This is a genomic window from Roseibium limicola, from assembly GCF_017313085.1.
Lineage (GTDB): Bacteria > Pseudomonadota > Alphaproteobacteria > Rhizobiales > Stappiaceae > Roseibium > Roseibium limicola.
Genome location: NZ_JAFLNF010000006.1, coordinates 230,687 through 288,357, shown reverse-complemented (window position 1 = coordinate 288,357; position 57,671 = coordinate 230,687). Strand labels below are relative to the sequence as shown.

51 protein-coding genes and 2 tRNA genes (2 of these 53 running past the window's edge) are annotated in these 57,671 nt (G+C 58.4%); 17 read left to right on the top strand and 36 right to left on the bottom strand.

Going from position 1 to position 57,671, the window contains the following annotated elements:
- The 10 genes from J0X15_RS15000 to J0X15_RS14955 all read right to left on the bottom strand — a co-directional run.
- A protein-coding gene (locus J0X15_RS15000; protein WP_206942362.1) for a CheR family methyltransferase crosses the window boundary here: on the bottom strand, positions 1 to 833 show its 5' portion. The gene continues 16 nt to the left of window position 1, outside the view; 833 of the gene's 849 nt are visible here — the first part of the coding sequence; it begins with the start codon at positions 831 to 833; the stop codon falls past the left edge of the window.
- Between the two features lie 77 nt (positions 834 to 910).
- On the bottom strand, positions 911 to 3,607 hold the full coding sequence (locus J0X15_RS14995) for a methyl-accepting chemotaxis protein (protein WP_206942361.1): 2,697 nt from the start codon (positions 3,605 to 3,607) through the stop codon (positions 911 to 913).
- Between the two features lie 109 nt (positions 3,608 to 3,716).
- Positions 3,717 to 4,220 carry a chemotaxis protein CheW gene (locus J0X15_RS14990; RefSeq protein WP_206942360.1) on the bottom strand — a complete coding sequence of 168 codons (504 nt, stop codon included), beginning with the start codon at positions 4,218 to 4,220 and terminating at the stop codon, positions 3,717 to 3,719.
- A gap of 20 nt (positions 4,221 to 4,240) precedes the next feature.
- Positions 4,241 to 6,382 (bottom strand): chemotaxis protein CheA, encoded by a 2,142-nt coding sequence (locus J0X15_RS14985; protein ID WP_206942359.1) that lies wholly within the window; start codon positions 6,380 to 6,382, stop codon positions 4,241 to 4,243.
- Between the two features lie 122 nt (positions 6,383 to 6,504).
- The gene (locus tag J0X15_RS14980; RefSeq protein ID WP_206942358.1) at positions 6,505 to 6,870 is read right to left on the bottom strand and encodes a response regulator; all 366 of its coding nucleotides are present in this window, start codon (positions 6,868 to 6,870) and stop codon (positions 6,505 to 6,507) included.
- A 7-nt stretch (positions 6,871 to 6,877) separates the two neighbouring features.
- Positions 6,878 to 7,174, bottom strand: coding sequence for an STAS domain-containing protein (locus tag J0X15_RS14975; protein WP_206942357.1), 297 nt, complete (start codon positions 7,172 to 7,174; stop codon positions 6,878 to 6,880).
- Between the two features lie 549 nt (positions 7,175 to 7,723).
- Entirely contained in the window at positions 7,724 to 9,364 is a 1,641-nt protein-coding gene (locus J0X15_RS14970; protein WP_206942356.1) for a thiamine pyrophosphate-binding protein, read from the bottom strand.
- On the bottom strand, positions 9,361 to 10,647 hold the full coding sequence (locus J0X15_RS14965; RefSeq protein WP_231710432.1) for a CaiB/BaiF CoA transferase family protein: 1,287 nt from the start codon (positions 10,645 to 10,647) through the stop codon (positions 9,361 to 9,363). Before J0X15_RS14965 ends, J0X15_RS14970 begins: the two co-directional genes overlap by 4 nt.
- Before the next feature lie 157 nt (positions 10,648 to 10,804).
- Positions 10,805 to 11,803 carry an alpha/beta hydrolase family esterase gene (locus J0X15_RS14960; RefSeq protein ID WP_209015360.1) on the bottom strand — a complete coding sequence of 333 codons (999 nt, stop codon included), beginning with the start codon at positions 11,801 to 11,803 and terminating at the stop codon, positions 10,805 to 10,807.
- Positions 11,804 to 11,924: 121 nt separating this feature from the next.
- Complete coding sequence (locus J0X15_RS14955) at positions 11,925 to 12,737, bottom strand: ion transporter (protein ID WP_408015347.1); 813 nt, start codon at positions 12,735 to 12,737, stop codon at positions 11,925 to 11,927.
- 165 nt (positions 12,738 to 12,902) lie between these two features.
- Here J0X15_RS14955 and J0X15_RS14950 point away from each other — a divergent pair, with 165 nt between their 5' ends.
- Positions 12,903 to 13,664: an SDR family oxidoreductase gene (locus J0X15_RS14950; RefSeq protein ID WP_206942353.1), complete on the top strand. Its 762-nt coding sequence runs from the start codon at positions 12,903 to 12,905 to the stop codon at positions 13,662 to 13,664.
- A gap of 612 nt (positions 13,665 to 14,276) precedes the next feature.
- Here J0X15_RS14950 and J0X15_RS20300 read toward each other — a convergent pair.
- Positions 14,277 to 14,636, bottom strand: a complete 360-nt coding sequence (locus tag J0X15_RS20300) for a YeeE/YedE thiosulfate transporter family protein (protein WP_206942455.1) — start codon at positions 14,634 to 14,636, stop codon at positions 14,277 to 14,279.
- Positions 14,637 to 14,835: 199 nt separating this feature from the next.
- Here J0X15_RS20300 and J0X15_RS14940 point away from each other — a divergent pair, with 199 nt between their 5' ends.
- Together J0X15_RS14940 and J0X15_RS14935 are read left to right on the top strand one after the other, a co-directional pair.
- Positions 14,836 to 16,218, top strand: a complete 1,383-nt coding sequence (locus tag J0X15_RS14940) for a tetratricopeptide repeat protein (protein WP_206942351.1) — start codon at positions 14,836 to 14,838, stop codon at positions 16,216 to 16,218.
- Between the two features lie 59 nt (positions 16,219 to 16,277).
- Positions 16,278 to 17,501, top strand: coding sequence for an OpgC family protein (locus J0X15_RS14935; protein ID WP_231710431.1), 1,224 nt, complete (start codon positions 16,278 to 16,280; stop codon positions 17,499 to 17,501).
- Between the two features lie 125 nt (positions 17,502 to 17,626).
- Here J0X15_RS14935 and J0X15_RS14930 read toward each other — a convergent pair whose 3' ends face one another.
- Complete coding sequence (locus tag J0X15_RS14930; protein ID WP_231710430.1) at positions 17,627 to 17,914, bottom strand: BQ00720 family protein; 288 nt, start codon at positions 17,912 to 17,914, stop codon at positions 17,627 to 17,629.
- A gap of 37 nt (positions 17,915 to 17,951) precedes the next feature.
- A complete protein-coding gene (locus tag J0X15_RS14925) occupies positions 17,952 to 18,380 on the bottom strand; it encodes an Hsp20 family protein (protein WP_206942350.1) in 429 nt (142 codons plus the stop codon).
- Between the two features lie 235 nt (positions 18,381 to 18,615).
- On the opposite strand from J0X15_RS14925, the gene J0X15_RS14920 reads away from it, so the two are divergent.
- Positions 18,616 to 18,987 (top strand): MmcQ/YjbR family DNA-binding protein, encoded by a 372-nt coding sequence (locus tag J0X15_RS14920; protein WP_206942349.1) that lies wholly within the window; start codon positions 18,616 to 18,618, stop codon positions 18,985 to 18,987.
- Positions 18,984 to 20,180: an MFS transporter gene (locus tag J0X15_RS14915; protein ID WP_206942348.1), complete on the top strand. Its 1,197-nt coding sequence runs from the start codon at positions 18,984 to 18,986 to the stop codon at positions 20,178 to 20,180. Before J0X15_RS14920 ends, J0X15_RS14915 begins: the two co-directional genes overlap by 4 nt.
- 69 nt (positions 20,181 to 20,249) lie before the next feature.
- Here the strand turns inward: J0X15_RS14915 and J0X15_RS14910 are convergent, their stop codons facing one another.
- The 8 genes from J0X15_RS14910 to J0X15_RS14875 form a co-directional block, all read right to left on the bottom strand.
- Positions 20,250 to 21,332 carry a sn-glycerol-3-phosphate import ATP-binding protein UgpC gene (locus tag J0X15_RS14910; RefSeq protein ID WP_206942347.1) on the bottom strand — a complete coding sequence of 361 codons (1,083 nt, stop codon included), beginning with the start codon at positions 21,330 to 21,332 and terminating at the stop codon, positions 20,250 to 20,252.
- A gap of 9 nt (positions 21,333 to 21,341) precedes the next feature.
- A complete protein-coding gene (gene ugpE / locus J0X15_RS14905; RefSeq protein WP_206942346.1) occupies positions 21,342 to 22,184 on the bottom strand; it encodes a sn-glycerol-3-phosphate ABC transporter permease UgpE in 843 nt (280 codons plus the stop codon).
- Positions 22,185 to 22,194: 10 nt separating this feature from the next.
- Positions 22,195 to 23,076 (bottom strand): ABC transporter permease subunit, encoded by an 882-nt coding sequence (locus tag J0X15_RS14900; RefSeq protein ID WP_206942345.1) that lies wholly within the window; start codon positions 23,074 to 23,076, stop codon positions 22,195 to 22,197.
- 109 nt (positions 23,077 to 23,185) lie between these two features.
- Positions 23,186 to 24,466, bottom strand: coding sequence for an extracellular solute-binding protein (locus tag J0X15_RS14895; RefSeq protein ID WP_408015349.1), 1,281 nt, complete (start codon positions 24,464 to 24,466; stop codon positions 23,186 to 23,188).
- Between the two features lie 330 nt (positions 24,467 to 24,796).
- Complete coding sequence (locus J0X15_RS14890) at positions 24,797 to 25,225, bottom strand: YqaA family protein (RefSeq protein ID WP_206942449.1); 429 nt, start codon at positions 25,223 to 25,225, stop codon at positions 24,797 to 24,799.
- Positions 25,226 to 25,344: 119 nt separating this feature from the next.
- Positions 25,345 to 25,420 (bottom strand) — tRNA-Ala (locus J0X15_RS14885).
- A gap of 147 nt (positions 25,421 to 25,567) precedes the next feature.
- A tRNA-Ala gene (locus J0X15_RS14880) sits at positions 25,568 to 25,643 on the bottom strand.
- Positions 25,644 to 25,792: 149 nt separating this feature from the next.
- Positions 25,793 to 26,200: a TIGR02300 family protein gene (locus tag J0X15_RS14875; protein WP_206942343.1), complete on the bottom strand. Its 408-nt coding sequence runs from the start codon at positions 26,198 to 26,200 to the stop codon at positions 25,793 to 25,795.
- 240 nt (positions 26,201 to 26,440) lie between these two features.
- Here J0X15_RS14875 and aroA point away from each other — a divergent pair, with 240 nt between their 5' ends.
- From aroA to J0X15_RS14840, 7 genes are all read left to right on the top strand, one after another.
- Positions 26,441 to 27,796, top strand: a complete 1,356-nt coding sequence (gene aroA / locus J0X15_RS14870) for a 3-phosphoshikimate 1-carboxyvinyltransferase (protein WP_206942342.1) — start codon at positions 26,441 to 26,443, stop codon at positions 27,794 to 27,796.
- On the top strand, positions 27,793 to 28,419 hold the full coding sequence (cmk, locus tag J0X15_RS14865; protein WP_206942340.1) for a (d)CMP kinase: 627 nt from the start codon (positions 27,793 to 27,795) through the stop codon (positions 28,417 to 28,419). Before aroA ends, cmk begins: the two co-directional genes overlap by 4 nt.
- Before the next feature lie 373 nt (positions 28,420 to 28,792).
- Positions 28,793 to 30,493, top strand: coding sequence for a 30S ribosomal protein S1 (rpsA, locus tag J0X15_RS14860; protein WP_206942339.1), 1,701 nt, complete (start codon positions 28,793 to 28,795; stop codon positions 30,491 to 30,493).
- 197 nt (positions 30,494 to 30,690) lie between these two features.
- A complete protein-coding gene (locus J0X15_RS14855) occupies positions 30,691 to 31,122 on the top strand; it encodes an FKBP-type peptidyl-prolyl cis-trans isomerase (RefSeq protein WP_206942337.1) in 432 nt (143 codons plus the stop codon).
- Positions 31,123 to 31,412: 290 nt separating this feature from the next.
- Positions 31,413 to 32,405: a signal peptide peptidase SppA gene (gene sppA / locus J0X15_RS14850; protein ID WP_206942335.1), complete on the top strand. Its 993-nt coding sequence runs from the start codon at positions 31,413 to 31,415 to the stop codon at positions 32,403 to 32,405.
- Between the two features lie 10 nt (positions 32,406 to 32,415).
- On the top strand, positions 32,416 to 32,715 hold the full coding sequence (gene ihfB / locus J0X15_RS14845) for an integration host factor subunit beta (RefSeq protein WP_206942333.1): 300 nt from the start codon (positions 32,416 to 32,418) through the stop codon (positions 32,713 to 32,715).
- An 88-nt stretch (positions 32,716 to 32,803) separates the two neighbouring features.
- On the top strand, positions 32,804 to 33,160 hold the full coding sequence (locus tag J0X15_RS14840; RefSeq protein WP_206942331.1) for a LapA family protein: 357 nt from the start codon (positions 32,804 to 32,806) through the stop codon (positions 33,158 to 33,160).
- A 253-nt stretch (positions 33,161 to 33,413) separates the two neighbouring features.
- Here J0X15_RS14840 and J0X15_RS14835 read toward each other — a convergent pair whose 3' ends face one another.
- From J0X15_RS14835 to J0X15_RS14765, 15 genes are all read right to left on the bottom strand, one after another.
- Complete coding sequence (locus J0X15_RS14835) at positions 33,414 to 34,025, bottom strand: trimeric intracellular cation channel family protein (protein ID WP_206942329.1); 612 nt, start codon at positions 34,023 to 34,025, stop codon at positions 33,414 to 33,416.
- Positions 34,026 to 34,136: 111 nt separating this feature from the next.
- The gene (grpE, locus tag J0X15_RS14830) at positions 34,137 to 34,790 is read right to left on the bottom strand and encodes a nucleotide exchange factor GrpE (RefSeq protein WP_206942327.1); all 654 of its coding nucleotides are present in this window, start codon (positions 34,788 to 34,790) and stop codon (positions 34,137 to 34,139) included.
- A 139-nt stretch (positions 34,791 to 34,929) separates the two neighbouring features.
- Positions 34,930 to 35,250, bottom strand: coding sequence for a thioredoxin (gene trxA / locus J0X15_RS14825; protein WP_206942324.1), 321 nt, complete (start codon positions 35,248 to 35,250; stop codon positions 34,930 to 34,932).
- Positions 35,251 to 35,334: 84 nt separating this feature from the next.
- Positions 35,335 to 38,844 carry a double-strand break repair helicase AddA gene (addA, locus tag J0X15_RS14820; RefSeq protein WP_206942322.1) on the bottom strand — a complete coding sequence of 1,170 codons (3,510 nt, stop codon included), beginning with the start codon at positions 38,842 to 38,844 and terminating at the stop codon, positions 35,335 to 35,337.
- The gene (gene addB, locus J0X15_RS14815; RefSeq protein WP_206942320.1) at positions 38,841 to 41,990 is read right to left on the bottom strand and encodes a double-strand break repair protein AddB; all 3,150 of its coding nucleotides are present in this window, start codon (positions 41,988 to 41,990) and stop codon (positions 38,841 to 38,843) included. The genes addA and addB overlap by 4 nt, the downstream gene beginning before the upstream one ends.
- A gap of 3 nt (positions 41,991 to 41,993) precedes the next feature.
- Positions 41,994 to 42,728, bottom strand: a complete 735-nt coding sequence (locus tag J0X15_RS14810; protein ID WP_206942318.1) for a nucleotidyltransferase family protein — start codon at positions 42,726 to 42,728, stop codon at positions 41,994 to 41,996.
- Between the two features lie 31 nt (positions 42,729 to 42,759).
- Positions 42,760 to 44,289, bottom strand: coding sequence for a tRNA (adenosine(37)-N6)-threonylcarbamoyltransferase complex ATPase subunit type 1 TsaE (gene tsaE, locus J0X15_RS14805; RefSeq protein WP_206942316.1), 1,530 nt, complete (start codon positions 44,287 to 44,289; stop codon positions 42,760 to 42,762).
- Between the two features lie 17 nt (positions 44,290 to 44,306).
- Positions 44,307 to 46,835: a PAS domain-containing sensor histidine kinase gene (locus tag J0X15_RS14800; RefSeq protein WP_209015357.1), complete on the bottom strand. Its 2,529-nt coding sequence runs from the start codon at positions 46,833 to 46,835 to the stop codon at positions 44,307 to 44,309.
- A gap of 229 nt (positions 46,836 to 47,064) precedes the next feature.
- Positions 47,065 to 48,453, bottom strand: a complete 1,389-nt coding sequence (gene ahcY, locus J0X15_RS14795; RefSeq protein WP_206942312.1) for an adenosylhomocysteinase — start codon at positions 48,451 to 48,453, stop codon at positions 47,065 to 47,067.
- A gap of 200 nt (positions 48,454 to 48,653) precedes the next feature.
- Positions 48,654 to 49,094, bottom strand: a complete 441-nt coding sequence (locus tag J0X15_RS14790; RefSeq protein WP_206942310.1) for a hypothetical protein — start codon at positions 49,092 to 49,094, stop codon at positions 48,654 to 48,656.
- Between the two features lie 190 nt (positions 49,095 to 49,284).
- Positions 49,285 to 49,569 carry an HPr family phosphocarrier protein gene (locus tag J0X15_RS14785; RefSeq protein WP_206942308.1) on the bottom strand — a complete coding sequence of 95 codons (285 nt, stop codon included), beginning with the start codon at positions 49,567 to 49,569 and terminating at the stop codon, positions 49,285 to 49,287.
- A 45-nt stretch (positions 49,570 to 49,614) separates the two neighbouring features.
- Complete coding sequence (locus J0X15_RS14780) at positions 49,615 to 50,019, bottom strand: PTS sugar transporter subunit IIA (RefSeq protein WP_206942306.1); 405 nt, start codon at positions 50,017 to 50,019, stop codon at positions 49,615 to 49,617.
- Positions 50,020 to 50,124: 105 nt separating this feature from the next.
- Positions 50,125 to 50,631 (bottom strand): HPr kinase/phosphorylase, encoded by a 507-nt coding sequence (locus tag J0X15_RS14775; protein ID WP_206942305.1) that lies wholly within the window; start codon positions 50,629 to 50,631, stop codon positions 50,125 to 50,127.
- Positions 50,632 to 52,449, bottom strand: coding sequence for a sensor histidine kinase (locus tag J0X15_RS14770; RefSeq protein ID WP_206942303.1), 1,818 nt, complete (start codon positions 52,447 to 52,449; stop codon positions 50,632 to 50,634).
- Positions 52,450 to 52,460: 11 nt separating this feature from the next.
- Positions 52,461 to 53,159: a response regulator transcription factor gene (locus tag J0X15_RS14765; RefSeq protein ID WP_206942300.1), complete on the bottom strand. Its 699-nt coding sequence runs from the start codon at positions 53,157 to 53,159 to the stop codon at positions 52,461 to 52,463.
- Between the two features lie 613 nt (positions 53,160 to 53,772).
- On the opposite strand from J0X15_RS14765, the gene J0X15_RS14760 reads away from it, so the two are divergent.
- The 5 genes from J0X15_RS14760 to J0X15_RS14740 all read left to right on the top strand — a co-directional run.
- Positions 53,773 to 55,383 carry a phosphoenolpyruvate carboxykinase gene (locus tag J0X15_RS14760; protein ID WP_206942298.1) on the top strand — a complete coding sequence of 537 codons (1,611 nt, stop codon included), beginning with the start codon at positions 53,773 to 53,775 and terminating at the stop codon, positions 55,381 to 55,383.
- A 146-nt stretch (positions 55,384 to 55,529) separates the two neighbouring features.
- Positions 55,530 to 55,892: an XdhC family protein gene (locus J0X15_RS14755; RefSeq protein ID WP_206942296.1), complete on the top strand. Its 363-nt coding sequence runs from the start codon at positions 55,530 to 55,532 to the stop codon at positions 55,890 to 55,892.
- The gene (locus J0X15_RS14750) at positions 55,892 to 56,524 is read left to right on the top strand and encodes a LysE family translocator (protein ID WP_206942294.1); all 633 of its coding nucleotides are present in this window, start codon (positions 55,892 to 55,894) and stop codon (positions 56,522 to 56,524) included. The genes J0X15_RS14755 and J0X15_RS14750 overlap by 1 nt, the downstream gene beginning before the upstream one ends.
- Positions 56,525 to 56,526: 2 nt before the next feature.
- Positions 56,527 to 57,225 carry an XdhC family protein gene (locus J0X15_RS14745; protein WP_206942292.1) on the top strand — a complete coding sequence of 233 codons (699 nt, stop codon included), beginning with the start codon at positions 56,527 to 56,529 and terminating at the stop codon, positions 57,223 to 57,225.
- Positions 57,222 to 57,671, top strand: partial view of an NTP transferase domain-containing protein gene (locus J0X15_RS14740; RefSeq protein ID WP_206942290.1) — the beginning only. The gene runs 1,170 nt beyond the window's last position; the window shows 450 of its 1,620 coding nt (coding positions 1-450); the start codon lies at positions 57,222 to 57,224; its stop codon lies beyond the right edge, outside the window. The genes J0X15_RS14745 and J0X15_RS14740 overlap by 4 nt, the downstream gene beginning before the upstream one ends.

The following is a 57,671-nucleotide window of genomic DNA, read 5'->3' as shown; positions in this document are numbered from 1 at the left end:
TAGATCGTACGGCCCATCGGCTCGAAGAGATTGCGCTCTTCGAGAATGGTCTCCGAATGTCCGATATAGAGCCAGCCCCCCGGCCCCAACGCTTCGTGAAACCGGGACAGAAGCCGGCTTTTCGTCGGCCCATCAAAATAGATCATGACGTTTCGGCAGAAGATGGCATTAAAGGTGCCGGTCATCGGCCAGGGCCCGAGCAGGTTGAGCTGCTTGAAGACGATCAGATCCTTCAGCTCGGATTTCATGGTGAAGTATGGGGCCTCTTTCGAGCGGTTGCCCCATTTGGCAATCTGTGCCTTGGAAAGCCCGTCCGTTTCCTTCACCGGATAACGCCCGCTGGCGCCACGACTGACCATGTCGCTGTCCAGGTCGCTGGCAAGAATACGGAAATCATGGCCGCGCAGACTGTGGCAATGCTCACTGACCGTCATGGCAATCGAATAAGGTTCCTCACCCGACGAACAGCCTGCCGACCAAATCCGGAAACGGCTTCTTGGTCCTGCCCGCGACAAGCTTTCCTGGGTGGTCTTGGCAAGATGTTCGAAATGATGGGACTCGCGAAAGAACCGGGTCAGGTTAGTCGTGATCGCATTGATCAGCTTTCCAAGCTCATCTCCCCCCTCCGTGCTCTCCAGCCGGCTGCAATAGGCTTCGAAACTGTCGAGTTTCAACTCGCGCAGGCGACGCACAAGGCGGGAATAGACCATGTCCTGTTTGTGGTCCGCGAGCACAATACCGGTGTTCCTTCTGATCAGATCAGCCAGATAGTCGAACTCTTGTTTCCTGAACCGGAACTCGCGTTCGCGATCATTTTCCGTCGATGCCAGCATCTCGTGTCACTCAATACTTTTCGTCGACCGAACAGGCTCCCGCGTGGGAGCCTGTTCCTGCCAGCGATCCTTGGTTTCTAGAATTCTTTCCAGTCGTCATCCTCGTGGATTGCCGTCGCGAGGTTCTGTTGAAGTGCGAGCGCACCGCTCGATGCGGGGGCCGCGTAGCGTCCGCCTCCGCGTGAGCCACCGCCCGCTCCGACTGCTGCAAGCTTGCCGCCGGCGACTTCCATTTCGGCTTGTGGTTTCGACCGCGCTGCGACCTGAGTTCCCGAGGTCTGGAAGAAGGCCATGCGGCGGGTCATGTTCTGTGCCTGGCTCTGCAGCATCCGGCAGGCGGCGGCGTTTTCTTCAACCAGCGACGAGTTCTGCTGGGTCATTTCGTCCATCTGACTGACCGCCTTGTTGATTTCCTCAACACCGGTCGACTGTTCGCGGCTCGCTGCAGCGATCTCGGAGACGATGTCCGCCACCTTTTTCACGGAGTTGACGATCTCATCCAGCGTCTCGCCGGTGTTGTTGACCAGGCTCACCCCGTCTGTGACCTGACCGCCGCTTTCGACGATGAGTTCCTTGATGTCCTTCGCAGCCTCGGAAGACCTCTGGGCCAACGAGCGGACCTCGGAGGCAACCACCGCAAAGCCTTTGCCGGCGTCTCCGGCGCGGGCGGCCTCGACCGCTGCGTTCAAGGCCAGAAGATTGGTCTGGAAGGCAATTTCGTCGATGACCCCGATGATGTCGGAGATCTTCTGGGACGACGATTCGATCCGGCTCATGGCGCTGACCGCTTTGGTCACCACTTCGCCGCCACGGGTCGCCACCTGATTGGCACTGGCCACCAGCTGATCGGCCTGCTGAGCGTTTTCCGCATTCTGGCGAATGGTCGCAGCCATTTCCTCCATGGAGGCTGAGGTTTCCTCCAGGCTGGAAGCCTGCTGTTCGGTCCGCTGTGACAGATCCGTGGTGCCTGAGGTGATTTCCGCCGATGCATTGCTGACTTCCGCAGCACCATTGGCCACCTCCGTCACAATTTCCGACAGGCGGTCAGCTGTGTCGTTCAGATTGTTCTTCAGCTCCTCGAACATCCCCTCATAAGAAGCCGTGACCCGTACCGTCAGATCGCCCTGTGACAGTTTCAGCAGCTTCTCGTTGACGTCATCCAAGGCGGAGGCCGTCATCGAGCAGAGGTTGTTGATGGCTTCGCTGAGGCGTAGGACGAAGTCCTTCTTGCCTTCCAGCGGGAGCTGCGCCCGAAGGTTTCCGGCAACGGCTGCCGTAACCAGATCCGCTATTTCGCGCTCTACCCGCTTTTCTTCCGTCAGATCGGACCATTCGACCACCGACCCGAGCCGATTGCCACGGGAATCCAGAACCGGGTTGGCGACCAGGCCGAACTCGCGCCCGCCAACCGAAATCTCGGTTTGGAAGGTGGCATTCAGACGTTCCAGCATGGAGCGCTGGTGCGCCGGGTTCTTGTGGAAGATGTCGATGTTGGTGCCGATGAGTTTGCTGGCGTCAAAACCGGAGAACTCGCTGCGCAGGTCCTTCTCGGCATTCTTCAGCATCGCCTCGACTGACTTGTTCATGTAGGCGATGTGACCGTCGGTACCGGCGACCATCACATTGGTCGTACAATTGTCGAGAGCTACCTTGATCCGCGTGTTCTCGACCAACTGTTCTTCCGCGCCGAGTGCCGTCTGGCGGAAGCCGTCGATTTCATCAGCCAGATCTCCCAACTCGTCGGATCGATCCAGATAGGGAACCTCGGCATCCAGCTCGCCACCTGCGACGCGCTTGGTCACCTCGGTCAACCGGATCAACGGCGTGGCCAGGCTGCGACCGACAAGCCAGGCGAAGCCGACAGCAAGGAGCAGAGCAAATACGCTGGCGACCAGATTGACCATGAACGCCAGGAAACTGGCAGAGTGAGCCTGAGCCGCCGTGGTGCGGGTCTCTTCCAGAACAGTTTCCACGAGGGCCAGCAGATCCGCCTCAATGACACCAGTGATTGCCGGCAGAACGGTTGTCAGCTGGTTTTCAAATGCGCCCTTCAGGCCAGCTAGATCACCGCTCATGGCTGCCATGGAACTGAGCTGTCCGGACAGGCGGGTTGCGCGCGACTTGACCAGGATGTTGCTGCTGGCCGACATGGTCGACAGCATGACTTCGCCCTTGGCAAAGGCTTCTTTGGCGGCATTCGTGGCTTGCTCATCGCCGCTGGCGATGGCTCCGGAGGCAATCTTGTCACCAACCGAAAAGTGATTGCGCAGGTTATTGGCCTGGGCCTGAAGTGTCTTGTCACCGGATCGGTTGGCGGCTTCCACCGTCAGGTTAACCTGCTCGGCAATGCTTGCTTGCAACGGGGCAAATTGCCCGTCGTTCAACTCGAACCGCCGCGCCTTCAGCTCGTAAGTCTCCTTGTAGGCCACGGCAAATTCGTGCAGATCGGTTTCGATCTTCTTGAAAGAAGCCTCCAGACCAAGCTGGTCGGTTGCTGCCAGACGCTGAAGTTCGACAGCCAGTGCGTCCACCTCTTCAGCGATATGATTTTCCGTGTCGAGCCGGTCCCGAAGCAATTTGGCCAGACCGTCACCTCTGAGAACCAGGAACTCCTGTTCGAGCTTGGCGACTTCGCCCTCAAGCTCGGCCGCAGAGGAAAGCTGATTGAGCGAACGGTCAATGCTCCGGTAATTGACAAAGGACAGAACCCCGATCACCAGCATGGTCACGATCAACAGACATGCGGTGAGATTGACTTTCTTTCTGATCGACATGCTGCCTCGTTTTTCCGAGCTCGCAGCATTCCTGGAATCACTCGACTTCATGGCTCTCTCCTAACCCCGTAGTGTGGGTCAAATCGGTCCGGCCCAACGGCCGCCGGTTTCAGTTGAACAGTTCTTTCAAAGACAGAACGACGACCATGCCGTGATCGGCATTGATGATGCCGTTCAGGTAGGCCTCGCTGCCGGTTTTGTCGTTTTCCGGCACTGGCTTGATCTCTTTCGGCTCGACCGTGAGAATGTCGGACACCGCATCCACCAGAATTCCGAAGGTCCGCTCTCCGACATTGACGATGATCACCACGTGCATCGGGGTGGTCTCCGTCAGCCCCTGGCCGAAGCGGCTGCGCAGATCGAGGATCGGAACGATTGCGCCACGCAGGTTCAAAACCCCGAGGACATGCGGCGACTGATTGGGCAAGGGGGTGGTATGGGTCCAACCCTTGATCTCGCGCACCGCCATGATGTCGATGGCATATTCATCCTTGCCGAGCGTGAAACTGATGAACTGGCAAGTCTCTGGTGAAGCCTCCACCTGATTGGCATCAGCCGGCATTCCGAAGCCTGCGGGGGCTCCGCCGTTGGCTGGAAGCATATCGGTCTGCATGATCTCAGCTCTCCTCAAATCTATTCTGCTGCCACGATGGCACCGCCAGGCAGCACACCGAGCTCCCCGGCAAAGTGACGTCCGCCGTTGCTGGCGCGCATGGCAGCAAGTTGCTCAATGTCCAGGATCAGGGCGACCTTGCCGTTGCCGAGAATGGTCGCGCCCGAAATGCCTTCGACCGGATCGAAATTGTCGTTCAGACTCTTGATGACGATCTGCTGCTGGCCGATCAGCTCGTCCACCGTGATCCCCACCTTGCCGCCCCCGGCAACCTCGACGAGAACCACCAGACCGCTGGCCGGATCGCGAACAGCCTTGTTGATGTTGAAGAGGTCACACAGCTTGACGATGCGGATGAATTCACCGCGGATCGAGACGACCTGGGTACGGTCGTCGAGAAAGCGCAACTGCTCGCGTTCTGGCCGGAAGCTTTCGACGATGCTGGTGATCGGCAAAATATAGCGCTGGTCGCCTACTGCGACGATCATTCCATCGAGAACGGCAAGCGTCAGCGGGATCAACAAGTTGAAGCGCGTGCCGCGACCGGGTGTCGATGTCACCTGAATGCGTCCGCCAATGCCCATGATATTTCGCCGCACAACGTCCATGCCGACGCCCCGGCCAGAAATGTCGGTGACTGAATCGGCGGTTGAAAAGCCCGGTGCGAAGATCAGCTCGTCAATCTCGTGTTCGCTCAAGTGCGCGTCCGGCGCGACAATGCCCTTTTCAATGGCCTTGCCCAGTACACGCTCGCGGTTGATGCCCGCGCCGTCGTCCATCACGCTGATGACGATGTTGCCACCAACATGAGCCGCCGACAGGTCAATGGTGCCTTCTTCCGATTTGCCCGCAGCCACACGATCGGCCGGCATTTCCATGCCGTGATCAATCGAGTTGCGGATCATATGGGTGAGCGGATCGGCAAGCTCCTCGATAATGGTCTTGTCGACTTCCGTATGCTCGCCAGCCATGCGCAGGTTGATCTTCTTGCCGAGTTTTCCGGACAGGTCGCGCACCAGACGGGGCATGCGGGCGAAAACGGATTTGACCGGCTGCATGCGGATAGCCATTACGCATTCCTGCAACTCCCGCGTCAGGGCGGCGAGCTGTTCCTGGCCGGCGATATGTTGCCGACCGGTGTGTTCCGCCAGCTCGGCCATTTCCTCCGACAGCATGGCCTGGGTGATCACCAGTTCCCCCACCGTATTGACCAGCCGGTCGATGCGGTTGAGATCGACGCGAATGGAGGAGGCCTGGGGTGGTTTCGACTGCGATGTCGCAGCGCCGGGACCGGTAGGTTTTGCGGCAGCAACAGTCTGCGGCGTTGCCACTGGCTCAGCAGTGGCCGGTTCTGGTGTCGCTGCGGGCTGGGTATCGGGTGCAGGACTCTGTGCATCGGGGTTAGCGGCCTGAGAGCTCTGTGTGATCTCGATCAGGCATGTGTCGTCAACAAATTCGAAAACCTCTTCAATGTCTGCCTTCGTGCAGTCTGACACCAGAGTGAAGGTCCACGAGAGATAGGACAGCTCAGGGTCCATCCTGCGCAGGCTGGGCAAGTTTCCGGCATTGCATTCAGTGGAAAGTTCCCCAAGACCGGCCAGTTCCCGGATCAAGAGCAGCGGTTCTGTCGCATTCTTGAAGAGATCCTGACCGGGCGTCACAACGACCTGCCAGGTTGCCGAACCTGAGCCAGTCGCCGTATCCGGTGCGGCGTCTGTAACCGAAGCCTCAGGGGAGGCATCAGTGGCAACTTCACCTTCCTGAAGAATGTCCTGGATATCCGCCAGTGTCGCGGCTGCGAAGTCTTCGGGAAGCTCTCTTTCTTCCTGAGCAGCGGCTACGAGTTCGGCAAGATTGTCCCCGCCCCTTATCAGAATGTCGGAGATCTGCGGCGTCTGTTCCAGAACGCCATCGCGGAGCTTGTCGAGCAGCGCTTCAAAGGAATGGGTGAAGGTGACGAGACGGGTGAAACCGAAAGCGCCGGCGCCCGCCTTGATGGAGTGCGCCGCGCGGAAGACAGCATTCAAGCCTTCCACATCCAGAGCCTCCGACTGGAGCTGGGTCAGATGGACTTCAAGGTCCGCGAGGATCTCGTTGCATTCCTCGAAAAAGGTTACGCGAAATCGGTCAAATTCCGATCCCGAAGAGCCATCGCTGCTCATGTTCGCCCACCCTCGGTAATTGAGTCCATACGGCGGGGCTCGGCGACATGTCCCTCATGCCACTTCCCCGCCAACTCCGTTTCGCCCCCCCAAAACGCGGCCGCGAGGCCGCGTCGTGAGGATCAGGGACAGACTTTGTTCACCACCGACAAAAGCTTGTCAGGTGCGAACGGTTTGACGATCCAGCCAGTGGCGCCTGCCGCCCGGCCGCTTGCCTTCTTGTCATCCCCGCCTTCGGTCGTCAGGATCAGGATCGGGGTCGACTTGAATTCCGGTTTGGCACGCAACTCCTTGACCAAAGAGACGCCGTCCATGTTCGGCATGTTGATGTCGGTGATCACGACATCCACCGTTTGCCCTTTCAAAACGGAGAGCGCGTGAACGCCGTCTTCCGCTTCCAGAACGTCGAACCCAGCGCCTTTCAAGGTGAAGGCGACCATGTCGCGCATGGTCTTGCTGTCATCCACTGTCAGTGCACGTTTGGCCATTTTTACTCTACTCCCAGATCTTCACGTTCTGTGCGAGGCCAAGGTCCTCGAAACACTTGAGAAATGCCGGTGTCATGTTCCGCACATTCATCTTCCCTCCCTGATCATCGACCTCCTTGGAGGCCGCGAGCAGGATCTGTGCGACGGACGTGCTGCAACGTTCGACGCGGCCAGCGTCAATCTCCAGAACCGGCCCGCTCAACAACTCCACCAAAGTGGAATGAACCAGCGCTGCGGCTGCAAGATCGCACTGTTCCGGAAGGCTGAATACAGAGCCTTCATCAGCAATATTATCAGTGTTCATACTGCAAATACTTTCTAACTCACCCCACAACATGAGTTGCGAAACGAATACATTGCATCCCTTAAGTAAGGATGAACCGTTAGTAAGGTTAAATATTAGTTAATGAGTGCACGAAGCGTAGATATCGATAAACAATAATTGCTAATCAACAAGGAAACGATGCCTAAAAAATACTCCAAATCTAATTAAATTACTTAAGTTGATCAAATAATATAAAAGAAATTTCGCCAGACAATCTTGAATCTAACGTTTAGACGACAAGTAATACTCGTTATTAATATTATTATATTGTCAAAATTACGCATAATTACGCTATCGTCTGCACACAAACGCAGTGTCATTACAGCATATATTAATTGGAATTTTTACTTGATTATGACAATTTATACTTGCGTATAATTTACCCTGAACGGCAGTTGCCGCGGCCCTACTCACGCCTGACAATGGGCAATCAAACGCAGTGATTCTCTCGGGCGCCACAGGAATTGACGGCACCCCTGACCCGTTTTAAAAACCATTGGCAACTCTCAGGCCAAGTCGCCGATAGAGCTAGAAGCGTCCATCGTAGGCCCGCTCGGGAATCCGGCAAGCAAGCAGCGTGAAGCCTGGACGTTTCAGCGCGGCATCCGCCTCCGCTGTCAATGCGACCGTATTCTCCACCCAAATCCCATGTCCACCATAGGCTCGCGCCACCGCAGGGAAATCCGTTTCGGGAAAGTCCACACCGACATTCTTTCTGCCTGATGAACGCTGCTTCAGCTCGATCAGCGAGAGCGACCGGTCGACCAAGACGCAGACGATCACCGGAATGCCGAGATCACGCAGCGTGGAGAGCTCTCCAAGGCACATTTCCAATCCGGCGTCCCCAATGAAGGCAATAACCGGTGCAGCCTGCGGATCGGCATGGCGGTGCCCTATCGCCAACGGCAGGGAGCAGGCCATGGTGCACAGAGCCGATGATTGCAGGAGCGTGCGCGGCGCCGGACAGAGCCAGATCTGGCTCAACAGGATGCGGTGGGCACCACTGTCGGCAGTTGCCACTGTTTCTGCAGGAAGGCATTGACGCAGGGTGTGAAACACCGTCGCCGGGCCCCAGCCAGTGTCTTCAGCCCGAAATTCCGCGTTCAGCCGGACTTTCGTTGCCTGCCAGCTGCCACAGGCCCAGGAAGGGCTTTGTGCGTCCCGACTTGAGGTCAGGTTCTCCAACGCGGGCGCCACGGCAGAGCGTAGGGACAGAGCGACCTCATGCATGCCGTGAGTTCGCAAGACCGGCGTAATTTCAATGACGGGGGCCTCTGCGGGCCAGGGATTGCGCCAGTTGATGCGCATTTCGATGGGGTCATAACCGCACAACAGTATGCAGTCGCTTTGCGCCAGCAGCGGCAGCAAGTGCGCATCGGCTTTCGGCGACAGACCCGCTCCGCCCAGCGCAAGAGGATCGCTCTCGTCCAACAATCCCTTGCCCTTGTAGGTGGTAATCAGCGGGATCTGAAAGCCTTGGCAAAACGCTGTCAGGGCCGGACCCGCTCCTTCGTTCACCGCATCCACTCCAGCCAGAACGATAGGCCGCTCTGCCTTGGCAAACATCTCCTGCGCCTGCGCGAGAGCCGCCTCTTCTGCCGTAAATTGGGCGGGCCGATAGGCCTCGCTCCCCCGCAGAACCGGCGCTTCCGGAGTTTGACCTTCCGCAACAGTAATCGGAACATCGATGTGCACTGGCCCAGGCTGGCCTTCCAGCGCGATGGCCAGCGCCTTGTCCATCATGGTCGACAACGCCCCCGGCCGGGCAGAGAAGGACGCCTTGACGACGGGGCGCAGCAGGGCCTGATGATCAAACACCTGATGGGTGTAGCTCTCCGACTCTGCGGCATCGACGCAGCCGGTCAGGAAGATCATCGGAACCCGATCCTGATAGGCATTTGCCACGACATTGACCGCGTTGGCGACACCCGGCCCGAGCGTTGCCAACAGCACGCTGGGCGCGCCCGTTGCATGCCAGGCGCCCTCCCCCATGAAGCCACCCGCATTTTCATGCTTGCTGAGGGTGAAATTCAGCCCGGCCTCCGTAAGCGCCTCGAGCAGCGCCAACACTTCACCGCCGGGCATACCAAAGACATGGCGAAAGCCAGCGTCGGCCAGTTTTGCGGCAATTACATCCGCACCGGTTTGGGTAAGCTTCTGCCCGATCATTGGGGTGTCTCCGTCGAAACTGGACCGCGTCCAATGACGCCCGCCTCCTGCAAGTCATTCAATTCAGATTGGCTTAGCCCGAGATACCGGCTCAGCACGTCTTCCGTCTGCTCGCCCAGCCTGGGCGGCGCGTGACGGTAGCTGACCGGTGTTCGGGACAGGTTCAGCGGCGAGCCGATCAGGTCAACGGTACCGCTATCTGGATGGGGCATGGAGATCTGCATCTGCCGGGCACGCACCTGCGGATCGGCGAAGACCTGGGCCAGATCCTTGACGGGACCGCAGGGGACGCCGACAGCCTCCAGAGACGTGATCCAATCATCCGACGTGCGGGTGATCGTGATCTGCCGCAGCAGAGGGATCAGTGCCTTACGATTGCGCACCCGATCCGCATTGGTCTGAAAGCGCGGATCTTCCGCCAATAGTTCACAACCCGCACAGACGCAGAATTTGGCGAACTGGCTGTCATTGCCGACGGCGAGTATGAAATCTCCATCGCTGGCGGGAAACGTTTCATAAGGCACAATGGTCGGATGACCGTTGCCCAGACGGCCTGGCACATCGCCTGATACCAGATAGCCCACCCCCTGATTGATCAGCCAGGACACCTGAGAATCGAGCAGAGCAATGTCGATATACTGGCCTTCGCCCGAGGCATGCCGCTCGTTCAACGCCGCGAGAATCCCTGTGGTGGCGTACATGCCGCACATCACATCGGCGATGCCGACCCCGGCCTTTACCGGCGTGCCGCCCTCGTCATCCGGCATGCCGGTCAGCGACATGATCCCGCCCATGCCTTGAATCAGAAAATCATAGCCGGCGCGATGGGCATAAGGCCCGGTTTGACCGAAGCCGGAAATCGAGCAGTAGATCAAACGCGGATTGAGCGACTTCAGGCTCTCATAGTCGAGACCCCGGCGTTTCAGATCGCCAACCTTGAAGTTTTCGACCAGAATGTCGGCTTTCGCTGCCAACTGGCGCAGCAGGCTCTGTCCCTCGGGAGCCGCCAGATCAACAGCCACAGAGGACTTGTTGCGGTTTGACGAAAGGTAATAGGCGCTTTCCGCCGTGGACTTTCCAGCTTCATCCTTGAGGAAGGGCGGTCCCCAGCCGCGGGTGTCGTCTCCCTTGCCCGGACGCTCGACCTTGAGCACTTCCGCGCCCAGATCGCCGAGGATCTGCGTGCAAGTTGGCCCGGCGAGAATGCGCGACAGATCAAGCACGACAAGACCACTCAATGGACCGGGCGTTTTTGCCGTGTCGGTGTGTGAAGAAGTGGACAAGAGACACAAACTCACTCTGGCTGGACCATGCAGCGCCAGGGATGGGACGCCGACCATTCACTTTGGGTCAACGAAGCCTTTTCGCGAAAGCGGGTCAAGCGGCTCCCCGTCACAGTTGATGCTTGTCCGCTCACCAATTTGTCAGAGGAGGTCTCCCTCAGCACGCATAGGGGGCCTGTTTCAGCTTGTTTCCCGCATTTGCAGCGCCAGCGTCCCTTGCGGCATCCGCGGCCTTTGTGCAGCTCGTTGTGACGCCAACCGTTTGCGGAACAATCCAGCCCCGCTCCATCCCCAGGCGCACCCAGGCGCGCTTCAACCACTGCGCCCGCACGCTGTGCCCACCGGAGTGAAGGCAGAGTTCCAGCGCGCCTTCCTCGGGCCTCCAGGTTGTGCAGTTCAAGGCACCCTGAGTGATTGTCTTGCCATCTTCCAGCGTCAGGCCAGCAGCGCGCAGCCAAACCTCAAAGCTCTCATAGACGTCGCCTTGCTGGTATTGCCCTCCCCCCAGCGTCCGTCCCGCCAGCGGAACGACTTTGTCCGAGGTGCCATGCACATGATACAGGTAGGGCGTTGATGTTGGGCAAGCCTCTGGCAAAGGCTCCCAGAACGCGCCGGCAATTGGCGCATATCCGGCAAAGCGTTGCGAGTCATCGCAGGCCAGGTACCAGGTCATGAAGGCTCCCGACGAAAACCCCGACAGCATCAGCTTGTCACGATCGACGGGAAACCGCGTCGTAAGGTCCTCTATCACTGCATCAAAGAAAGCTGGCTCATCGCGCAAGTCCCGAGGCGACGTCGGGAATGACCAGCTGCCCTGAAGCCCGTCCACAGCGACAAAGGCTACGCCCAGAACATCTGCCAGCTTGCGGAAGGATCCGTTTCGGATCTCATTCAGCGCCTTGCCACGATGGCCGTGAAGAAAAAAGATCGCGCCAACCGGCTGTTGAGGCCTCACATCGTCCGGCAGGTAGACATAGTAAGTGCCACTGTCGCGCCCGCCGGACATTGGTCCATCCACCTGACAGGCGACCTCACCACCGCAATCCGGGTCGGCCCTTGTCGCCGTTGCCATGCCCAGACACGCCACGATTCCGAGAAAGACCGCAGAGAAAGAACCTGCAAGTCCAGACGGATGGATAGGGTGAGCGACTGACATCGAAAATCCTTATTGTCCTGGTGCCCCCACCGACACGTGCTGCCTGAATGCTATCTGGTTTCATCCTTGCCGATGACGGAAAAACGGCAGATCGCTCCGTGCAGGCGATCAAATCGGCGTGTCAGCTCCACTCCCCTTCCGTCGGGATGTTCAGCAGAAGCCCGCAATGCTTGCAGTGCACCGCATCCGGATCATGCCGGTTCAGGCCGCAATCCGGGCAGGGCAGAATCACTTTTGTCGGCCGAAAGATAGTCTGGACCAGCCGCAAGAAGAGCGCCACGCCGAAGATCATGATCACCACAGTCATCAGCCGACCGACGGTATCCGTCATGGTTATATCGCCGAAGCCTGTTGTGGTCAGTGTGGCGACGGTAAAATACAGCGCATCGAGATAAGAATTGATATCTGGATTCTGGTCGTCCTCGACCACAAACACCAGTGCGGTCACAACGAAAATGAAGACCACAAGGTTGATCGCCGACTGGATGATCTCTTCGTTCGTCCGGAACCATTTGGAGGCATTCCGCAGCTCTCTCAGCAAGTGATAGGAGCGCAGCAGCCTGAGCATGCGCACCACCCGCAGGAAGCCGAGGTTTTCCGCCAGTATCGTTGCAATCAACGAGGCGATAACGACGACATCCATGAGACTGGAGAATGTCAGAACCTCCTTAAGTGGGCGGGCCGCAGCGAAGATCCGGGCAACATAGTCGAGAGACAGAAGGCCTGCGACCACGAGATCAATTGTGTGGTTATGAGCATCAGGCTCAAGCAAGGAAGAGATGATGAAATAGACGATCGTCGCAATATCGAAGATGAGCAGGCCATAACGCCAAAATTGCGCAGTCCGCGAATTGCCGTAATAGAGACCATGAAGACGCTTGCGCAGAGAGTTCGTCGCTTTTTCCATCGCGCCAGAATGGCAAAAGCTTTCCAAAGTGCAAGATGTCCTGTCCCCAGACGTTCCGCTTTGTGGGGAATGTCGCATTTTTGCCAGCTCTGACGATCTTTTCCTTGGGGCGGGGACTGGCACGAACATCAGCCAATCCCTAAACAAGGGAAAAGGGTGTCACAGCACCAAAGCAATCAGGGGAACACAGCCATGCCAGATTTTTCCAACAAGACCGTTTTCATCACCGGAGCGAGCCGTGGGATCGGCGAGGCTGCTGCCCGTATTTTCGCCGGTTATGGCGCCAATGTCGTGCTGGCCGCCCGCAGCGAGGGCGACATTTCCAGCATTGCCGAGGAGATCCGGGCAAACGGCGGCAAGGCTCTGGCCGTTACTTGCGATGTCGCCAATTTTGCTGCCGTCGAGGCCGCCTTTGCCAAAACCCGAGAAGCCTTCGGTGGCCTGGATATCGTGGTCAACAATGCCGGGATCATCGAGCCTATCGCCCGCCTAGAGGATGCCAATCCGGCAGACTGGGCCCAGGTGATGGACATCAACGTGATGGGCGTGGTTCACGTGATCAAATGCTCCATCCCGCTGATGCGCGAGACGGGGGCTGGCACGATCATCAACATTTCCTCAGGCGCTGCCACTGGTGCGCTGGAAGGCTGGAGCCACTATTGCGCCTCGAAGGCGGCTGTTCTTTCTCTGACGAAATGCGCCCATGTAGAACTGGCGGATCAGGGCATCCGCGTGATGGGCCTGAGCCCAGGCACGGTGGCGACTGAAATGCAGGTGTCGATCAAGGCATCCGGCATCAACCCGGTCAGTCAGCTTGACCCGTCGGTACACATTCCAGCCAGCTGGGTTGGCGAAGCGCTTGCCTGGCTGGCGGGTCCGGCCGGAGACGCCTATGCGGGCAACGACTGCTCGTTGCGCGACGACGATGTGCGCAAGGCTGTCGGTCTGATCTGAGCCTGAGCGCAACCTGATACCCACCCCTGAACGCAAAGAAGGCCGCGCGAGCGGCCTTCCCATGAGTCCGGTTGACCCATCGATCCGGAAAAATCCCCGGTAAAAGGCTACGACGCCAGAGGTTGCTCCACCGTCACCGTCTTCCACCCAGACATCAGGGCCAACTTCGGTATCTCATTAGACATGGGCACACCTCCTTTCGAGTTGTTGATAACAGAAAGAGCCTAGCGCGATTTTTGGTGTCCGTAAATCGGCAATCCGGTCGAAATTGTCGCAGGGTCTGCTTATTGTTTTGGCTGCCATCCAGCGTCCAGAACCCGATCTGCAATCGCGGCAAAAACGCCATCCAATTTGGTCGCCAGCGCCTCCAGATTCGCTCCACCTTGGTCCATGTAAGGGGCGAAAACGCTGCGAGCGCGGCAATCGCCAGGTGTACTGCAACGGCAAGAAGCATCCGCTTGCGGGCAATACCGGCAGCCGATGGCAGCAAAGGCTCGCGCATTCGGCAGATCAGGCAAGGCTCGGACTCCAATTGTCAGGCGTAAAGGTCAGACTGGAACGACAGTAGGCTTCAGGGACGGACGAAGTGTGACCCACGGCCTCACACTGCAATCAACAACCTGTGCGCTGGGTACCGGATGCACACCCGCCGCCAAATTGCATACCAATTTCGAGCATCAAAGCCCCGAGCGCTACTGCGACACCGAAGGGAAAAAAGAACCTATTGACCCGCAGGCCGACGTCCCCACCCCGGGCGATAAGCGGAAAGGAGATGGCGGACGTCAACAGGTGAACCAGCACCTGTGCTCCCACACCCTGCCCCCGGCGCTGCGGCCAAGCATCGCAACGCTTGGCAGCGCGGCGAGAGCCCGTAGAACAATGGACAACTGCGCCCCCCGGAGATGTCGCATTCTGATTGTGCGAAACTTCTTCCCATGCCGTTCGCCGTGAGCTGCCAGTTGACCGCGGCAGCTATGGTAACAAGCGGAAGCACCTCTCGTTTCTGCAGAAACGAGAGGTGCTGCAGACACAGGCGAAACACCATTTTGTGTGTTGCAGTTCAACCGGGGGACGCGTCAGCATGAATGACGAACTTTCACACTCTTCGCTGAAGCCCGTTTGTGCCGCCCTCCCCGCGCCGCAGGCACCAGACCCCTGATGGAGGCTTGCAATGCGCCATTGCGATCAGTTCGGCTACGACCTGACAATCAACACTCCGAACGCCGTGAGCGCCTGGGACGAGGCAGTCTCTGCATTTTTGGCTCATGGCCGCGAAACGCCGGTTCATCTGGAAGTGGCGCTGACCACAGACCCGCGCTTCGTCCTCGGCCATGCCGCCCGTGGCTTGTTTTGTCTGCTGCTTGGACGCAAGGAGTTGAATGATACGGCCCGTGATTGCCTGGCACTGGCTCAAAAAGCCGCAGCCGAGGTTGGCGCAACCACGCGCGAAAAGGCTGTCATAGGAGCCTTGTCCGACTGGTTGGATGGTTGGCCGTCCCGGTCGGCAAACCGTCTCGACCAGGCCTTGCAGGACCACCCGCGAGATGGCTTCCTGATGAAACTGGTCCATGCCATTCGCTTTGTGCTTGGCGATGCCGCCGGCATGCGTGCCTCTGTCGACAGCGTCGCCAACCATTACGACAGCAGCCATCCGTCCTATGGCTATTTCCTCGGCTGCCGGGCCTTCACCCTGGAGGAAAGCGGCGACTACCGGCAGGCGGAAAAGCTCGGTCGCGCCGGGCTGGAGCATTCCCCTGACGATGCCTGGGGCCTGCATGCGGTAGCCCATGTCCATGACATGACCGGCCGGGCGGAGGAAGGCATCGGCTGGCTGGAAAGCCGTCCGGAGAGTTGGAAACATTGCAACAACTTCGGCTATCACGTCTGGTGGCATCTGGCCCTGATGCATCTGGACCGGGGCAACATCGACAAGGTACTGCAGCTGTATGATCAGGAAATCCGCCGCGACCGCACCGACGACTACCGCGACATTTCCAATGCCACCTCACTGCTGGCGCGGCTGGAGCTGGAAGGGGTCAATATCGGGCATCGCTGGGAGGAGCTGTCCCAGATCTCCGACAAGCGGGCGGAAGACGCCTGCAACGTCTTTGCCGATCTGCATTACCTGCTCGCCCTGCTCAATGGTGGCCGACGCATGGGGGCAGAACGTCTGCTTAACTCGATGGCGCGGCGCGAGGCCGACAGCGGCGATGTCGGGCGGGTCAGCTCTCACCCCGGTCATTCCGCAGCTCTGGGGCTGGAGCAATTCCGGAAAGGCAACTACGGCTCTGCATTTCATCTTCTTTCGAGCGCTCGAAGTGACATGCCTACGATCGGCGGATCACACGCCCAGCGCGATGTGTTTGAGCGAATGACCATCGATGCCGCACTGCGCGCTGGTCTGGCCGATGCCGCAGAAGTCATCTTGAAGGATAGAGGCAGAAAACGCGGTGGACTGGACCAATACGCAGAAACTCGACTTGCCACTGCAGAGAAGATGAGGAGCGCCGCGAAAATCATGCTAAATCAGGACCTGCGCGTCCCTCAGGCATGAGGGCGCGGAAACCTTAGGTAGCCTCCCTCTCTGCGCAGAATGCGCCAGGACCGACAACTTTGAACGCCAACGCTCACACGTCTCTGCCCCTAACCCGTCAGAAAAAACGCGACCCTCGCCTCGACTTCTTCCGCGGCCTGGGCATGTTCATCATCTTCGTAGCTCATCTGCCCGCCAACTGGTGGGCGCTCTGGATTCCGGCTCGCTTCGGCTTTTCCGACGCGACGGAGATCTTCGTCTTCTGTTCCGGCATGGCCTCAGCCATTGCCTTCGGCAAGATCTTTGACACCCACGGCCTTGGCATGGGAGTGGCGCGCATTGCCCACCGCATGTGGCAGGTCTACTGGTCGCATATCGCCCTTTTCCTGGCCATCGCCGCCGGGCTGGCTGGCCTGCATGAAAGCGGGCTTCTCACAACCCTCGGCAACAACCGCGACTATGTCGGCGGACTGAATCTCTGGCATTTCTTCACGAAAACAGAGATGACCCTTCCAGGGCTTCTAACCCTGACTTATGTGCCGAATTACTTTGATATTCTGCCGATGTATATTGTCATCCTCGCCCTGATTCCGGCGGTGATGGCGCTGGCGCGCCTGCATCTGGGCGCCGTGGCGGTGTTCATGATCGGCCTGTGGCTACTGGCGACATTTCGGATGATCGATCTGCCCGCGGAACCCTGGTCGGACCGTCGATGGTTCTTCAACCCCTTTGCATGGCAGCTGGTGTTCTTTACCGGATTTGCCTTCATGCGGGGCTGGCTGCCACGTCCGCCGGTGCATCCGGTGCTGATCGTTCTGGCAGCTCTGATCGTTCTCGGTACCGTGCCGTTTGCCTACTTCCGGGTGCTCAACACATCGGAATGGCTTCAGGACGTTCGGGCCACTATCGAGCTGCTGTGGATCAAGTCGGAATTCGGTATTCTGCGCTACGTCCATTTTCTGGCACTGGCCTATCTGGCCTGGGTCGCAGCCGGTCCAAGTGGCAAATATCTCTCCTACGGGCCAGCGCTGTGGCAAGGCTTCGTTCGCGTTGTGCAGAAGGTCGGCCAGCAATCGCTTGCCGTGTTCCTTGCCAGTCTCGTCGTGGCACAGTCCATCAACATTCTCAGGGATCTTCTCGGCGACCGATCGGACTGGATCTCGCAGATGCTCTCGAACCTGGTTGGCTTTGCCCTGCTGATTGCCGTGGCCTACACGGTCTCCTGGTTCAAGTCACAGCCCTGGCGCGCACCAAAGACCAATCCGGCGAGCCCGCCAATATCTCCATCGGTCGACAAGCTCTGAAGCTTTGAGACCGACCTGATATCCGGGCCGACACCTGGACATGATCAAAATAAAAAACCGCCGGGCTTCCTTATCGAAACCCGGCGGTCTGGTCTGTCGTCTCGCGGCGCATCAGGCGCCACATCTCAGTGCACGCTGGCCATTTCCAACTCGTACTCAAACGCATTAGCCAGGGCCGCTTCGCGGCTGTCGGCCACCACGATCGGCGTGCCGTCGGCATTCAACAACGCCCAGAGGCTCGTGACATGGGCGGTATCCGGCATATCCGGGAACAGGGTTCCCATGTCCTCCGGGTTGAGCTTGCGAATGTAGGCTATGGTGCCGGCGCCAAGTTCAGCGAGAACATCCTCGCTCATGGCTTCGAGCATTTCAGCGCGTGACAGGGTAGCGAGACCGTTGGTATCGCGCGTCATTAAATCTCCAGTCTTCTGACCAAGGCAGCGGGGTGGGTTATTCGCCGCCTGTTATTTCTATCTTGCGGATGACCTTTTCAGGCTCCGGTCGCGCCAGATCTATGGACAATAGCCCATCTCGTAGATCAGCGCCCAATATTTCGATGCCTTCCGCCAGGACAAAAGCGCGCTGGAACTGGCGGGCAGCAATGCCGCGATGAAGATAATGGCGGGTTTTGTCGTCTTCCTGCCGGCCGCGAATCACGAGCTGGCTTTCTTCCAGGGAGACGTCCAGTTGTTCACGGGTGAAACCCGCAACCGCAAGGGTGATGCGGATAACATCCCCCTTGTTATCGTTCTTCGGCAGGCGTTCAATATTATATGGCGGATAGCCATCATTTGCAGCCTTGGACACTCGGTCCAGGACACGCTCAATGTCATCGAACCCGAGCATAAACGGGCTGGAAAACGCTGACATGCGAGTCATCGTTCAAGTCCTTGTTTCAAGCGACCTAGTCGCCCGGACCCTGAAGAGGCATCCGAGCTTGGGAAGGCTCTTCCCTGTTTCCCAACGAATATGGCGCTTGGCGTCCCGTGTTTCAAGCTATGGCTTGACGGCACACAGGTTTGCGAAAACAAGGTTAGCGGCAATCCTGACCGAGTTCGCGCGCCTGCATGAAACCAAAGCGGGCTCTTGCGCTACAATCCTGACGGAGCCCGACATGACCCGCGCCGACTTCGATGCCTATTGCGCCAGCCTGAAGGCCACAACCCATGTCATCCAGTGGGGCAACGCTTCCGTGTGGAAAGTCGGCGGCAAAATCTTTGCCATCTGCTCCAACTGGGGCAGCACAGCCGAGGCAGCGCCAGAAGGTCCATACATCAACTTCAAGTGTTCCGATCTCAGCTACCAGATTCTGACCGAGCAAGACGGTATTGTACCTGCACCTTATCTGGCCCGGGCCAAATGGGTTCAGGTGCGCAGAGGCAGCAGTCTCAGCAATGACGACATCAAAACCTATATTCGCACCGCGCATGAGATCATTGCCGGGAAGCTGACAAAAAAACTCAGACAAGAACTTGGATTGCAATGACGTCTTCCTCCCACTCCGCTTCGTGGAAATGGCCTTCGCTGTTTTTGCTCATGCTGGCCGAAATCTCCGGGATGAGCCTGTGGTTCATGTCCTCCGCAATTCTGCCGGATCTGATCACGGAGTTTGATATTTCCGCGACGCGGCAAGCCGCGCTTGCCAGCGCAGTGCAGATTGGTTTCGTCATCGGCGCAATCGCCTCCTCCTGGTTCGGGGTCGCCGACAGGTTCGATCCCCGGCGGGTGTTCTCCACTTGTGCGGTTGTAGCCGCCCTTGCCAACGGTGCCCTGCTGGTGCTGGAGCCAGGCGGCAACCTGTCTATCGTGTCGCGCCTGATCACGGGCGCCATGTTGGCGGGTGTCTATCCGGTCGGCATGAAAATCGCCGTCGGCTGGGGCAAGGCCGACCGAGGGCTGCTGGTCGGGACATTGGTCGGTGCGCTGACCTTCGGATCAGCCGCGCCGCACCTGCTGGCCCTAAATGGCGGCACCGATTGGCGCTGGAGTGTGCAGGCAGCGTCGCTGGCGGCAGGGCTGGGCGGCCTGCTCTGCCTGGTCGCGCAACTTGGGCCCTATCACAGCAGGGCTCCGATGTTTTCGCCCCGGACGATCCTGCAGGTCTGGACCAACCGGAAAATTCGACTGGCCTATGCCGGCTACCTTGGCCACATGTGGGAACTCTACGCCATGTGGGCATGGATCGGTCTTGCAGCAGCGCAGACGTTTGCCCTCAGCCTCGATGAAGCCAGCGCTTTGTATTCCGCCCGACTTCTGGCCTTTGGTGCCATCGCTGCCGGCGGCGTGACGTCGATTCTCTGCGGATTTTGGGCTGACCGGGTAGGCAAGGAGAACATTGCACTTGGCGCCGTCGTCATCAGTGGCACGGCAGCGCTGGCGACAGCAGCCAGTTTCGGCGGTTCGCCGTGGCTGTTCGCCCTCTGCGCGCTGATCTGGGGGGCGGCGATCCTACCGGATTCTGCTCAATACTCGGCACTGGTGGCAGACTTCGCACCGGCCGATCAGGCAGGGTCTCTGATGACTTTCCAGACAGCGCTTGGTTTCGCCCTTACGTTTGGCACTGTGCAGGTAACGCCGGTTCTGGCGAATGCGCTCGGCTGGCCGCTGGTGTTTGCCTTGATGGCGATAGGTCCAACGGTTGCCGCTGTTGCCATGCTTCGCCTTAAAAAATTGAGGTGAAATCCGGCACTCGCTTGAACGCAGAAAGCCGCCAACATGTGGCGGCCTTCATCTCGTCTGGGAGTGAGCTCAGCTTTCGATACGACGGCCGGTCTCGGCGTCGAAGTAGTGCACATCCTTGGCTGCTGCATGCAGGGTCAGAATGGCGTTGATGTCGTAGGTCTGATGGCTCTCGATCCGAATGACAACCGGCGCCCCACCGCCATCAATGGTGCCGTAGATGTAGCTTTCCGCGCCAACCGGCTCCAGCACATTGACCTTGACCGTCAGAGTCAGGCCATCGCCAACCGGCGTACCGGCCTCGACCACCTGCAAGTGCTCCGGACGAATGCCGACCGTACAAGCCTGAAGCCCGCCAGGGTTTCCCCCCTGAAGTCCGGTGCCTGCCTTTGCCTTCAAACCTCCTGCATCGGACACAGTCTCGATCAGGTTCATGGCCGGGGAGCCTATAAAACTGGCGACGAATGTCGATGCCGGCTTGTCATAGACTGCGATTGGCGCACCGATTTGCTCGATGTTGCCACCGTTCAGCACAACTAGGCGGTCCGCCAAGGTCATCGCCTCCAGCTGATCGTGGGTGACATAGACGCTGGTGGTGCCTAGCTCCTTCTGCAGACGCTTGATCTCCACGCGCATTTGCACGCGCAACTTGGCATCCAGGTTGGACAGGGGCTCATCAAACAGGAAGGCGGCCGGTTCGCGAACGATGGCTCGACCCATGGCCACACGTTGGCGCTGACCGCCAGACAAGGCACGCGGCTTGCGATCGAGGTAATCGCCGATCTCGAGAATATCTGCGGCTTCCTTGACCCTACGGTCGATCTCGGATTTCGGCATGCCCCGGTTGGTCAGGCCATAAGCCAGATTTTTGTAGACGCTCATATGCGGGTACAGCGCATAGTTCTGGAACACCATGGCAATGTCGCGGTCGGCAGGATCAACCTTGTTGACGACGCGGTCGCCAATGCTGATTTCACCGGAGGAGATATCCTCCAGACCGGCGATCATCCGCAGCAAGGTGGACTTGCCACAGCCGGAGGGGCCGACAAGTACGATGAACTCACCATCTGCGATATCAATGGAGACGCCCTTCACGGCCTCCACATTGCCCGCGTAAACCTTGCGGACTTGATCGAGAGTAATATTAGACATTGGATTTCCTTACTTATCGCTCTCGACGAGCCCTTTGATAAACCAGCTTTGGAAGATGACGACGATCAGAACCGGCGGGATCATGGCAAGTATGGCCATCGCCATGGCCTGATCGTAATCCGGGATCTGCGCGCCTACCCAAACCTGCAGGATCTGCTTGATGCCACGCACCAGGGTGAAGAACCCTTCGTCGGTGGTGATCAGCGTCGGCCACAGGTACTGATTCCATCCGTAGACAAACATGATGATGAAGATCGCCGCGATCATCGTCTTCGACAGCGGAACCAGGATATCGATGAAGAACTTCCAGGGACCGGCGCCGTCGATGCGGGCAGCTTCCAGAAGCTCATCGGGAACTGACATGAAAAACTGACGGAAAAAGAAAGTGCCGGTCGCCGAGGCGATCAGGGGCACGATCAATCCGGCGTAGGTGTTGACCATTCCGAGGCGCTGGACAATCTCGTAGGACGGCAGGATGCGCACTTCCAACGGCAGCAGCAGCGTGCAGAAGATCACCCAGAAGCACAGCGAAGCCATGGGAAAGCGGAAGTAGACAATGGCGTAGGCCGCCGCCATCGAGATCACGATCTTGCCGATGGCAAAGCCGAACCCGAGAATGAGCGAGTTCTTCAGCATCACGAGACCGTTGACTTCCTTGGTGAAGCCGCCAGCCTTGGTCAGAACCGTCTCATAGGCCTTCAAGCCCTGGTCGCCAAAGCCGAACTGAAGCCCTTCCCGGTAGACCGTGACCGCATCATGGGTCGATGTGATGAACGCCAGCACCACCGGGAACACCATGAAGAAGACACCGAGCAGCAAAACGATGTGGTCGCCAATACGCAGCTTGTTCATCTGAGGCCCCTTAGCTGTAGTGCACCCGCCGCTCGATCAAGCGGAACTGGATGATGGTGAGGATGAAGACGAAGAGCATCAGCAGGACCGACTGCGCCGAGGATCCCCCAAGATCGTTGCCGCGGAAACCGTCGAGATAGACCTTGTAGACAAGGGTCACCGGGTTGTTGCCGGGCTCGGTCTTGAGCACCACGTCGATGATGCCGAAGGTGTCGAAAAACGCGTAGGTGACGTTGATGATCAACAGGAAGAAGCCGGTAGGGGCCAGCAACGGGAAGGTGACCGTCCAGAAGCGCCGGAAACCGGAGCGACAGTCAATGTTGGCCGCCTCCTGTACCGATCTGGAAATTCCCTGAAGTCCGGAGAGGAAGAAGATGAAATTGACCGGGATCTGCTTCCACACCGAAATGACGACCATGGCGAAGCTGGTGTCGAAATAGTTCACACCGATCTGCATCTTCCAGCCGAACAAAGCGGCGAAATCAACGAGCGGGCCGACATGCTGGTCGAACAACAAAATGCCGATCAGGCCTGCGACCGGCGGTGCGACCGCATAGACCCACATCAGCAGGGTCTTGTAAGTCGAACCCGCGCGCAGAACCTTGTCGGCTTTCACTGCCAGCAGCAGCGCCAGGGCGAGTGAGAAGAAGGTAACGAGAACCGTGAAGACCGCGGTGAACTGCGCCACACGGGCGTAATTTGAGGACGTCAGCGTGTCAGTGAAATTGTCGAAACCGACAAAGGTCGAACTGAAGCCGAAGGGATCTTCCAGGTAGAAGGAGGAGCGGACAGCTTCTGCCGCCGGCCAAAGAAAGAATATCGCGACGATGGAGAGCTGCGGCAGCAAAAATGCATACGGCATCCATCGGGAGTTGAATTGGACTTTTTTCATGGTGTCACCGCGAACATGCAAATGGCAGATGTGCGGAGCAGAGCCGGCACACCTGCCATCGCAAGGAAAATGGGGGCGCATCACACCCCCATCATGAAGGTCGCCGAGCTTACTGTTCGACGGTCTGGGCGAAACGAGCGAGAAGCTTGTCGCCTTCTTCCTTGATCGTGTCGAAGGCGGTGTCCACGTCAGTTTCGCCGGAGAAGACCTTGCCGAGTTCGCGGTTCATCACGTCGCGGATCTGAACGTAGAAGCCCATGCGGTAGCCCTTGGTCCACTCGCCGCCTTCCAGGGAAAGCTGCTGGATGCCGACTTCGGCAGCCGGAGTGGTTTCGTAGTAACCGTCCTTCTTGGCCATGTCGTAAGCAGCTTCGGTGATCGGCACGTAGCCGGTTTCCTTGTGCCACATGTACTGAACGTCTGCGGATGTCAGGTACTCGAAGAAGGATGCTGTGCAGTTGTTCTCTTCGTCGGATTTTCCGGACATGGCAAACAGAGCCGCACCACCGATGAAGGACGCCTTGTTGGCACCTTCAACAGATGCCCAATAAGGCAGGTACGTTGCGGAGAACGGGAACTCAACTGTTTTGGCGATGCCGCCGAAAGACCCTGAGGAGCCGATCCACATGGCAACCTTGCCTTCGTTGAACGGCGCCTGATTGTCAGACCAGCCGGTGCCATAGTAGCCGAAGTAACCCTTATCGAGCCATTCCTTCATGGACTTGATGTGGTTGCGGATTTCAGGACCGAAAACCAGTTCAGTGCCTGCTGCGCCATCGTAACCATTGTTGTTCGTGGCGAACTGCAGGTTATGACGTGACATAAAGTTTTCGACGAATTCCCACGGCAGGTGAGACTGCACGAACGGAATGTAACCGGCTTCCTTGAGCTTCGGAGCAATGGCTTCGATCTCTTCGTAGGTGGCCGGAGTTTCAACACCGGCTGCCTTCATGGCATCGTCGTTGATGTAGAGGATCGGCGCGGAGGAGTTGAACGGCATGCCGATCATCTTGCCTTCGCTATCGGCGTAGAAGTAGCGAACGCCTTCGATGTAATCTTCAATGTTGAAGGCGACGCCAGCGTCTTTCAGCAGATCTTCAACTGGAAGAACGGCACCCTTGGCACCGATGATGGTTGCGGAACCAGCATCGAAAACCTGAATGATGTTCGGCTGTTCACCAGCGCGGAATGCTGCGATGCCGGCTGTCAGCGTGTCTTCGTAGCCGCCCTTGTAGACCGGGGTCAGGTTGCAAGTGTCCTGGCTGTCGTTGTAGCCGGCTGAAATCGTGTTGACGACTTCACCCAGGTTACCGCCCATGCCGTGCCACCAGGAAATCTCAGTGGCAGCATTCGCGCCGCTCGTTGCCGCAAACAGTGCGACGCCAGCCATGAGGCCGGATACAATCCGCTTGGCCATAATAGTAACTCCCGTCCGTAGGGCGACTGACGCCCGGTACGTGATTGAACTCGTGTGCAAATCTCAAACAAGGCTGCAGGCCAGATGGCTCAGCGCCTCGCACCGCGTTCGTATTGGTTTCGGGTGAAACTTTTGTGACGCGCATATGAACTTTAAAAAACCACCACACGAACCCTGAACCGGGAACGGGACAGCATTTCCCCAAGCGTTCACTTGGATTTGCAAATGAACGAAATGAATGTTCGTATAATTTTCAAATGAACTTTTCAGAATACTGAAGACGCCGAGCGACATCAATCGGGATCAAAGAAACCCCTTCACCAAGCCGGCAACGATGACATAGCGGCCGAGCTTGGCAATCGATACCAGCAGCAGAAACATCGGGAAGGGCTCGCGCAAAATGCCCGCGGCCAACGTCAGGGGATCGCCGATGAAAGGTGCCCAGCTCAAGAGCAGGCTCCATTTGCCATAACGCCGATACCAGCCTGAGGCCTTTTCCAGCGAGGCCTCGCTCGCCGGAAACCATTTTCGTCCACGAAAATGCTCTATCCAGCGCCCAAGCATCCAGTTGATGCACGAGCCGAGGGTGTTGCCGACGCTCGCCACCAGCACAAGGACCCAAACCGGCGCGCTTTCAGCCGCCAGAAGTCCGGCCAGAACGATTTCCGACTGAGCCGGAAGAATGGTCGCGGCCAGAACCGAAATTGTAAAAAGGGAAACAAGAGACAGGATCACATTACCACCATACCTGCTTCGCTGCCCAAAGTGCAGGGATAGAAGCGCCAATGGACGTCAGACGACTAAGCAGCTGAAAACAGACACTGATGTGTGGAAATGGTGATTCGAAGGAATGGTGGAGCCAAGCGGGATCGAACCGCTGACCTCCTCGCTGCCAGCGAGGCGCTCTCCCAGCTGAGCTATGGCCCCTTATCCATCAGCCGGATTGGGTGTCCGGCGCCTTGTTCTGCAGAAACCGTCATGACGGTTCTCAGTTTATCTTCTGTCAGGCAAAGTGTCTTCTGTCAGAAAGACATCCTGTCAAAACGGCCTACCTTGGCAAACCGAAATCGTGGATGGTGGAGCCAAGCGGGATCGAACCGCTGACCTCCTCGCTGCCAGCGAGGCGCTCTCCCAGCTGAGCTATGGCCCCTTTATCCAAGCCAGCCGGTGCGGGACCCGACTTTGATGTGGGGCGGAACATAGTCGCGCACCCGACTCCAATCAAGCAGAAATTAGGCTCATCCCAAATTCTCCCTGTGGAAAAAATGCGAGGCTAATTCGCCCCGCATTTCCAAGCACTTAGGTTTCGTCTTCGTCAATTTCAACGCGAATGCCAGGAACAGCCTCTTCGTCTTCTTCCTCATCCTCGATGAAAACGTCGTCATCAGCATCGTCATCATCGTCGAGATCATCATCTCCATCGATGTCTGGCACGTCATCGCCATCCGTGCCTTCTGCTTCCGCGTCGGCTTCTTCAAGGCTAACGATTTCCGGACCGGAATCGTCCTCTTCGTCATCATCGTCGTCCGTCTCGGCGACAACCTTGGATGCTTTCGCTGCCCGGGACGTCTGGACTGCCCGAGTTGCCTGGACCGCTTCGAAAACGGTTCCACATTTGGGACAGACAATCGGATCGCGATTGAGGTCGTAGTATTTTGCGCCGCAGCTCGCGCATAGCCGCTTCGTGCCAAGTTCAGGTTTTGCCACCGTGCTAACCCTTCGTCTTTTAGAATTGAGGCGCCCCATAGCCTTATTGGCGCCCTGCTGTCAAAGCCAAATCGCTTCAAATTCCATTCAAGGCAGAAGTTCTGCACGAAGGGATTTAAATTTCAAGAACGCTCGGGTTTCCCCGTACGATTCCGTCGTGGAGGGAGATGACGGGCGGCGCAGCCCGTGCTAGCTAAAGGTCCCTTTTTTCTAGACGACGTAAAATTCGGAACACAGTCCATGTCCCATGGCGCTTCGCCCTCTCCGCTGTCCGCCCATTCCGCCAAGGCCCTGACGGGCACGATCCGTGTGCCGGGAGACAAATCAATCTCCCACCGCTCGCTGATGTTCGGCGCCCTGGCCGTCGGACGCACCACCGTGCGCGACCTGCTGGAATCAGAAGATGTGCTGGCAACCGCAGACGCCATGCGCGCTGTCGGTGCCAAGATCGAAAAACATGCCGACGGCAGCTACACCGTTGACGGCGTCGGCCTCGGCTCGCTGCTCGAACCGGATCGTGTCATCGATTTTGGCAATGCCGGCACCGGGGTCCGTCTGACGATGGGGATTTTCGGCACCCATGATATTGCCGCCACGTTTGTCGGCGACGCCTCCCTGTCCGGCCGCCCGATGGGTCGTGTGCTGGATCCGTTGCGCCAGATGGGCACAAATGTCGTCGCCCGTGACGGCGACCGCCTGCCCGCTTCCGTGCGTGGCGCCAAGGACCCGGTTCCGCTGACCTACCGAGTCCCTATGCCTTCAGCCCAGGTGAAGTCGGCCGTGCTGCTGGCCGGACTGAACTGTCCGGGCGAAACCACCGTGATCGAGCCGATCCCCACCCGTGACCACACAGAGAAGATGCTCGCCGGATTCGGCGCAGAGATTTCCGTCACCCTCAACGAGGCAGGCGAACGGGTCATCAAGCTGCAGGGTCAGCCTGAGTTGAAGCCGCAAAACATTGACGTTCCGGCCGATCCATCTTCTGCGGCCTTCCCGATTGTTGCGGCACTGATCGTACCGGGCTCTGACGTCACCATCGAAAACGTCATGCTGAACGAGCACCGCACTGGCTTGATCACCACGTTGATCGAAATGGGCGGCAACATCGAGCTGATGAACAAGCGTAGCGCCGGCGGCGAGGAAGTTGCCGACATCCGGGTCCGCGCCAGTCAATTGAAGGGCATCACCGTGCCCGCCAAACGCGCTCCGTCGATGATCGACGAGTATCCGGTTCTGGCTGTTGCCGCCGCATTTGCAGAGGGTGACACCTTCATGCCTGGCCTGGATGAGCTGCGCGTCAAAGAATCCGATCGTCTGGCCGCTGTGGCCCGTGGACTGGAAGCCAACGGCATCCCCTGCGTCGAGACAGAAGACACGCTGACGGTCACAGGCGGCGCCAACAACATCGGCGGCGGAACGGTAATCACTCATCTGGATCACCGCATTGCGATGTCCTTCCTCGTACTTGGAATGGCGGCGCACAAGCCTGTGACAGTGGACGACGGCGCGGTGATCGCCACCAGCTTCCCGACGTTCAAATCGCTGTTTTCCGGCCTGGGTGCAGACTTCTCAAAAAACGGGAGCGCAGCTGCATGATCATCGCAATCGACGGACCCGCAGCTTCCGGCAAAGGCACGCTCGCCCGCCGCCTCGCAGCGTATTACAAGCTGAACCATCTGGACACCGGCCTGACCTATCGTGCGGTGGCCGCAGCCCTGCTCGCCAAGGGATTGCCTCTGGGAGATGAAGGTGTCGCCATTGATGTGGCTCGCAATCTGGATCTGGCGAAGATGGACAAGAGCGCTCTTGCCGCGCATGAAATCGGTGAAGCAGCTTCCCGCGTCGCGGTCCTGGGTGGTCTGCGCGAAGAGCTTGTGCGGCTGCAGCAGTCATTCGGCAACAAGGCCCCCGGCGCCGTTCTGGATGGACGCGACATCGGCACCGTCGTGTGCCCGGATGCCAAGGTCAAACTGTTTGTAACAGCCACATCGGAAGCGCGCGCCAAGCGCCGCACGAACGAGATGCTGTCGAAGGGGCAGGAGGCGGAATTTGAGTCCGTGCTCGACGATCTGAAGCGCCGGGACGCCCGTGATAGCTCACGCAGTGTCGCTCCAATGAAACAAGCTGACGATGCCCACTTGCTTGATACGACGGAAATGGATATAGAAACGGCGTTTCAGGCGGCTGTGGATATCATTGATCGTGCCCTGGCGAGCTGACCAGCTTTCCATCATGGGTTCGCATCATTTCCTATCCGCCAGATCGGCTTCGACCCCGAGGACCAGCGTCTTTATTCAAGACTGACTGACCACAAGGTGAGCCGAAAACGGGCCCATGTCAAATGACAGACGTGGAATAACCCCTAGAGATACATGCGTTATCTGCCCTGTGTGGAAAACGCAAGACGAGAGACAGGACCTTCCGTTTCCTGCCCCGCCGGCCCGGTTGTTCAAGGACGAATGCGTCGTTGGAGACCGGCAGAAAGACTCGTTCAGGCCCCTGCCTGAAGAGAGTTGATCCGGGGAAGGGTAGGTCCTTCATGTGCAACACAAACCCGCCGGCGGCCGGCCAGGATTGGCATCAGGAGTTTTTATGTCTGAACTGAACCCCTCCGTTGAGGATTTTGCAGCTCTTCTCGAAGAGTCTTTTACCCAGACCGATCTGTACGAAGGTGCAGTGGTCAAAGGTATAGTCGTCGCAATTGAAAAAGACCTCGCCGTCATCGACGTCGGCCTGAAGGTTGAAGGTCGCGTGCCGCTGAAGGAATTCGGCGCTAAGGGCCGCGACGGCGAAATGGCTGTCGGCGACGAAGTCGAAGTTTACCTGGAGCGCGTCGAAAATGCGCTCGGCGAAGCCGTCCTGTCGCGCGAAAAAGCGCGCCGCGAAGAAAGCTGGGTTCGTCTCGAAGTCGCTTTCGAAGCTGGCGAAAAAGTCAACGGCCAGATCTTCAACCAGGTCAAGGGTGGCTTCACTGTCGACCTCGACGGCGCAGTGGCGTTCCTGCCGCGCTCCCAGGTTGATATCCGTCCGGTTCGCGACGTCACACCGCTGATGCACACTCCGCAGCCTTTCCAGATCTTGAAGATGGACAAGCGCCGCGGCAACATCGTGGTTTCTCGTCGTGTCGTTCTGGAAGAGACCCGCGCAGAACAGCGTTCGGAACTGGTTCAGAGCCTCGAAGAAGGCCAGACAGTCGAAGGCGTCGTCAAGAACATCACCGATTATGGTGCGTTCGTCGACCTCGGCGGCATCGATGGTCTGCTGCACGTCACCGACATCGCGTGGCGCCGCATCAATCATCCGTCGGAAGTTCTCACCATCGGCCAGACCGTCAAGGTGCAGATCATCCGTGTCAACCAGGAAACGCATCGTATCAGCCTCGGTATGAAGCAGCTTGAAGCTGATCCGTGGGATGGCATCGAAGCGAAGTACCCGATCGAAGCCAAGTTCACAGGCCGCGTGACCAACATCACCGATTACGGCGCCTTCGTGGAACTGGAGCCAGGCATCGAAGGCCTGATCCACGTTTCCGAAATGTCCTGGACCAAGAAGAACGTTCATCCGGGCAAGATCGTAGCAACTTCTCAGGAAGTTGAAGTGATGATCCTGGAAGTCGATCCGGTCAAGCGCCGCATTTCCCTGGGCCTCAAGCAGACCCTTCAGAATCCTTGGGATGCGTTCGCTGAACAGTATCCGGCCAACACGGAAGTTGAAGGCGAAGTCAAGAACAAGACTGAATTCGGTCTGTTCATCGGCCTCGACGGCGATGTTGACGGCATGGTTCACCTGTCCGATCTGGACTGGAACCGTCCGGGCGAACAGGTCATCGAAGAGTTCAAGAAGGGCGACATGGTCAAGGCCGTTGTCCTCGATGTGGACGTCGACAAGGAGCGTATCTCCCTCGGCATCAAGCAGCTTGGTTCCGACCCAATGGAATCCGGTGCCGCTGGTGAAGTCCGCAAGAACGCTATCGTGACCTGCGAAGTCATCGAAGTTAAGGACGGTGGTCTCGACGTCAAGATTGCAGACAGCGATCTGGTTGCGTTCGTACGCCGTGCTGACCTGTCGCGTGAACGTGCGGACCAGCGTCCTGAGCGCTTCTCCGTCGGCGACAAGTTCGATGCTCGCATCACCCAGTTCGACAAGAAGACCCGCCGCGTTTCCGCCTCCATCAAGGCACTGGAAATTGCAGAAGAGAAAGAAGCAGTCGCTCAGTACGGCTCCTCCGACTCCGGCGCATCCCTCGGCGACATTCTCGCCGCTGCGATGAAGAGCAACTCCACCGACGACTAATATCGTCGACGAGTGTTCGCATTGAACCTGGAAAGCCCGGCCATTTGGCCGGGCTTTTCTGTTTTGCGCCGCAGCCCGACGTTTTGACATTTCAGCTGAGTTCGTTAGGTTGTCCGCGCACCGAGGAGCACCCGTGATTGGAAACGGCCTCCGAAATTCACCATCCCAACGTTCCAAACAGAATTGAGAGACACGCTATGGCTGAAGTCAAAGCGGGTGATATCGTCCATATCCACTACAAGGGCACCTTGAACGACGGCTCCATCTTCGACAGTTCCGAAGGACGGGATCCACTGTCCTTTACTGTTGGATCGGGTCAGATCATTCCGGGTCTCGACAAGGCCCTGCCTGGCATGCAGGTCGGCGACGAAAAGACTGTGAACATTCCTGCTGAGGAAGCTTACGGTCCGGTCAATCCGGCCGCCAAACAGCCGGTGCCGCGTGATCAGTTCCCGGACAACATTCCGCTGGAAGTCGGAACCCAGCTTCAGGTTCAAACCCAGAACGGTCAGACCATGCCTGTCGTCATCGACACGGTTGAGGACGACCAGGTGGTGCTCGATGCCAACCATCCGTTGGCGGGCAAAGACCTGACATTCGAATTCTCGGTCGTCGGCGTCGATAGCTGACCCTGCTGGACTGGGGGCAGAAGGCGACAGCGCCGAGCGGCGTATCCCCCTCCTCTCCCAGTCCACGCCTGACATGGGCACGCCTCAATGGATGTCAGGCAGCAGCTGCGATCCTGCCATTTTCGTTTCAGGCAGACCATTCCTCCGAAATTTAAGTTTATTGCAGAGCGCCGCCTGCATCTTTTCGACGGTCATTGCCTTCAGATCATTTGCATTTTCAACCGTAGCCGTCCTATTTAAGAGGCGTGCGGATCCACGACGGATCTAGCAGACGGGAGAAAATGTTCCTCATGTCCCTGGACCTGGATACCGTACTCGACAGGCGCAAGCTGCGCCGAAAGCTGACCTTCTGGCGCATAGCTGCCGTCGTAATCGCCCTACTGGCGATCGGCATTGGCAGCTTCTATTTGCTGGGTGGCAGCAACATGGCCCGCACGTCCTCCCATATTGCCCGCTTGCCAATCGAAGGCGTCATCCTGGAAAACAGGAAACAGCTGCAGCTGATCGAAAGCCTGGGTGAGAGCGAGAGCGTGAAGGCGGTTATCGTCTCCATCAATTCTCCCGGCGGCAGCACCACCGGCGGCGAAGAGCTCTACAATGCACTGCGCCGGCTAGCCGAGAAGAAAACCGTTGTCGCGGAGATCCGCACCGTCGGTGCTTCTGCAGGCTACATGGTGGCACTGGCCGGTGAACACATCTTTGCCCGCTACAACTCCATTACCGGCTCCATCGGCGTACTTTTCCAATACGGCAATGCTGCCAAGCTGATGGACACCATTGGTGTGGAGATGGATGCGGTCAAAAGCGCGCCTTTGAAAGCCGAACCCGATTTTTATTCCAAGGCTTCACCGGAGGCCCGAGCCGTGCTGAAAGACGTCGTCGACGACAGTTTTGACTGGTTTGTCAGTCTGGTGGCTGAACGGCGAAATCTGGAGCCTGCAGCGGCAAAAGCGCTGGCGGACGGTCGTATTTTCTCCGGCCACCGGGCCTTTGAAAACGGCCTGATCGACAGCATCGGCGGCGAAAAGGAGGTTGTGGCCTGGCTGACGGAAAATAAATCCGTCGACGCCGATTTGCCGGTCGTTACCTGGGAGCTCGGGCGCGAGACAGACGACCTGCCGTTTGCTCTGAAGATGTCAAAAGGCCTGGGCTCAGGTGTCGCAGAAACAATACTTGAGCAGAGTGGAGTAGCTAACCGGCTGATTTCTCCCGGTTTTATGCTTGACGGCCTCGTGTCTGTTTGGCAGGCTTCCGAAACGGAAATTGATAAGCGGCAATATTAGGGGGCGGAAAATGATTAAATCGGAATTGGTTCAGCAAATCGCTGAACAAAACCCGCATCTATATCAGCGTGACGTAGAGAATATCGTCAATGCCATCCTAGATGAAATCACGGAAGCCTTGATGCGTGGCGACCGGGTTGAGCTCCGCGGTTTCGGGGCCTTTTCGGTAAAGAACCGTCCGGCACGCACCGGCCGCAACCCGCGCACCGGCCAGAAGGTCGAAGTGGAAGAAAAATTCGTCCCCTTCTTCAAAACGGGCAAAGAGATGCGTGTCCGATTGAACGATGGTGTGGACCACGGCGAGGATTAAGTTCAACGCCCTTTTCCGTCTTCGGCCTCAGGCCTTAAGATCCGGAATGCGCGTTCGCTTCGTCTTGCCGCTATAACCGGAGATCAGCATGATCCGTTTCGTCAAAAACGCCCTTCTCGTCACTGTCGCGATTGTGTTGATCCCGCTCTCCGTGTCCAACCGACACCCTGTGACGCTGGCGCTGAACCCGTTCGACCCGTCCGACCCGCGCTTTGCCATTCCGAACATCCCCTTGTTCTGGGTGATCTTTGCCAGCCTTGCCGTCGGCATTGTTCTGGGTGGTGTCGGCGCATGGGCCAAGCAAGGCAAATGGCGCAAGGAAGCGCGCCAGAAGCGCCGTGAGGTCAAGAAATGGCAAGGTGAAGCAGAGCATCTGCGTGAAATCACCGAACCAAAAAGCACAAGGCCCGGACTTCCCTCACCCAAGAAGCGCACAGCCGCTTAGGAGACCGAAGAGCCTCCTCATCGCGAGCATGAACTGACTCAAGATGCCTCCGTCCCCGGTGGAACTGCAGGATGGAGCTGTCGGCCACTCAAGCTCAACTCTGGCAGCCTTTCGTTCTGTCCCGCAGGATGGAAGGCCGAGGCTCCCGGCACGCACTCTGCTGCGTTTTGAAACCACCTGGCGCAGAGGAACATGTGAGCTAGCCCCCGCATACGGCGAAACAAGCAGGGATCGAGGCTCTGCGAAGCTGTCGCTATTTGTCGACGGTCGATTTATAGCCAGGAAGTGACCAGTCCGCGACGATCGCGCCGCCGCGCAGGATCAGGGCGAAACTGGCTGCAAGTCCTGCCGCCACCCAGCTGTCCATCTCCGCCATCCGCAGGCCAACATAAAGAGCAGAGCCTGCCAACGCCGCGCTGACATAGATCTCCGGCTTGAGGAAAGAATTCTTCTCCCCCGCCACGATATCGCGCAGAACGCCGCCAAAGGTTGCCGTCATGGTACCCATGAGGATTGCGACCATCGCGGATTGCGTGACTGCGAAAGCCTTTGCCGCACCCATGACGCAATAAGCCGCCATGCCGATAGCATCCGCCCACCGCAACGGCTTGCCCAGCCTCTCGACCAGAGGGCCGGCAAACCACATCAGGGCGCTCATGCCGGCACAGACCATCAGGTAGCCGTCATCCAGCGTCCAGAAAACCGGAACCCCTAGCAGAAGATCGCGGAGGGTACCCCCGCCGATGCCCGTCATCGTGGCGAAAAACAGAAACGCCAGACCATCCAGCCCCTTGCGGGAGGCGACGATTGCGCCGGTCAAGGCAAACACGGCCACGCCGATATAATCCAGAAATTGCAACAACATGGCAGTGGTCCAGGCTTTGGATCGCAAAAAGGCTGCCCGCCCACTGGACGAACAGCCTTTAAAGGTAAAGGTCCGGGCCAACTTGTAAAGCGGCGCCGTGCCCCCTGATTATCAGGCGCTCTTGTCTACCGTCTGGCCGGAATCGCCAGCAGCAGCAGTGTCAACGGCGCCCTCCTTCGGGCCCCCCTTCGACACGCCGACCATGGCCGGGCGCAGAACCCGTTCGCCGATCCGGTAACCAGCCTGAACCACCTGCACAACTGTGTTGTTCGGCACTTCCATGTTTGGAACCTCGAACATCGCCTGGTGGAAATGCGGGTCGAACTTCTGACCTTCCGGGTCAAGTTTCTTGACGCCATTCTTGTCGAGCTGGTTCAACAGATCGCGCTCGGTCATATCGACACCTTCGATCAACGACTGAACGCCAGCATCCGCGTTTGTGCGACTTTCGTCGCTCAACGAGTCGAGTGCACGACGCAAATTGTCGGAGACACTCAGCATGTCGCGGGCAAAGCCGGTCACTGCGTAGGACCGGGTGTCCTTGATTTCCTTGTCCGTACGTCGGCGCAGATTTTCCATCTCAGCCATGACGCGCAGAACGCGGTCCTTGAGTTCGGCATTTTCAGCCTGAAGGGCTTCCAGCGGGTTGATCTCGAGGCCTTCGAAGCCGGCATCTGCTTGAGCGCCGCCGGAAACTACCTCATCGGCAGGGGCCTGAGTAGCCTCGGGGTCAACGCCTTCCGGGTTTTTGTTTTCGTCGCTCATATTTGGTCCGTCGGTTATCGCTTAGAAAAAGGTTAGAGCGGTCATGCTTGTGCATAGCCGCTCCAGCCGGTCAAGTTTTTGCTGGTCGTCCGGCCGCTGATTCCCTTGTTTTTCACGGGTACAGCACCGGAGAACAAGATCAAAGGGCGCTTTTGATCCAATCGGCGAGCTTGCCCTTCGGCGCAGCGCCCACCTGAGTTGCCATCGGCTCGCCGTTCTTGAACAGGATCAGCATCGGAATCGAGCGCACGCCATACTTCATGGCCGCGTCCTGATTTTCGTCGATGTTGATCTTGGCGATCTTCACCTGTCCGTCCATTTCGGTGGCGATTTCTTCCAGCGACGGAGCAATCATCTTACAAGGACCGCACCATTCTGCCCAAAAGTCGACAACAACCGGCGTGTCGGAGTTCAGCACATCGCTTTCAAAGCTGGCATCGGTAACCGTGTTGGTAGCCATCGTTCTATCTCTTCCATAAATCTGTGGCAGCGGGATATACCGCTTGTCTTGTTGCGCAGAAGGTAGGAAGCCTCCGGGCATCCGTCAAGATATCGCGCCTTCGCTCTTCAACCCGTTCAGAGTTTCATCGAGCAGTGCTTCCCCCACCATCATCAAGCTGGGAGTTGCCGTCCACAACAGCGCGGCGCGCACTGGACGGTCAGGATAAATATCCTGCAGGAGACGGCGATAGACTGCCAACTGCGCCCGATATTCCAGCGGCACAAGATCCACAGTCTCTGGAGGAACCTGATTGGTCTTGTAATCGACGATAAGCACCTCGTCATCACGCACCAGCAGACGGTCAATCTGGCCTGAAACAGCAACTGTTTTGCCGTCGGCGGCCGTGACTGTGCCAACCAGCGAAACTTCTGCTCTGCTATCGGAGTGGAACATCGGCGCCAGATCTGGAGACGTCAGGATTGCCTGAACATCCCCCAGAAGCGCTGCTTTATGCATCTTGAAGGCCGGGTCAAGGCACCGGCCCACGAAACGCTCGGCTGCAGCCCTTCTCTCGCCTTCAGGAAGGTCGGGCAGGATCTCCAGAAGCTTGTGCAACAGCCGTCCGCGCTCCAGTGGCCAGTTTCCGGGCTGGCGACGTGCACTCAGTCGATTGATGGCCGGCACGGGCTCCACGCCCTGCTTGTCTTCCATCGCCTCGAATGCTTTGGACGGCTGCAAGCGCGTCGGACGCTGATAGGCCTGCACCGGTGTGGTCAACCAGGGAGGCATTGGGCTTGGGGCTGCCCGGCCAGCGGCCGCACCTGAAAAAGCGTGTGCCGGCGTTGCAGGGGCTGCTGCTGCGGCCTTGGCCTGTTGCCAACGCCAGGCCATCACTTCGCCCGTTGCGTCCTGCTGTTCCGTCGCCTCCGGCTTCAGGGCATTCGCAACCAATGAGTACCAGCAATCTTCTGCAGGGCCACGCGCCGGCTCCCAGCCACAGACGACAAGCCGGTCTTCTGCTCGCGTCAGCGCCACATAAAGCAGGCGCCGGTATTCTTCACGCTGCGCATCCTGCAGGCCTTCCAGCCCCGCCTGATGAAGCTCCAACCTGTCGGCTTTGGTGGGCAGCCACAACAAGGCGGGCGGCGCCAGACTGCCGCGCTCCACCGGCAAGAAAGCCGGGTCATGCTGGGAGTGAACCGGGGCGGAGCAGGTATCGACCAGAATGACGATCTTGGCTTCCAGCCCTTTCGAGCCATGTACGGTCATGATGCGGACAAGACCGTTGGTGGTCGACAACTCACGCTTGATCTGGGTGGGCGCGGCACTCATCCACGCCAGAAAGCCTTCCAGCCCCGGTGTGCCGACCTGCTCGAAATTCATTGTCAGGGCAAGGAACTCGTCCAGCACATCGTCAACCTCGACACCCAGCCGTTGGCGGAACGCCATACGGCCGCCATCGCCGGACAACAGACGGGCATAGAATTCGAACGGCGGCATGAAGTCGGCGCGAGACCGCCAGACTTCCAGTTGCTCCTGCACCTGCTTGAGCTTCGGATCTTGCCCTGCCTTGCGTTGCAGGCATTGCCAAAGCGTGCCCGAACGCGGCTTGCTGTAATCCTGCCGCTCGACAAGCCCGAACAGAGCCTCATCATCAAGACCGAGCAGCGGACTTTTCAGCACCGCAGCCAGAGAGAGATCATCTTCCGGCAGCAGAAGAAACCGTCCGAGTGCCGCCAGATCCTTGACCGCGATGTGATCGGTCAGCACCAGGCGGTCGGAACCTGCCGCCGGCACGTTCAACAGCTTCAGCTCCCGGTTCAAAGCATCGACAAACGGGCCGCGTTTGCGCAGCAACACCATCACGTCGCCGGGATCCGCCTCGCCATGGTCCATCCAATCACGAATGGTGCGGGCAATCCGGCGGGCGACCCGGATCATCGGACTGTCGCCGCCGATGCGATCCAGCGGTTCGCGCCAGTCTTGTGGCTCCTCAACTACGGCCGGTTGCTCCAGAGGCCAGAGATCGACGATGCCGGGGTCCTTGCGCAGCGCCTCATGCACCGGCGCCTTCAGCTCCTGCGACAGCCCTTTGTGCGCTGTCTGCGTGGCGAAAACCTTGTCGACGGCGCCCAGAACATCTCCCGTCGAGCGGAAGGACAGCTGCAAGTCGACCGAGTGAAACAGTCGGTCGGCCTGACTGGAGCGCTGAGCGAAACTGCGACGCATCTCATCGAAATAGGCCGGCACCGCGCCCTGGAACGAGTAGATCGACTGTTTTTCATCGCCCACCGCGAAGATTGTCCGCAGTTTGTCGCTCGCCCCGGAGCCGGAGAAGAACTCCTCCGCCAGGGACTGAACCACCTGCCATTGGCGGGGCGATGTGTCCTGGGCCTCGTCGACCAGAATATGATCAAGACCCTGATCCAGCTTGTACTGCACCCATTGGGCCGCATCGGAGCGCGACAGCATGGTTGCAGTGCGAACCACAAGGTCTTCAAAATCAAGAAACCCCTGGCGAGCCTTGGCAGCTTCATAGCGCTCGGTCACGCCATGGGCCAATGTCAGGAGGGCTGCGGTCCCCTGAAAGGTAACAATGCCTGCCCGGTCCTTCAGCAAGGTCTCCAGCCGCGCTTGCTCGTCGAGCAAAGCCTCGACCATGGCGGCGTATTTGTCGGCGATCTTGCCCGTTGCCAGCTTCTTGCGTGGTGCCATTGCCGCGGTGAAAAAGATCGGCAGCCAACGGGCCTTGAACGCCGCCGGATCCGGCGGCGTGAAAGCCGCGACGAGATCATCGCCACGCTGCACATCCGTCTTGCCGCCCTCGCTCAGGGCTTCCCGGTAGGCGAGCGCTGCATTGCGATCGATCGGGCACTCCAGCAGAATCCGAGCTTCGAGATCTTCCAACGTGGCTGAAGAATCGATACCCAGGCTGCGCGCCAGCGCTGCAAGAGCTGTCTCAAGACCACCAGCATCTTCCAGCCAGCGACGCAGGGCGTCGCGGCTGGAAATAAGTTCGTTCAGCCCCTTGTCGAGGCCTCCATCCGACATCAGCGCAATGACGGTGTTCAAGGCGCGTCCATAGGTGCTGGAGGAATCCGCCTCGGCCTTCTGCAACACGCTGTCGCGCGCCTCGCCCATCAGTTCGCTGGCAATGCGCTCGTCCAGCACGGTAAAATGCCCGGCGACATTGGCCTCCAACGGAAACTGGTGCAGCAGCGCTTCGCAAAAGCCGTGGATCGTCTGGATTTTCAGTCCACCCGGCGTCTCGAGCGCACGGGCAAACAGGCGCCGCGCCATCGCCAGCCGAGCTGCATTGGGCCGCTGTCCTTCGATCTCTTCGAGTTCATCGGCCAGCCTGTCGTCTTCCAGGGTGACCCAGTCTCCCAATATGCGGAAAACGCGGGTGGCCATTTCAGCCGCCGCTGCCTTGGTAAAGGTCAGGCAAAGCAGACGCGACGGATCTGTACCTGCGAGCAAAAGCCGGACAACGCGGCGCGACAAAACGAAGGTCTTGCCGGAGCCGGCGTTGGCACTCACCCAGGCAGAGGCTTCCGGCTGGGAGGCCTTTTCCTGGCGTTCACGGGTCAGTTGCGGGATCTGGAAACTCATTCCTCGCCTCCCCCGCCGACGGACCATTCCTGCACGCGGGCCAGATGATCATACGGGCCGTCCGTGTTGCCCTCCATCATGACGCGCGCGCGCGACAGATATCCGTTGTCCTGAAGGCTGTAGTGGGCAATCAAGCCTTCCAGCTTGGCATAGGCTTCATCGGCCAATTCGCCCAGATCCTTGTCTTTCGGTGTTCGGCCAACTTCCAGCAGCGGGTCTGCTCCGCCCTTCAGCTGAATATACAAGAGTTCGGAAATCGGATGGGTTGAGGGCACCCCGTCGAAACCACCGCGTGTGACCATGGCCGCCTCAAGTGGCATCTGCGGCGCCAACAGGGTTTCCACCTGCTTCATGCTCGGCGCCTGACCTGTCTTGTAGTCGACGATGGCAACAGAGCCATCGCTGAGAAGATCAATCCGGTCGGCACGCCCCGTGAGGCGGAACTCCAGCCCGGGCAAGATCAACACCATCCCGCCGGAGATCTCCAGATAGCGCTTGTCCAGCTTCTGCACCCGCTTGGCCTCAAAGCCGATGAAGGCCTCGGCAATTCTCAAGAAACGTGGCCACCACAAAGCCCGAACGGCCGGAAAAGCCTCCAGCTTGGCGAAATGCCGTTCACCAACCTCGATCAGCCGATCCAACGCGTCGACATCGAAAGGCCCTGTCCAGGCTTCAAGGAACTCCGCCAGAACATCGTGGATGATGGTTCCCTTTTCAGCCGCACCAGGCTGCCCACCAATCGGATCCACAGGCTCCAGCCCGAGAACATGCCGCGCAAAGATCGCATAGGGATCACGGACCAGCCGCTCGATCTCCGTCACCGACAGCCGCTTGGGCCGCGCCGGAACCGGAGGCTTCGGGTTGGGCCGTTGCGAGGTACGAACCGGGCCGGGAGACTGGTCGAGGCGGGCGGCGAAGTCGCGATAAACCGCGCCACGCCCCATCATTTCCTCCGTGATTTCCGGTCCAGACAGGGTCACCAACCGTTGCAGCCAGCGCGACATCACCGACGGCGCTCCGTCCACGCGGGCCGCACGCGACAAGATCACACGCCGAGCACCGAGACCTTGAACGAAATCATGCGCGGCAGCGCCCAGACGACGCTCCGGCGGCTCCAGCCCGATGTCCTGCTTCATCGGCCGGTTAAGCCAGGGATCATTGCGGGTCCGCTGTGGCCACACGCCCTCGTTGAGGCCTGCGAGGATCATCAGGTCGGGCGACTGAAGGCGCGCTTCCATCGGCCCGAGAATTTGCACACGGGGGTCGCCGGGCAGCCTGCGCCTGACGGAGGAATTGGCCATCAACGCCGGTTGAACCGTTGCCCAGTCGCGCGGCCGGATCTCCAGATTCGCGCGTTCAGCTTCCAGCAAATTGGCGTAAAACGCCGCCAGAGCATCTCCGGTCTCGCCAGAATAAAGCTCGGCATCCGAGCCAGAGGGATCGCGGGCAATCCGGTGCAAGACTTCGACCTGGGCCTTGGCCAGCTCAGTGACCGGGACTTCATCTGATCGTGCCTGCAGCACTTCAAGCGGCTCCAGCGCCTCCGCCAGACGCTCGACCAGGTCAAGGATTGCTGGCCAGTCGTCATCATGGATCTTCTGCCAGCGTGACAAGCGTTTGGTACTCTCCTGATGGTCCTTGCTGGCCAGAACGGCCTCGCGCAGGCCAGACGTTCCGGCCTTTGCCCGCGGGCCACGCAGAACACCGCGCTCCAAGGCACGGGCAGCAGAGCGCACGTCCTTGAGCGAGAGGCCGAGGCGGCAAAGCGGATGCTTCAAAAGCGATAGAAGATCTATGGGGTCACATCCGTTGACAGCCAATTGAGCTGACAGGTTGGCGAGAATTGCCGGTGGGGTCTGGTCGAGCGGCCGTCCGGCACTGTCGTCGACCTGGACTTTCCAACGGGCCAACTCGACGGCGACCCGACGCGCCAACAATCGGTCAGGCGAGACGAAAGCCGCGGTCTCGCCGCGCTCCAGCGCCTCGCGCAGGGCAATCGCTGCCGCAAGCGCTTCATCAGCCTCGTTGCGGGCAACGACCATTTCCACCCCGGCCAGCGCCGCACGTCGACGCTCTACGGGAAAATCCTGCAGAAAACGCATCCAGGCGTCGGATGTTTCCGCTGGCCGAAGCGCCTCCGACACCAGCCGCTCGCGGTCGACCATGGCCTGATCTTGCAAGGGAGCCAGATCCTGTACGGCGTCTCGTGATAGATCCAAACGATCTAGCAATTGCCGCAGCCCATATTGCGGATGCGCCGGGACACCGAGAACAGCATGCCCCTTGGTCTTTGCCGCGGTCGGTTGTCTTGCCAAAGCACTCCAGGAGGCCGCGTCCAGACCGAGGTCCAGCCCGGGCAGCACAAGAACGCCCTGAGGCAGGCCAGCGGCGGCCTTCAGAAGCTCGGCGGTGGCCGGAACCGAGCCAGTGACGCCAGCAACAATAACCGGCCCCTGTGGTGGTCTGGAGCGCATCTGTGCTGCGGCCTGCCTAATGAGGGCAGAGCGTCGCGCCTTGGCGTCCATTGTTCCGGTTTCTGCCAGATAGGCCGGCCAGCCTTGTTGCACGATGCTCAGGAAATCGAGGGTAATTTGCCAGTAGCGGGCGTAGTCATCCGGCACGAGGTCGGCCAGCTGGGCCCAGTCGGCTTCTTCCGTTTCGATCTCGTCCATCAGCGTGGCAAGATCGCCTGCCAGCCAAGCCGCATCGGCTGCGGAAGCCGGCACACCGAGAGGTTCATCCACCCCAAGATTGAGAACCTCGCGCCGAAGTGCGCCCTTCCACGCCATAACCAGACGGGTCAGCGCCAGATGACGCTCCATTGCCGGCATCGCCGGAGGAAGATCATTGCCATCCTCTTCGCCGCGCAACAGCAGGTCATCCTCCTCCACATCACCGACTGGCAGGATCTTCGGCAACAACACCGGACGGCCGTCAAAAAGTTCCTGAAAGATGTCCGGCAGCAGACGCGCAGCCCGTCGGGTCGGCAGGTAGAGCGTTGCCTCTGCAAGCTGCAGAGGGTTTTTGCGCGGGCAAAAGCCCGGTACCAATTCCCCCTCGACCAGCGCGGAAGCCAGGGTTTTCAAAAACGGAACGGAGGGCGAGATGGAAAAGACGCGGGAGGCGGAAGATGGGTCATCTGCCATGCCTTATGCCGCGCTTTCAGCCACGGCATATTCTGCTGAGCGAATGGCTTCCGGCGTACCGACATGTAACCAGATGCCTTCCATCTGCACACCGAACAACCGTTCGTTCTCAATTGCCTGATTAAACAGGGCATTCATGGAGAAAGCCCCCTCCGGGGCATTTTCAAACAGCCTTGGGTGCAGAATCGTCACGCCTGCATAGGCGAAGGCGCTGACACGGCGCTCAGGCCGACGGGTCAAACGACCGAATACATCCATATCGAAATCACCCAAACCATTGTAGCCGACGGCATTGACCGTCTCGGCGACCAGCAGCAGAGCATCCATGCGTTCCGAATCCCAGGCCTCAATCATGTGCTCGAGGTTGGGCTTCACCCCTTCTATCCAGTAGGCGGTGTCCGCATTGAGCTGGAAAAATGGCTCGTCGCCAAGCATCGGCAGGGCTTTCTTGATGCCACCGCCGGTCTCCAACAGCTCTCCCCGCTCATCGGAGACAACAATCTCCATGTCGCGACGGCGTTTGACGTGGACTTCCACCAGATCAGCCAGATAGTGGACATTGACAACGCAGGTCTTCACGCCAGCGGATGCCAGACGGTCCATGCCATGATCAATCAGCGACTGACCATTGACCTCGATCAGCGGCTTGGGTGTCGTCGCTGTGATCGGACGCATGCGCTTGCCCAGACCGGCAGCGAGAATCATGGCTTTGGACGGACGGAACGGCAATGCCGACATGAATTATCCCAATTACTCTGTCCACGCCCGCTCACCGGGGCCGATGGAGATCAAACCAGTGCTGCAAATCCGACAAAACAGGATCCCTCAGGGCCCGGTCAAGATAAGCATTCATGCGTGGTAAATGACTTAGATACGCCGGTTTACCATCGCGTTTTGCCAATCGGACGAAGATCCCGAGGATCTTGGTGATCCGCTGTGCCGCGTAGACCGAATAGGCGGCCTTGAAAGCCATCTGATCAAAGGCATCGTCCTGTGACTGGCGCACCTTCAGATAGGTGCTCAGCAACTCCTGTTCCAGAACCTCCGGCACTTCAACCCTTGCATCAAACAGCAATGATCCCAAATCATAGGCGGTCGGGCCAATCATCGCATCCTGAAAATCGATCAATCCCACACGGGCGTGCCCGGAGCGTTCGCCACGCCAATGCAGATTGGGCGAATGATAGTCGCGCAGCACCCACCCGAGTTCGGCATCACCAACCTTGTCAAACACCGCCGACCAAAGCGATCGGAATTCCTGCCGCAGCGCGTCGGACGCCGCATTTCCGGAGACCTCCGGCACGTACCAATCCAGAAACAGGCAGACCTCAGCCAGCAACGCTTCGCGGCTAAAATCAGGGAGCACATAGCTGTCACCATCTGGCAAAGTCAGATGTCTTGGCCACGTCCGTCGGTGCATCTGGGCCAGAACATCGGTTGCCGCGTGGTACCGCTCGGGCAATACGTTGCCGGACGCGTCGAGCATCCCTTCGCTCCCCAAATGCTCCTGCAGCAACAAACCCTGCTGAAGATCCGACGCAAAGATTTCCGGCGCAGCAAAACCCTGACGCCGCAATTCCTGGTCGACAGCCACGAAGGATCTAATGTCCAGTGCCAGATGTGCCGAGCGGGCATAGGCGGCCAGAGCCTCGCCGTTCTCCAGAGTTTCCAATGCAGGTGCATTCATCAGGATCATATCCTGACCCTCGGTCCGAATCAGCTCATAGGCGCGGGCCGAGGCATCGCCCTTCAGATAGCGCCGGAGGGCATTGGCGTGGCCGGATGCGGTCAGGAAGGCGCGGATGGCGAAAGATCGGGTCATCCTGTGCGGAGTGAGTTCGCCCTCCAGCTTGATTGACGCGACCCGCTTATCATCATCACCACCCTGCAGGCTGATCCAGATGCGATTTCGGGGGAGTTCACCCTCCCCCATTTCCGGCCACTCGACCAGGGCAGCTCCGCTTTCCAGAAGCTCATCAAGCCCCAGTTCCTGAACTTCCTCCGGCTCTTCCAGCCGGTAGAGATCGAAGTGGGAGATGGCAAAACGAGGCAGCTCGTAAGTCTGCACCAGGGTAAAGGTCGGACTCGGGACTTCCAGTTCGTCATCATCAGCAAACGCCCGTAGAAGCGCGCGGGCCAATGTGGATTTGCCCGCTCCCAGATCACCGGAAAGGCAAATGAGATCGCCCTGCGTCAAACAGGCAGCCAGGTCTTCGGCCAATGCGACAGTTGCCGCTTCGTTGGCCAGAGAAATAATGAAGTCAGGATTCTCGACGTCTCGCAGCAGCGCTTCGGACATGCAATGCCCTCCAAAGGCTATTCGGCAGCTAGTGTACCCGTGGCCTTGGGACGCGCGGGAAAGGTACAGATCACCGTCGTGCCGTTGCCTTCCGAAGAGTCGATGTCAACATGGCCACCGTGAAGCTCGACAAAGCTCTTCACGATAGAGAGACCCAGTCCGGCGCCCTGGCGCTTGTTTCCGGCATCGTGGCCGACGAAGCGGTTGAACACCTGCGACAGGATTTCAGCCGGAATGCCAAGACCATGATCCTTCACCTCAAAGACCACCTCGTCGTCACCGCGATTGCAGCTGACATCGACTACGCCGTTTTCTTCCGAATAGCGAATGGCATTGGCGATGAGGTTGAAGAGCACCTGACGCAGGCGCTTCTCATCGGCGACAATCGTACCAATATCATCGGGAACATGTGTGTTCAGGCTGATCCGAGCATCTTCAAGCCGATCCTTCAGGCCTTCAGCGGCTGCGGCAACCGTTGCAGCCACGTCAACTTCGGCCGCTTCCAGCTCCATGATGCCTGCATCTATGGTCGCCAGATCGAGAATATCGTTGATGATCGCCAGCAGTGCAGAAGACGAGGTCAGAATGTAATTGGCGTATTCGTCCTGCTTGACCGAGAGGTCCCCGAACTTCGGATTGGTCAGCAGTTGCGCGAAACCAATGATATTGGTCAGTGGCGAACGCAGCTCATACGACACATGCTGAATGAAGGCGTTCTTCAGCTGGTCGGCTTCTTCCAGTGCTTCGTTCTTTTCCAGAAGCGCGCGTTCGACGTTCACGCTGTCCGTGACATCGACGAACGTGACCAGCGTGCCACCATCAGGCAACGGGACAGTGGCATAATCGAGAACGGCACCGTCGTGGCGCTCCATTCGGCCAACCGCCTGTGTGCGGTTATCCAAAAGACCGGTCACATTGCTGACAAGCTCTTCCCAGGCAACACGCTCATCTTCCACCAGAGCGCAGGAGTCGACCACCTGGTTGATGTGAGGAACCGTTTCCAGCTGCTCTTCGCGCAGACCCCAGATCCGACCGAATGCCGGGTTCCAGAGGCGCAGGCGTCCGTCTGATCCGAACACCGCAACAGCTTCCGACAGATTGTCGAGGGTTTCACCCTGCACACGGGTCAGAGCGTTGTAACGGCTTTCCAGATCCAGCTGCTCGGTAACATTTTCGTAGATGTAAGTGACGCCGCCATGCGGATTCGGGTTGGCGATCACCCGCAGGGTGCGACCGTCGGGCAGATGCCACCAGCTCTCACGTGCTTCGAGCGACTGATAAGCTTCGAGCATGTTCTTGCGCCAGACGCGGTAGTCCACCTGCTCGGGGATCTTGCGCGCGGTGCGCAGCGCATCAAGTATGGCACCATCTTCCGGTTTGGCTTCCAGGAAGCCCGGCTCCAGGTCCCAAAGCTGACGATAGGCAGCGTTGTAGAACTGAAGGCGCCGATCTGATCCGTAGATCGCCACTGCGGTGGCCAGCTGATCGAGAGTTCGACCGTGAAATTCCTGAGCGCGGTTCAACTCCTTGCGAACCTGCTCCAGCTCGCTGATGTCGATGGCAAGTCCAGCACTGCCGACATTTGCGGACACATCCGTCACATCGAAGACCCGGCGCTCGCCAGCTGCGACCAACGGCAAACGGGCTCGGAAGCAGCCATCCTCGTTGCGGTCCCGCTCCATGGCGGTCCGGCCAGTTGCATCCATGAAATCCATGGCTTCACGGACCGTTGTCGCCGTATCTGGTGCGTCAACAGCCTGAGCATAGGCGCGATTGGCCCAGATCAAGGTGCCTTCCGCATCGCTTTGCCACGCAGGGGCAGGCATGGCGTTCAGCAGGGCATGTAGCATGTGCAACTCGCCGGAAATCCGGGCGTTACGGGCGGCCAACTCGGCCTGCATCCGACGCTCGCCGGTGAGGTCGCGCAAGCGCAGAACAACAGCACCGCCAGTCGTCCGGCCTGCCGCTTCCACATAGCTGCCAAGAGATGTCTTCAAGGTGCAGCAAAAGGCTTCGCCGGAAGTAAACAACTTGTCGAGATTGCGCTCAAGATCCGCCGCATACCGAGAGGTCAACCACGATCCAAATGCCAGCAATCGCGAAGGCGCCTTTGGCACACCGCTCTCTTCAGGCAGGACGCCCCAGATTTGCGGCGTTTCGCCATTTCCGGTCCAGACGATAACCCGCTGCTCATCCGTATTCAGAATCGTCTCAAGCCGATCAAGACTGAGGTTGAGACCGGCGTTCTGACGACCCAGCTTGCGCAGAGCCATGCTTGTCTTGCGAGACTGGCGCAGGAAAGCCAGTGCTGAAACGACCGCGAAAGCGCAGACGCCGCCGAACAAGCCAAGCCATGCCATGGCAACCGCATCAATGGAAAATGAGAAGAAGGAGAAGCCGTCGGTGCTCATGGCCGTCGCAGCCATCGCCTGACCGCCAAGGCCAGTCACGATTGCGGCGCAGGCTGCCGTTAAGGTTAATGCCTGCCGAATCCATCTACGCCACGTCGCGCCGTTGCGCGCGCCGTTCAAGCCGATCACCGGCATTTCCACGATCCCCTTAAAGCCGCTCTTTTACCCCGGCACCCCGGGAGAATTCAGGGACTTGTGCCTCATGGCCCCTGATTCGTTAAAACCATAACCTTTTTGGGAATCGCGAAGAAGAGTCTGTTTCCGAAAAGTTAACGGGATCCTCCAAATTGAAGAATCCCGTTAACATTTATGTCCGCAATACGACCTATGATGCCACTAGATATAGTGGCAAAAGAGGCAAATATCAGTACTTGTAGTGCTCACCCTTGAACGGTCCGGTCTTGTTAATCCCCAGGTAATCAGCCTGCGAATCGGACAGCTCCGTCAGTGTCACGCCAAGCTTTGCCAGGTGGAGACGTGCGACTTTTTCGTCGAGGTGCTTCGGCAACACATACACTTCGTTCTGGTACTGCTCGCCCTTGCTCCAGAGTTCGATCTGCGCCAGCACCTGGTTGGTGAAGCTGGCGGACATGACGAAGCTCGGGTGGCCCGTGGCATTGCCCAGGTTCACAAGACGGCCCTGGGAGAGCAGGATCATGCGCTTGCCATCCGGGAACTCATACATATCGACCTGGTCCTTGACCGGACGACACTTCGTGTTCTTCAGAGCGGCGACCTGGATCTCATTGTCGAAGTGACCGATGTTGCAGACGATCGCCATATCCTTCATGCCCTTCATATGATCGAAGGAGATGATGTCCTTATTGCCTGTGGCGGTAACATAGATATCGCCTTCCGGCAGCGCCTGCTCGATGGTCTTGACTTCATAGCCGTCCATCGATGCCTGCAGGGCACAGATCGGGTCGATTTCGGTGACGATGACGCGGGCGCCGGCGCCGGCCAGGGATTGGGCAGACCCCTTGCCGACATCGCCGTAGCCACACACGACCGCAACTTTACCGGACATCATGACATCTGTGCCACGGCGAATACCGTCGACGAGGGATTCGCGGCAGCCATAGCGGTTATCGAACTTCGACTTGGTAACACTGTCGTTGACGTTGATAGCCGGGAACGGCAGCAGGCCCTTCTTCTGCATTTCGTAAAGGCGCATCACACCGGTGGTCGTCTCTTCAGAAACGCCCTTGATCAGAGCCTTCTGCTTGGTGAACCAACCCGGGTTGGCAGCCATACGCTTCTTGATCTGAGCAAAGAGGACTTCTTCTTCCTCTGAGCCCGGGTTGTCGAGCAGGCCGGTTTCACCAGCTTCCACGCGCGCGCCGATGAGGATGTACATGGTGGCATCGCCGCCATCATCCAGGATCATGTTCGCGCCATCATCAAAGTCGAAGATCTTGTCCGCGTAATCCCAGTACTCTTCCAGGGTCTCGCCCTTGGTGGCGAAAACCGGAATGCCGGCGGCTGCGATGGCGGCAGCAGCCTGATCCTGGGTCGAATAGATGTTGCAAGACGCCCAGCGAACTTCGGCACCCAGCGCAACAAGGGTCTCGATCAGAACGGCTGTCTGGATCGTCATGTGCAAGGACCCGGCAATGCGGGCGCCAGTCAACGGCTTGGACGTGCCGAATTCTTCGCGGCAGGCCATCAGGCCCGGCATTTCATGTTCCGCGATCTCAATTTCGGTCCGACCCCAAGTGGCCAGCGAGATGTCCTTGACGATGTATTCGCTCATGAAACTGTCCTGATTTCTGAGCCATGCCGCAGTCTCGGCGAGCGGGCAAGGCAGTTGATGCGGGCAAACGGCAAATGCCGCTCGTTATCTGGAACAGCATCCACCTTACTCAAGCGCCGTTATAACGCGGCACTCACCATCATTCAATAAGGATATAAAGATTTCTTTATGTCAAAATCTGTCGAAAATACGGAGCGTCTTCAGCCGAATCCGATCAACAGGCCCTGCGGAAACAGGCCGAAGCCAAGGGTCTGGTCGTAGATGAGCAGAAGAAGATAGACGCCAACCGTCCAGACGAGACTTGCCAGGGAACCGACAAGAAATCGTTCGGCCGTTCTGCGATCATCTAGCTGCTTGAACCGAGACACTGACTTTAAAGCGATCACAGCAGCGAGAACTTCCCATCTTCCTATCAATAAGCCCCCAGCGATGAGAAATCTTTCCAAGGCACCAACGAGCGCACCAGCAGATTTATCAATCCGTGAATCCTCGCACTGATTAATGAAAACAGAAAAAGTCCACTCTTTTGGCTCCTCTGGGTGCAAACCCATAATGAATTTTACGAATTCACTTCCTGGAAAATATAGAAAACTAAAAATGACACAGTAGAAAATGCAGCTCGTAAAATAAAAATATTCCATAATAAGCCTATCGTTAATTAACCGATATCAGATGCCAGTGCTTGATAAAATGAAACAAGAATCCCAATGGCACACAACAGACATGCGATCCATTTATGGCTCACAAACAAATACTGACCCTTAATTGGGTCAATCAATGGAAATGTATTGAAAAAGGGTCATCAGGGCATCGGCGTGAAAGAGACCCAAATCAGTCCCGTTCACCGAAGCCGTCCTCGACAAGGTGGGAAATTGCGCCCAGTGCGGCATCGGCCTGGGGACCGCTGACCTGAACGTGAATGCTGCAGCCCGGGCTGGCCGCCAGCATCATCAGCCCCATGATAGACGTACCACCGACGCTTTGACCATCCTTCGAGACCACGACCGTTGCCTCAAAAGTCTCCACCAGCTTCACCAGCTTGGCGGAAGCACGCGCGTGCAACCCGCGCTGATTGACGATGGTCAGGTCTTTTTCCAGAAACTCGTTCGCGTCCACCCGTGGCCTCTTGTTTTTAAGTACCGCCGCCAAAGCGGTCCCCGCTCAGCTCTGGCCCGAGAGCACCTGGCTGGCAACGGAGATATATTTTTGTCCCGCCAGGCGGGCTTCCTCCACCGCATCGACAAGTTCGCGGTCCATCCGCACGCTGGCCAGCTTGACCAGCATTGGAAGATTGACGCCAGCGACCACTTCGATGGTCTTTCCGTCCATGACAGAGATGGCAAGATTAGAGGGAGTGCCGCCGAACATGTCGGTCAGCAAGACAACGCCCTTGCCGGTATTGGCCGCTTCTACAGCTGCCAGAATATCCAGCCGCCGCTGTTCCATGTCGTCGTCGGGACCGATGCAGATGGTCTCAACCTGTTCCTGTGGACCCACCACATGCTCCAACGCCGACTTGAATTCTTCGGCGAGCCTTCCGTGGGTAACAAGCACTAGTCCGATCATATTTTCGCGCCCTGACTGGGAAAACCCTTCGAGAAACTCATGTTTCCCGAGGCTGCACTCTCGGCAACCGCCCCGTGACATGCAAGCAAAAAGACAAATACGGCCTTAAACATAGTCTGGGCTATTGGGGAAAAACCGCCTCAAGCCCCAACGGGTTATCTGCAGCGCCACAGACATTTCGCCAGCCGGCAAGAAAATCCTTGGCACCTTCACACCCAGGAATTCTACACTCAGGCTTTCACAATCGGGTAACCGCTCCATCTCATCGCTCGGAATCAAATCGCACATCATCCTCACCCGGACGCAGCGTTCTCCTGTCAGTGCAGCGTCCGCTGACAAGCCCGATGCGCCGTCGGCACCCGAGCGCTGGCAGATGCCCAGGCCGTAAACTTCCTGCAAGCCTGCCAACGGGGCCGTCGCCTGAGCCAGGAGGCTCCCACCTCGACTGACAAGCTCTGTCCGATCATCTGCAACGACCTCGGCAAAGTTGCCTTTCGCCCTTGCAGCTTCCACCAGACAATCGGCAAGCGTCGATTTACCCGCGCCAGAACTGCCTCGGATCAAAACCCCCAAGGGACCGAGCGCAATACATCCGGCGTGAATGTTCTCCACTCAGGCCCTCCCGGCAGGCAACGTGATGTTGAAACGGGCACCGGAGGTCACAGACTCACCGGTTTTCTTGTTCAGCTCAAAACGGTTCTCTGCAGTAATGCGGCCGCCATGCGCCTCAATGATCTGGCGTGAAATCGACAGGCCGAGGCCGGAGTTGTTGCCGAAGCCTTCGCCGTCGGGTCTGTCCGTGTAGAACCGCTCGAAAATCCGGTTGGTATCTTCCGCACGGATGCCGGGCCCATCATCATCAACCGTGATCCGCAAACGTTTGCTCTCACGCGCCAGACCGATGCGAACCGTGCCATCCGTGGGAGAGAAGGATCGTGCGTTATCCAACAAGTTGGCAAACACCTGACTGAGACGCGTGTCATGGCCTGCGACCCAGAACGCCTTGTCGCCCGGACCATCGGCAATGGTTAGAATAACTTCAGCACCTTCCTCCCTCGTGCGCTCGTTTGCGGCCTCGACCAACCCCCGCAGCAGATCGGCAAGGTCAAAGGTTTCAGCCTGGGCGCGGGCCAGTTCCGCATCAAGGCGCGACGCGTCGGAAATATCAGAGATCAAACGATCGAGCCGGCGTACGTCATGCTGAATGACTTCCATCAGACGTTCGCGGGCATTGTCGGACTTGGCCAGAGGCAGTGTCTCCACCGCGCTGCGCAGGGATGTCAGCGGGTTTTTCAGCTCATGCGCCACATCTGCGGCAAATTGCTCAATGGCCTCGATCTTGTTGTAAAGCGCGTGCGTCATGTCCCGGAAGGCCTGCGCCAGATGACCAATCTCGTCCTGACGATCCGCAAACTCGGGAATTTCGTCGCGGGATGTCGATCCCATGCGCACGCGTTCGGCCGCTGCAGCCAGACGGCGCACCGGACCAGCAATTGTACCCGCCAACAGGATCGACAAAAGAATGGTGACGGTTGCTGCGACCAGGAACACTCGAAGGATGGCGATCCGCTCGGCCTGAACGATGGCGTCAATATCGCCGCCCTGGGTCGACAGCAGAAGGGAGCCGAGCACCGCACGAAACCGCTGGATCGGAACAGCCACCGACACGATCAACTCGCCTCGACTGGACACCCGAACCACGGAGGCAGGTGCACCATTAAGCGCGGTTGCGACCTCCGGATAGGCCCGGCCATCGCCACTGCCAACTTCCTGATAGACTGGCAGATCGCCCCGGCGCAGCCACAGCTTGATCGACTGCCACAGCTGTCTGAACATGCTTTCTTCTTCCACCGTCTGCGGCGGAAGATTATAGCGCAGGATCTGCGCGCTGGAATAAAGGTGGCGGGAATCGAGAATCAGGATGCCGTAAGGATCATAGATCCGCGCGCGCGTTTTCGTCGGAGAGATCAGACGCCGCAGCACCGGGCCCACACGTTCCGGGTTGATGGGAAAGTCGAGGCTGTCCAGATCTTCACTGCTCGGGCTGATGCTTTCGCCCGCCTGAAGCTGCAGTAGCCGCTCCGGATCAACCGTGATGGCACCGGTGTCCAGTGTCGCCGATGCCGCGATGGCCCCCGCGATGATTTCGCCCTGGGTCAGGAGGCTCTGCACCCGGGCATCAATCAACCCTGCGCGAAACTGGTTGAGATAGAGAATGCCCGAGAGCAGCGCGACCAGGCCGACCAGATTGATGGCCACGATGCGTTTGGTCAGCGAAGACAGCATGTAGGTGCTGACAAGGCGGCGCACACGGCCAAGGACACGACGGCGTAACCGCCGGTTTCCCAGCAGGCGCAGCTGGGTACGCGCTTCACCCAGTGGCGCGGCGTCCTCCAGCGGCGATCCGTCTCTCTCCGTATCCCCTGCCATGAAGTGAGGTTTTACACCTCCCGGAAGCGGTAGCCAACGCCGTAGAGCGTTTCGATCATGTCAAAGTCGTCATCCACGACCTTGAACTTCTTGCGCAGGCGCTTGATGTGGCTGTCGATGGTGCGATCGTCCACATAGACCTGATCATCGTAGGCTGCGTCCATCAGGGCGTTACGCGATTTGACGACACCCGGCCGCTGAGCCAGCGCAGAGAGAATGAGGAATTCCGTCACCGTCAGCGTGACGGGCTTGTTGCTCCAGGTGCAGGTGTGCCGCTCCGGGTCCATCACAAGCAGGCCACGTTCCAAAAGCTTTTCACCTTCTTCGCGCGGTGCAGTGGTGTCCCGGGTCTGGGCACGGCGCAGGACGGCGCGAACACGCTCGACCAGCAAACGCTGAGAGAACGGTTTGCGAATGAAATCGTCGGCGCCCATCTTCAAGCCGAAGAGTTCGTCGATCTCGTCGTCCTTGGAGGTGAGGAAGATCACCGGCAGATCGGAGTTCTGGCGCAAACGGCGCAGAAGCTCCATTCCATCCATGCGCGGCATCTTGATATCGAAAATCGCGAGCTCGGGCGGGTCACTCAGAAGACCATCGAGCGCCGAGGTGCCGTCGGTATAAGTCTGCACCCGGTAGCCCTCCGCTTCCAGAGCGATGGATACGGAGGTCAGAATGTTACGGTCGTCGTCGACAAGAGCAATAGTCGGCATAAGGCTGATCCAAGGTCCCTTTAAATGAAACGAGCACCGGAAGGGCAAAAAGTGATCTTAGCCTATGCCGGTGAAAATGCGCATAAAATAAGGCAAATGTCGGTGGAAGGCCAAATCAGTAGACCGGAACCGACAAACACCTCTGCGTTGTCTCGATTTGGGTCCATGTAGGTCCGCCAGGACGGCTTTGCTACCCCCGCCAACCATCAGACAGCCCTGCCGCGTCTCCATAGCGCAAGCTGTTGGGTAGAACGCATCTCGACAGAGAGCCAACGCGCGAACCTGAAAGCAGTCAGTTTCGCGCAAGTGCGCTTTTAGATCCAAACGCGCATTATGTCGAAATAACCGAAATACAACTGGATGTCATCGCCTTCACCGCAGGGATACATTTTCGTAATTACGGAGTTATTCTCAGCCAAGATCATTAATTTGAACTCCGAATTAAACAAACCTCCGAACACTCGTCTTTTCAATCGATTAAAATACTTTAGACCCTCCCACGATGTCTTGTTGTCATAAATTACATACACTAGTGTCCGTCGCGCCGGTCAATCAGATGCAACAAAGCAAGCCGGTTCAATTACCCAACAGAATTCACAAGGACAGTGGGACGATGAAAGAAGTAGGTGTCAGGAATCCTGCCTTCGGTGCCGAAACCTTTGGTTTGAGCGGCTTGAAGGCGCTTTATTGGAACCAGACCGAGCCTGCCCTTTACGAGTATGCCCTGACACGTGGCGAAGCCCAGCTGGCGGCCAACGGCCCACTGGTCGCCGACACGGGCAGCCACACCGGCCGCACTCCGAAGGACAAATTCGTCGTCAGAAACGCCGACACGGAAGATCAGGTCTGGTGGGACAACAACCAAGCCATGAGCCCGGAGCATTTTGAAGTGCTGCTGGAGGATTTCCGCGAGCACGCCAAGGGACTGGAGCTTTTCGCCCAGGATCTTCATGGCGGTGCGGAGAAAGCCTATCAGCTGCCGGTACGCGTCTACACAGAATATGCCTGGCATTCCCTGTTCATCCGCAACCTGCTGCTGCGCCCCGACCGTGAAGAGCTGGCCGGATTTGCGCCGGACATGACCATCATCGATCTGCCGAGCTTCCGAGCCGACCCGAAGCGTCACGGCTGTCGCACGGAAACGGTCATCGCCTGCGACCTGACCCGTAAGATCGTATTGATCGGCGGTACGTCCTATGCCGGGGAAATGAAGAAATCCGTTTTCACATTCCTCAACTATCTGCTGCCGCCCCAGGGCGTGATGTCGATGCATTGCTCCGCCAATGAAGGTGACGCAGGCGACACAGCCATTTTCTTCGGCCTGTCGGGTACGGGCAAAACCACACTGTCGGCTGATCCGCAGCGCACGTTGATTGGTGACGATGAGCACGGTTGGGGCAAAACCGGTGTCTTCAATTTCGAAGGCGGCTGCTACGCCAAGACCATCAAGCTGTCGGAGACCTCCGAACCCGAGATTTACTCCACAACCCAGCGGTTTGGCACTGTTTTGGAAAATGTGGTTCTGGACGAAGACCGGATCCCGGACTTCAACGACGGTTCAAAGACCGAAAACACCCGTGCCGCCTATCCAATCCACTTCATCTCCAATGCCAGCAAGACCGGTACGGCGCCACAGCCGAAAACCATCATCATGCTGACTGCGGATGCCTTTGGCGTCATGCCGCCGATTGCCAAGCTGACACCGGCTCAGGCGATGTATCACTTCCTTTCCGGCTACACTGCCAAGGTGGCAGGAACCGAAAAGGGCGTCACAGAACCGCAGGCGACTTTTTCAACCTGCTTCGGCGCGCCTTTCATCCCGCGTCACCCGTCTGAATATGGCAACCTGCTGCGCGATCTGATCGCCGAGCACAATGTTGAGTGCTGGCTGGTCAACACCGGCTGGACCGGTGGCGCCTATGGTGTTGGAAACCGGATGCCGATCAAGGAAACCCGGTCGCTGTTGCATTCGGCCCTCGACGGCTCGCTGAAATCTGCCGAATTCCGCACAGACGCAAACTTCGGTTTCGCGGTACCTGTCGAGGTTCCCGGCGTCGACACGTCAATTCTGAACCCGCGGGAGACATGGACCGACAAGCAGGCCTATGACCAACAAGCGGCAAAGCTGGTGCAGATGTTCATCGACAACTTCCAGGCTTTTGAGGATCACGTCGATGGCGATGTGCGCCAAGCAGCGCCCTCCATGCAGGCAGCCGCCGAGTAAGCTCCGGCACCACTGCTGACCAACTGTTGAGACAGAACAAGGCGCACCGGGAAGCCTCTCGGTGCGCCTTTTCTTTATGTCCGGCTTTCGCAAGGCCTGCGACTTCTTATATGCTCCGCGAATGCCATCGGAGGGAGGCCCAATTCATGCAAGAATATCAAGCTCGCATTGACGGACCCGTCACTGGTCTGGACGTGCTTTCAACGGCTGAAGACTGGGCTTCTGCCGGTCGCAAGGCAGCCATTGCGACCGTCATCGAAACCTGGGGCTCAGCTCCTCGTCCCGTCGGCTCTCATCTGGTTATCGATGCAGATGGAAACTTCGAAGGCTCCGTTTCAGGCGGCTGTGTCGAAGGTGCCGTGGTGACCGAGGCGCTAGATGTTATTGAATCGGGCGCTCCGAAGATCCTCGAATTTGGCGTGGCCGACGAAACCGCCTGGCAGGTCGGCCTGTCGTGTGGCGGCCGGATTCGCATCTTTGTCGAACCGCTGACGGGAGCTGCCGGCTGATGGCATCGCTTGAAATCCTGATCGCCTTTCTTGGTGCAACGCTGATCTTTGCCTATTTTCCGGGACCTGCCCTGCTTTACACCGCCGCGCAGACGCTGGCACATGGACGGCGGGCGGGCTTCATGGCTGCCCTTGGCATCCATCTTGGTTGCTATCTCCATGTCATCGCCGCCGTTCTGGGTCTGTCGGCGATATTCACGCATGTGCCAGAGATCTATGCTGCTCTGAAGATTGTGGGCGGGGGCTATATGATCTGGCTTGGCATTCAGCTGTTCCGCCAAAAGGCACAAGAAGGACATGTGCCTACCGCAGGAAAGCCAAGAACGGCGCGCCGCGCCTTCCTCGACAGCATGTTGGTTGAAATTCTCAACCCGAAAGTCGCGCTGTTTTTTATCGCTTTCCTGCCGCAGTTCGTTTCCGCAGAAGCCGCCCTGCCGATCTGGGCGCAGTTTCTCATCCTTGGAACGGTCGTCAATCTGGCATTTTCGTCAGCTGACATTATCACCGTGCTGTTTGCCTCCAAACTCAAGACGGCGCTTGGCAAGCGCCAACGATGGCAGAACGTCGGCTCCAAGGCTTGCGGTGCGTTGCTCATGGGCCTTGGCCTCAAACTCGCTATGGACAGAGGCTGAAAATGGACGTCGGACTGCTACAAACCCTCAACACCGAACGAGCAGCGCGGCGCGCAGCCATTCTCGTCAGCCCACTGGACGGCCGGCCACAGCGACTGATCAAACATTCGGACAGCTGGCAGGACGATCCGCTGGCCGAGGCGCTTGAACGCCGTTTCCGCTCAGGCAAATCGGGAATCGTGGAGATCGCAGACGGTCCTGACCTGTTCCTGACCGTACAAGTACCACCGCCACGTCTTGTGATCATTGGCGCCGTCCATATCTCCAAGGCTCTGGTGCCGATGGCCCAGATCGCAGGGTTCGATGTGGCGGTTATAGATCCACGTGGCGCCTTCGCATCCGAAGCGCGTTTTCCGGCCGACATCCTGCATGCGGACTGGCCCGAAGACGTTTTGAACACCGCCCCTCTCGATCCCTTCACAGCCCTTGCAGCCGTAACCCACGACCCGAAGATCGATGATTATCCGCTGATCTCGGCCCTGAAATCGGACTGCTTCTATGTCGGAGCGCTTGGCAGCCGCAAAACCCATGGCAAACGGGCCGAGCGGCTGCAGGCCGCCGGATTGACCACCAGCCAGATCAACCGGATCGACGCGCCCATCGGACTGGACATCGGTGCCGCCTCGCCCGAGGAGATCGCCGTCGCGGTGCTGGGTCAGATCATTTCTGCTTTGCGCAAGCCGACGGAGATTGGTGAATGAAATTTGCATCGGTTGCGACTGCAGAGGCTGAAGGCTGTCTGCTGGCTCACAGCACCCGAGCAGGCACCAAGACCTTCAAGAAGGGGCGGGTTCTGAGTGCCGGCGACCTCACGGCGCTTCTGGATGCCGGCCTGGTCACGCTCACCGTGGCTCGTCTGGAGCCCGACGACCTGGATGAAAACGTTGCGGCGCAACGCCTGGCCACGGCGGCCATGTCGGATGGACTGCGCGGCGAACCGCCCTTTACCGGACGGGTCAATCTGCATGCAGAAGTCGCCGGGATCTTTGTGGCCGACAAGGTCGCCATCGACCGCATGAACCGCATTGACCCGGCCCTCACAATCGCCACCTTGCCAAATTATTCCCGCGTCGAGGCAGGCCGTATGGTGGCGACGGCAAAAGTCATCGAATTTGCGGCATCTGCTAACGCCGTGGCCCAGGCCGAG

What these genes read in the sequence shown, in the direction of transcription:
- J0X15_RS14950 (WP_206942353.1), top strand. Translation starts at nt 12,903, where the DNA reads ATGCCAGATTTTTCCAACAAGACCGTTTTCATCACCGGAGCGAGCCGT.
- J0X15_RS14990 (WP_206942360.1), bottom strand. Translation starts at nt 4,220, where the DNA reads ATGCAGACCGATATGCTTCCAGCCAACGGCGGAGCCCCCGCAGGCTTC.
- J0X15_RS14995 (WP_206942361.1), bottom strand. Translation starts at nt 3,607, where the DNA reads ATGTCGATCAGAAAGAAAGTCAATCTCACCGCATGTCTGTTGATCGTG.
- aroA (WP_206942342.1), top strand. Translation starts at nt 26,441, where the DNA reads ATGTCCCATGGCGCTTCGCCCTCTCCGCTGTCCGCCCATTCCGCCAAG.
- J0X15_RS14745 (WP_206942292.1), top strand. Translation starts at nt 56,527, where the DNA reads ATGGACGTCGGACTGCTACAAACCCTCAACACCGAACGAGCAGCGCGG.
- grpE (WP_206942327.1), bottom strand. Translation starts at nt 34,790, where the DNA reads ATGAGCGACGAAAACAAAAACCCGGAAGGCGTTGACCCCGAGGCTACT.
- ahcY (WP_206942312.1), bottom strand. Translation starts at nt 48,453, where the DNA reads ATGAGCGAATACATCGTCAAGGACATCTCGCTGGCCACTTGGGGTCGG.
- J0X15_RS14925 (WP_206942350.1), bottom strand. Translation starts at nt 18,380, where the DNA reads ATGACTCGCATGTCAGCGTTTTCCAGCCCGTTTATGCTCGGGTTCGAT.
- addA (WP_206942322.1), bottom strand. Translation starts at nt 38,844, where the DNA reads ATGAGTTTCCAGATCCCGCAACTGACCCGTGAACGCCAGGAAAAGGCC.
- J0X15_RS14980 (WP_206942358.1), bottom strand. Translation starts at nt 6,870, where the DNA reads ATGGCCAAACGTGCACTGACAGTGGATGACAGCAAGACCATGCGCGAC.
- J0X15_RS14940 (WP_206942351.1), top strand. Translation starts at nt 14,836, where the DNA reads ATGCGCCATTGCGATCAGTTCGGCTACGACCTGACAATCAACACTCCG.
- rpsA (WP_206942339.1), top strand. Translation starts at nt 28,793, where the DNA reads ATGTCTGAACTGAACCCCTCCGTTGAGGATTTTGCAGCTCTTCTCGAA.
- tsaE (WP_206942316.1), bottom strand. Translation starts at nt 44,289, where the DNA reads ATGTCCGAAGCGCTGCTGCGAGACGTCGAGAATCCTGACTTCATTATT.
- J0X15_RS14985 (WP_206942359.1), bottom strand. Translation starts at nt 6,382, where the DNA reads ATGAGCAGCGATGGCTCTTCGGGATCGGAATTTGACCGATTTCGCGTA.
- cmk (WP_206942340.1), top strand. Translation starts at nt 27,793, where the DNA reads ATGATCATCGCAATCGACGGACCCGCAGCTTCCGGCAAAGGCACGCTC.
- J0X15_RS14915 (WP_206942348.1), top strand. Translation starts at nt 18,984, where the DNA reads ATGACGTCTTCCTCCCACTCCGCTTCGTGGAAATGGCCTTCGCTGTTT.
- J0X15_RS14975 (WP_206942357.1), bottom strand. Translation starts at nt 7,174, where the DNA reads ATGAACACTGATAATATTGCTGATGAAGGCTCTGTATTCAGCCTTCCG.
- J0X15_RS14960 (WP_209015360.1), bottom strand. Translation starts at nt 11,803, where the DNA reads ATGTCAGTCGCTCACCCTATCCATCCGTCTGGACTTGCAGGTTCTTTC.
- sppA (WP_206942335.1), top strand. Translation starts at nt 31,413, where the DNA reads ATGTCCCTGGACCTGGATACCGTACTCGACAGGCGCAAGCTGCGCCGA.
- J0X15_RS14750 (WP_206942294.1), top strand. Translation starts at nt 55,892, where the DNA reads ATGGCATCGCTTGAAATCCTGATCGCCTTTCTTGGTGCAACGCTGATC.
- addB (WP_206942320.1), bottom strand. Translation starts at nt 41,990, where the DNA reads ATGGCAGATGACCCATCTTCCGCCTCCCGCGTCTTTTCCATCTCGCCC.
- ihfB (WP_206942333.1), top strand. Translation starts at nt 32,416, where the DNA reads ATGATTAAATCGGAATTGGTTCAGCAAATCGCTGAACAAAACCCGCAT.
- J0X15_RS14900 (WP_206942345.1), bottom strand. Translation starts at nt 23,076, where the DNA reads ATGAAAAAAGTCCAATTCAACTCCCGATGGATGCCGTATGCATTTTTG.
- J0X15_RS14810 (WP_206942318.1), bottom strand. Translation starts at nt 42,728, where the DNA reads ATGTCGGCATTGCCGTTCCGTCCGTCCAAAGCCATGATTCTCGCTGCC.
- J0X15_RS14780 (WP_206942306.1), bottom strand. Translation starts at nt 50,019, where the DNA reads ATGATCGGACTAGTGCTTGTTACCCACGGAAGGCTCGCCGAAGAATTC.
- J0X15_RS14920 (WP_206942349.1), top strand. Translation starts at nt 18,616, where the DNA reads ATGACCCGCGCCGACTTCGATGCCTATTGCGCCAGCCTGAAGGCCACA.
- J0X15_RS14840 (WP_206942331.1), top strand. Translation starts at nt 32,804, where the DNA reads ATGATCCGTTTCGTCAAAAACGCCCTTCTCGTCACTGTCGCGATTGTG.
- J0X15_RS14855 (WP_206942337.1), top strand. Translation starts at nt 30,691, where the DNA reads ATGGCTGAAGTCAAAGCGGGTGATATCGTCCATATCCACTACAAGGGC.
- J0X15_RS14770 (WP_206942303.1), bottom strand. Translation starts at nt 52,449, where the DNA reads ATGGCAGGGGATACGGAGAGAGACGGATCGCCGCTGGAGGACGCCGCG.
- J0X15_RS14970 (WP_206942356.1), bottom strand. Translation starts at nt 9,364, where the DNA reads ATGATCGGGCAGAAGCTTACCCAAACCGGTGCGGATGTAATTGCCGCA.
- J0X15_RS14755 (WP_206942296.1), top strand. Translation starts at nt 55,530, where the DNA reads ATGCAAGAATATCAAGCTCGCATTGACGGACCCGTCACTGGTCTGGAC.
- trxA (WP_206942324.1), bottom strand. Translation starts at nt 35,250, where the DNA reads ATGGCTACCAACACGGTTACCGATGCCAGCTTTGAAAGCGATGTGCTG.
- J0X15_RS14835 (WP_206942329.1), bottom strand. Translation starts at nt 34,025, where the DNA reads ATGTTGTTGCAATTTCTGGATTATATCGGCGTGGCCGTGTTTGCCTTG.
- J0X15_RS14800 (WP_209015357.1), bottom strand. Translation starts at nt 46,835, where the DNA reads ATGCCGGTGATCGGCTTGAACGGCGCGCGCAACGGCGCGACGTGGCGT.
- J0X15_RS14790 (WP_206942310.1), bottom strand. Translation starts at nt 49,094, where the DNA reads ATGGAATATTTTTATTTTACGAGCTGCATTTTCTACTGTGTCATTTTT.
- J0X15_RS14930 (WP_231710430.1), bottom strand. Translation starts at nt 17,914, where the DNA reads ATGACGCGCGATACCAACGGTCTCGCTACCCTGTCACGCGCTGAAATG.
- J0X15_RS14910 (WP_206942347.1), bottom strand. Translation starts at nt 21,332, where the DNA reads ATGTCTAATATTACTCTCGATCAAGTCCGCAAGGTTTACGCGGGCAAT.
- J0X15_RS14760 (WP_206942298.1), top strand. Translation starts at nt 53,773, where the DNA reads ATGAAAGAAGTAGGTGTCAGGAATCCTGCCTTCGGTGCCGAAACCTTT.
- ugpE (WP_206942346.1), bottom strand. Translation starts at nt 22,184, where the DNA reads ATGAACAAGCTGCGTATTGGCGACCACATCGTTTTGCTGCTCGGTGTC.
- J0X15_RS14895 (WP_408015349.1), bottom strand. Translation starts at nt 24,466, where the DNA reads ATGGCTGGCGTCGCACTGTTTGCGGCAACGAGCGGCGCGAATGCTGCC.
- J0X15_RS14765 (WP_206942300.1), bottom strand. Translation starts at nt 53,159, where the DNA reads ATGCCGACTATTGCTCTTGTCGACGACGACCGTAACATTCTGACCTCC.